The organism is Hyunsoonleella ulvae (assembly GCF_016827605.1).
GTDB classification, from domain to species: Bacteria; Bacteroidota; Bacteroidia; order Flavobacteriales; family Flavobacteriaceae; genus Jejuia; species Jejuia ulvae.
The window spans coordinates 1-57,671 of record NZ_JAEPJQ010000006.1; the positions used below are offsets into that span (position 1 = coordinate 1).

General features: G+C 34.1%; 49 protein-coding genes and 1 other RNA gene. 31 read left to right on the forward strand and 19 right to left on the reverse strand.

Annotated features, from left to right (window positions below; genetic code table 11):
* Positions 1-3,986: beta strand repeat-containing protein (locus tag JS605_RS14220; protein WP_203258395.1), on the reverse strand; the 3,986-nt coding region annotated here is incomplete at its 3' end.
* Positions 3,987-5,018: 1,032 nt separating this feature from the next.
* On the opposite strand from JS605_RS14220, the gene JS605_RS14225 reads away from it, so the two are divergent.
* From JS605_RS14225 to JS605_RS14240, 4 genes are all read left to right on the forward strand, one after another.
* Positions 5,019-5,504: a SixA phosphatase family protein gene (locus JS605_RS14225; protein ID WP_203258396.1), complete on the forward strand. Its 486-nt coding sequence runs from the start codon at positions 5,019-5,021 to the stop codon at positions 5,502-5,504.
* Between the two features lie 138 nt (positions 5,505-5,642).
* Positions 5,643-7,706 carry a polyphosphate kinase 1 gene (gene ppk1 / locus JS605_RS14230; RefSeq protein ID WP_203258397.1) on the forward strand — a complete coding sequence of 688 codons (2,064 nt, stop codon included), beginning with the start codon at positions 5,643-5,645 and terminating at the stop codon, positions 7,704-7,706.
* Position 7,707: 1 nt separating this feature from the next.
* Complete coding sequence (locus tag JS605_RS14235) at positions 7,708-8,613, forward strand: Ppx/GppA phosphatase family protein (RefSeq protein WP_203258398.1); 906 nt, start codon at positions 7,708-7,710, stop codon at positions 8,611-8,613.
* 99 nt (positions 8,614-8,712) lie between these two features.
* A complete protein-coding gene (locus JS605_RS14240) occupies positions 8,713-9,240 on the forward strand; it encodes a porin family protein (RefSeq protein WP_203258399.1) in 528 nt (175 codons plus the stop codon).
* Here the strand turns inward: JS605_RS14240 and miaE are convergent.
* Genes miaE through JS605_RS14255 form a run of 3 tightly spaced genes read right to left on the reverse strand, consistent with a single transcriptional unit; the run spans position 9,237 to position 12,110 of the window.
* Positions 9,237-9,818 (reverse strand): tRNA-(ms[2]io[6]A)-hydroxylase, encoded by a 582-nt coding sequence (gene miaE / locus JS605_RS14245; protein WP_203258400.1) that lies wholly within the window; start codon positions 9,816-9,818, stop codon positions 9,237-9,239. The genes JS605_RS14240 and miaE overlap by 4 nt on opposite strands.
* Positions 9,805-10,368 carry a hypothetical protein gene (locus JS605_RS14250; RefSeq protein ID WP_203258401.1) on the reverse strand — a complete coding sequence of 188 codons (564 nt, stop codon included), beginning with the start codon at positions 10,366-10,368 and terminating at the stop codon, positions 9,805-9,807. The genes miaE and JS605_RS14250 overlap by 14 nt, the downstream gene beginning before the upstream one ends.
* Positions 10,369-10,370: 2 nt before the next feature.
* A complete protein-coding gene (locus JS605_RS14255) occupies positions 10,371-12,110 on the reverse strand; it encodes a DNA polymerase III subunit gamma/tau (RefSeq protein ID WP_203258402.1) in 1,740 nt (579 codons plus the stop codon).
* A gap of 219 nt (positions 12,111-12,329) precedes the next feature.
* On the opposite strand from JS605_RS14255, the gene JS605_RS14260 reads away from it, so the two are divergent.
* The 3 genes from JS605_RS14260 (at position 12,330) to rnpB (ending at position 16,145) form a co-directional block, all read left to right on the forward strand.
* A complete protein-coding gene (locus tag JS605_RS14260; RefSeq protein WP_203258403.1) occupies positions 12,330-12,989 on the forward strand; it encodes a hypothetical protein in 660 nt (219 codons plus the stop codon).
* 324 nt (positions 12,990-13,313) lie between these two features.
* Positions 13,314-15,599 carry an aminotransferase class III-fold pyridoxal phosphate-dependent enzyme gene (locus JS605_RS14265; RefSeq protein WP_203258404.1) on the forward strand — a complete coding sequence of 762 codons (2,286 nt, stop codon included), beginning with the start codon at positions 13,314-13,316 and terminating at the stop codon, positions 15,597-15,599.
* A 193-nt stretch (positions 15,600-15,792) separates the two neighbouring features.
* An RNA gene (rnpB, locus tag JS605_RS14270) (RNase P RNA component class A) lies at positions 15,793-16,145 on the forward strand.
* Positions 16,146-16,217: 72 nt separating this feature from the next.
* Here the strand turns inward: rnpB and JS605_RS14275 are convergent.
* The 4 genes from JS605_RS14275 to JS605_RS14290 all read right to left on the reverse strand — a co-directional run bounded on the left by JS605_RS14275 (position 16,218) and on the right by JS605_RS14290 (position 19,219).
* Positions 16,218-16,976: a hypothetical protein gene (locus tag JS605_RS14275; RefSeq protein ID WP_203258405.1), complete on the reverse strand. Its 759-nt coding sequence runs from the start codon at positions 16,974-16,976 to the stop codon at positions 16,218-16,220.
* A gap of 161 nt (positions 16,977-17,137) precedes the next feature.
* Positions 17,138-17,680 (reverse strand): 16S rRNA (guanine(966)-N(2))-methyltransferase RsmD, encoded by a 543-nt coding sequence (gene rsmD, locus JS605_RS14280; RefSeq protein WP_203258406.1) that lies wholly within the window; start codon positions 17,678-17,680, stop codon positions 17,138-17,140.
* Positions 17,680-18,501, reverse strand: a complete 822-nt coding sequence (locus JS605_RS14285; protein WP_203258407.1) for a DUF3822 family protein — start codon at positions 18,499-18,501, stop codon at positions 17,680-17,682. Before JS605_RS14285 ends, rsmD begins: the two co-directional genes overlap by 1 nt.
* Positions 18,482-19,219 carry a hypothetical protein gene (locus tag JS605_RS14290; protein ID WP_203258408.1) on the reverse strand — a complete coding sequence of 246 codons (738 nt, stop codon included), beginning with the start codon at positions 19,217-19,219 and terminating at the stop codon, positions 18,482-18,484. Before JS605_RS14290 ends, JS605_RS14285 begins: the two co-directional genes overlap by 20 nt.
* 128 nt (positions 19,220-19,347) lie before the next feature.
* Between JS605_RS14290 and JS605_RS14295 the strand changes: the two genes are divergently transcribed.
* The 6 genes from JS605_RS14295 to JS605_RS14320 all read left to right on the forward strand — a co-directional run bounded on the left by JS605_RS14295 (position 19,348) and on the right by JS605_RS14320 (position 24,536).
* Positions 19,348-20,772, forward strand: a complete 1,425-nt coding sequence (locus tag JS605_RS14295; RefSeq protein WP_203258409.1) for an ATP-dependent DNA helicase — start codon at positions 19,348-19,350, stop codon at positions 20,770-20,772.
* An 18-nt stretch (positions 20,773-20,790) separates the two neighbouring features.
* Entirely contained in the window at positions 20,791-21,366 is a 576-nt protein-coding gene (locus JS605_RS14300) for a DUF4126 domain-containing protein (RefSeq protein WP_203258410.1), read from the forward strand.
* Between the two features lie 38 nt (positions 21,367-21,404).
* Positions 21,405-22,133, forward strand: a complete 729-nt coding sequence (kdsB, locus tag JS605_RS14305) for a 3-deoxy-manno-octulosonate cytidylyltransferase (RefSeq protein ID WP_239000361.1) — start codon at positions 21,405-21,407, stop codon at positions 22,131-22,133.
* Entirely contained in the window at positions 22,124-22,828 is a 705-nt protein-coding gene (locus tag JS605_RS14310) for an HAD family hydrolase (protein WP_203258411.1), read from the forward strand. The genes kdsB and JS605_RS14310 overlap by 10 nt, the downstream gene beginning before the upstream one ends.
* A gap of 93 nt (positions 22,829-22,921) precedes the next feature.
* Positions 22,922-23,983, forward strand: coding sequence for an iron-containing alcohol dehydrogenase family protein (locus tag JS605_RS14315; RefSeq protein ID WP_239000362.1), 1,062 nt, complete (start codon positions 22,922-22,924; stop codon positions 23,981-23,983).
* Between the two features lies 1 nt (position 23,984).
* Positions 23,985-24,536, forward strand: a complete 552-nt coding sequence (locus tag JS605_RS14320) for a 1-acyl-sn-glycerol-3-phosphate acyltransferase (RefSeq protein WP_203258413.1) — start codon at positions 23,985-23,987, stop codon at positions 24,534-24,536.
* Positions 24,537-24,691: 155 nt separating this feature from the next.
* Here the strand turns inward: JS605_RS14320 and JS605_RS14325 are convergent, their stop codons facing one another.
* From JS605_RS14325 to JS605_RS14335, 3 genes are all read right to left on the reverse strand, one after another.
* Positions 24,692-27,265, reverse strand: coding sequence for a zinc-dependent metalloprotease (locus tag JS605_RS14325; RefSeq protein ID WP_203258414.1), 2,574 nt, complete (start codon positions 27,263-27,265; stop codon positions 24,692-24,694).
* Between the two features lie 227 nt (positions 27,266-27,492).
* Positions 27,493-28,368 carry a ThuA domain-containing protein gene (locus JS605_RS14330; protein WP_239000363.1) on the reverse strand — a complete coding sequence of 292 codons (876 nt, stop codon included), beginning with the start codon at positions 28,366-28,368 and terminating at the stop codon, positions 27,493-27,495.
* Positions 28,369-28,638: 270 nt separating this feature from the next.
* Positions 28,639-29,118, reverse strand: coding sequence for a hypothetical protein (locus tag JS605_RS14335; protein ID WP_203258416.1), 480 nt, complete (start codon positions 29,116-29,118; stop codon positions 28,639-28,641).
* Between the two features lie 141 nt (positions 29,119-29,259).
* On the opposite strand from JS605_RS14335, the gene JS605_RS14340 reads away from it, so the two are divergent.
* A complete protein-coding gene (locus tag JS605_RS14340; RefSeq protein WP_203258417.1) occupies positions 29,260-32,172 on the forward strand; it encodes an FAD-binding and (Fe-S)-binding domain-containing protein in 2,913 nt (970 codons plus the stop codon).
* 117 nt (positions 32,173-32,289) lie between these two features.
* Here JS605_RS14340 and JS605_RS14345 read toward each other — a convergent pair whose 3' ends face one another.
* Entirely contained in the window at positions 32,290-33,129 is an 840-nt protein-coding gene (locus JS605_RS14345) for a UDP-2,3-diacylglucosamine diphosphatase (protein ID WP_203258418.1), read from the reverse strand.
* 195 nt (positions 33,130-33,324) lie between these two features.
* Between JS605_RS14345 and aroC the strand changes: the two genes are divergently transcribed.
* The 6 genes from aroC to JS605_RS14375 all read left to right on the forward strand — a co-directional run bounded on the left by aroC (position 33,325) and on the right by JS605_RS14375 (position 40,236).
* The gene (gene aroC, locus JS605_RS14350; protein WP_203258419.1) at positions 33,325-34,386 is read left to right on the forward strand and encodes a chorismate synthase; all 1,062 of its coding nucleotides are present in this window, start codon (positions 33,325-33,327) and stop codon (positions 34,384-34,386) included.
* Between the two features lie 207 nt (positions 34,387-34,593).
* Positions 34,594-35,919, forward strand: a complete 1,326-nt coding sequence (locus JS605_RS14355) for a dicarboxylate/amino acid:cation symporter (RefSeq protein ID WP_203258420.1) — start codon at positions 34,594-34,596, stop codon at positions 35,917-35,919.
* A 73-nt stretch (positions 35,920-35,992) separates the two neighbouring features.
* Positions 35,993-37,030, forward strand: a complete 1,038-nt coding sequence (gene gshB, locus JS605_RS14360) for a glutathione synthase (RefSeq protein WP_203258421.1) — start codon at positions 35,993-35,995, stop codon at positions 37,028-37,030.
* Positions 37,031-37,094: 64 nt separating this feature from the next.
* Positions 37,095-38,249: a sulfurtransferase gene (locus JS605_RS14365; protein WP_203258422.1), complete on the forward strand. Its 1,155-nt coding sequence runs from the start codon at positions 37,095-37,097 to the stop codon at positions 38,247-38,249.
* Positions 38,242-39,072: an N-formylglutamate amidohydrolase gene (locus JS605_RS14370; protein ID WP_203258423.1), complete on the forward strand. Its 831-nt coding sequence runs from the start codon at positions 38,242-38,244 to the stop codon at positions 39,070-39,072. The genes JS605_RS14365 and JS605_RS14370 overlap by 8 nt, the downstream gene beginning before the upstream one ends.
* Before the next feature lie 3 nt (positions 39,073-39,075).
* On the forward strand, positions 39,076-40,236 hold the full coding sequence (locus JS605_RS14375) for a flavohemoglobin expression-modulating QEGLA motif protein (protein WP_239000364.1): 1,161 nt from the start codon (positions 39,076-39,078) through the stop codon (positions 40,234-40,236).
* Positions 40,237-40,247: 11 nt separating this feature from the next.
* On the opposite strand, the gene JS605_RS14380 is transcribed toward JS605_RS14375, so the two are convergent.
* A complete protein-coding gene (locus tag JS605_RS14380) occupies positions 40,248-41,477 on the reverse strand; it encodes a porin family protein (protein WP_203258424.1) in 1,230 nt (409 codons plus the stop codon).
* Positions 41,478-41,809: 332 nt separating this feature from the next.
* Positions 41,810-43,399 (reverse strand): transcription termination factor Rho, encoded by a 1,590-nt coding sequence (gene rho, locus JS605_RS14385; RefSeq protein ID WP_203258425.1) that lies wholly within the window; start codon positions 43,397-43,399, stop codon positions 41,810-41,812.
* Between the two features lie 199 nt (positions 43,400-43,598).
* Here rho and JS605_RS14390 point away from each other — a divergent pair, with 199 nt between their 5' ends.
* Positions 43,599-44,009 carry a DUF4293 domain-containing protein gene (locus JS605_RS14390; RefSeq protein WP_130938339.1) on the forward strand — a complete coding sequence of 137 codons (411 nt, stop codon included), beginning with the start codon at positions 43,599-43,601 and terminating at the stop codon, positions 44,007-44,009.
* A gap of 550 nt (positions 44,010-44,559) precedes the next feature.
* Here the strand turns inward: JS605_RS14390 and JS605_RS14395 are convergent.
* Positions 44,560-45,054, reverse strand: coding sequence for a metallophosphoesterase family protein (locus tag JS605_RS14395; protein ID WP_203258426.1), 495 nt, complete (start codon positions 45,052-45,054; stop codon positions 44,560-44,562).
* Between the two features lie 189 nt (positions 45,055-45,243).
* On the opposite strand from JS605_RS14395, the gene JS605_RS14400 reads away from it, so the two are divergent.
* From JS605_RS14400 to JS605_RS14445, 10 genes are all read left to right on the forward strand, one after another.
* Positions 45,244-46,233: an AraC family transcriptional regulator gene (locus JS605_RS14400; protein WP_203258427.1), complete on the forward strand. Its 990-nt coding sequence runs from the start codon at positions 45,244-45,246 to the stop codon at positions 46,231-46,233.
* Between the two features lie 106 nt (positions 46,234-46,339).
* Positions 46,340-46,699, forward strand: a complete 360-nt coding sequence (locus tag JS605_RS14405; RefSeq protein ID WP_203258428.1) for a hypothetical protein — start codon at positions 46,340-46,342, stop codon at positions 46,697-46,699.
* Positions 46,683-47,177 (forward strand): anthrone oxygenase family protein, encoded by a 495-nt coding sequence (locus JS605_RS14410; protein WP_203258429.1) that lies wholly within the window; start codon positions 46,683-46,685, stop codon positions 47,175-47,177. The genes JS605_RS14405 and JS605_RS14410 overlap by 17 nt, the downstream gene beginning before the upstream one ends.
* Positions 47,178-47,202: 25 nt before the next feature.
* The gene (locus tag JS605_RS14415) at positions 47,203-47,604 is read left to right on the forward strand and encodes a DUF5367 family protein (protein ID WP_203258430.1); all 402 of its coding nucleotides are present in this window, start codon (positions 47,203-47,205) and stop codon (positions 47,602-47,604) included.
* A gap of 44 nt (positions 47,605-47,648) precedes the next feature.
* Positions 47,649-48,485 carry an NmrA family NAD(P)-binding protein gene (locus tag JS605_RS14420; RefSeq protein ID WP_203258431.1) on the forward strand — a complete coding sequence of 279 codons (837 nt, stop codon included), beginning with the start codon at positions 47,649-47,651 and terminating at the stop codon, positions 48,483-48,485.
* A 291-nt stretch (positions 48,486-48,776) separates the two neighbouring features.
* Positions 48,777-50,522, forward strand: coding sequence for a hypothetical protein (locus tag JS605_RS14425; protein WP_203258432.1), 1,746 nt, complete (start codon positions 48,777-48,779; stop codon positions 50,520-50,522).
* A 53-nt stretch (positions 50,523-50,575) separates the two neighbouring features.
* Entirely contained in the window at positions 50,576-51,130 is a 555-nt protein-coding gene (locus tag JS605_RS14430) for a DMP19 family protein (RefSeq protein WP_203258433.1), read from the forward strand.
* A gap of 15 nt (positions 51,131-51,145) precedes the next feature.
* On the forward strand, positions 51,146-51,634 hold the full coding sequence (locus tag JS605_RS14435) for a tetratricopeptide repeat protein (RefSeq protein WP_239000365.1): 489 nt from the start codon (positions 51,146-51,148) through the stop codon (positions 51,632-51,634).
* A gap of 255 nt (positions 51,635-51,889) precedes the next feature.
* Positions 51,890-52,633, forward strand: a complete 744-nt coding sequence (truA, locus tag JS605_RS14440) for a tRNA pseudouridine(38-40) synthase TruA (RefSeq protein WP_203258434.1) — start codon at positions 51,890-51,892, stop codon at positions 52,631-52,633.
* Entirely contained in the window at positions 52,634-54,403 is a 1,770-nt protein-coding gene (locus JS605_RS14445) for an ABC transporter ATP-binding protein (protein ID WP_203258435.1), read from the forward strand.
* Here JS605_RS14445 and JS605_RS14450 read toward each other — a convergent pair whose 3' ends face one another.
* The 4 genes from JS605_RS14450 to JS605_RS14465 form a co-directional block, all read right to left on the reverse strand.
* Positions 54,404-55,192: a DUF3667 domain-containing protein gene (locus JS605_RS14450; RefSeq protein ID WP_203258436.1), complete on the reverse strand. Its 789-nt coding sequence runs from the start codon at positions 55,190-55,192 to the stop codon at positions 54,404-54,406. It lies immediately after the preceding gene.
* A gap of 128 nt (positions 55,193-55,320) precedes the next feature.
* The gene (locus JS605_RS14455) at positions 55,321-56,145 is read right to left on the reverse strand and encodes a DUF3667 domain-containing protein (RefSeq protein WP_203258437.1); all 825 of its coding nucleotides are present in this window, start codon (positions 56,143-56,145) and stop codon (positions 55,321-55,323) included.
* Positions 56,145-56,930, reverse strand: a complete 786-nt coding sequence (locus JS605_RS14460; RefSeq protein WP_203258438.1) for a diadenylate cyclase — start codon at positions 56,928-56,930, stop codon at positions 56,145-56,147. Before JS605_RS14460 ends, JS605_RS14455 begins: the two co-directional genes overlap by 1 nt.
* A gap of 36 nt (positions 56,931-56,966) precedes the next feature.
* Positions 56,967-57,653, reverse strand: coding sequence for a hypothetical protein (locus JS605_RS14465; protein WP_203258439.1), 687 nt, complete (start codon positions 57,651-57,653; stop codon positions 56,967-56,969).
* Positions 57,654-57,671: the final 18 nt, after the last annotated feature.

Below are 57,671 nucleotides of genomic sequence, written 5' to 3' on the forward strand. Positions count from 1 at the left end.
TCCTCGTTATCTGTTACCGTTACGTCAAAGCTACAGGTAGCGGTGTTCCCGGCAGCATCAGTAACTTCGAAGGTATTAGTTGTAGTTCCTACTGGGAATAAAGAACCAGAAGGTAATCCAGCAATTTGAGTAGTTGTTACTGTTCCCGAAGCATTATTATCTGTACCCACCGGCGCGGTATATGTTACCACGGCACCATCCGTACCTCCATCAACATTTACGTTAATAGGCGCGGGACAGGTAATGGTCGGGTCCTCGTTATCTGTTACCGTTACGTCAAAGCTACAGGTGGCTGTGTTACCGGCAGCATCAGTAACTTCGAAGGTATTAGTTGTAGTTCCTACTGGGAATAAAGAACCAGAAGGTAATCCAGCAATCTGTGTTGTTGTTACCGTACCAGATGCGTTATTGTCAGTGCCCACCGGCGCGGTATATGTTACCACGGCACCATCCGTACCTCCATCAACATTTACGTTAATAGGCGTGGGACAGGTAATGGTCGGGTCCTCGTTATCTGTTACCGTTACGTCAAAGCTACAGGTAGCGGTGTTCCCGGCAGCATCAGTAACTTCGAAGGTATTAGTTGTAGTTCCTACTGGGAATAAAGAACCAGAAGGTAATCCAGCAATCTGTGTTGTTGTTACCGTACCAGATGCGTTATTGTCAGTGCCCACCGGCGCGGTATATGTTACCACGGCACCATCCGTACCTCCATCAACATTTACGTTAATAGGCGCGGGACAGTTTATCGTTGGGTCCTCGTTATCTGTTACCGTTACGTCAAAGCTACAGGTGGCTGTGTTACCGGCAGCATCAGTAACTTCGAAGGTATTAGTTGTAGTTCCTACTGGGAATAAAGAACCAGAAGGTAATCCAGCAATTTGAGTAGTTGTTACTGTTCCCGAAGCATTATTATCTGTACCCACCGGCGCGGTATATGTTACCACGGCACCATCCGTACCTCCATCAACATTTACGTTAATAGGCGCGGGACAGTTTATCGTTGGGTCCTCGTTATCTGTTACCGTTACGTCAAAGCTACAGGTGGCTGTGTTACCGGCAGCATCAGTAACTTCGAAGGTATTAGTTGTAGTTCCTACTGGGAATAAAGAACCAGAAGGTAATCCAGCAATCTGTGTTGTTGTTACCGTACCAGATGCGTTATTGTCAGTGCCCACCGGCGCGGTATATGTTACCACGGCACCATCCGTACCTCCATCAACATTTACGTTAATAGGCGCGGGACAGGTAATGGTCGGGTCCTCGTTATCTGTTACCGTTACGTCAAAGCTACAGGTAGCGGTGTTACCGGCAGCATCAGTAACTTCGAAGGTATTAGTTGTAGTTCCTACTGGGAATAAAGAACCAGAAGGTAATCCAGCAATTTGAGTAGTTGTTACTGTTCCCGAAGCATTATTATCTGTACCCACCGGCGCGGTATATGTTACCACGGCACCATCCGTACCTCCATCAACATTTACGTTAATAGGCGTGGGACAGGTAATGGTCGGGTCCTCGTTATCTGTTACCGTTACGTCAAAGCTACAGGTAGCGGTGTTACCGGCAGCATCAGTGACTTCGAAGGTATTAGTTGTAGTTCCTACTGGGAATAAAGAACCAGAAGGTAATCCAGCAATCTGTGTTGTTGAAGGATTTGGGCAATTATCTGTACCTGTAGGTGCAGTGTATGTTACTATGGCCCCATCTGTACCAGCGTCTACGTCTACGTTGATGGATGCAGGGCAACTGATCGTAGGGTCTTCGTCATCAGTTATTGTGACTGTTTGATTACAATTAGCTGTATTACCAGAATCGTCGGTTACAATCCAAGTAACTGTAGTATCTCCAGTTCCAAATTCAAAAGTAGCAGGATCAATGTCAGAGCCATTTACTTGAGCAACAACTGATGCTACAGAACAATTATCAGATGTAGTTGGAGATCCTAAATTTACAATTGTGGAACAATTACCAATACCGTCTTCCGAAGTATTAGCTGTTACATTGGATGAACAAGATATGGTTGGATCTGTAGTATCATTTATCGTTATTGTTTGTAAGACATTAATCGAGTTTCCACAATCATCGGTAACACTGTAAGTACGAGTTATAACTTCTGGGTTACTACCATTATCAGATGCATCAGAAACAAATGCTACGACAGGTGTTAAACCAGAATTGTCAGCTTCATCTGTAACTACATTAACATCTGGAGAGGGTAGATCTGAGATACATTGAATATTTACAGGACTTGGATTGCTAGCTGTTGGAGGTTCATTGATGTAATCTATGTAATCTATGTCAATAACGGCTGGAATAGGAATCGGTTCTCCAATACAAGGACCATCTGTTTCATAACCTTGAATTAAGTCTGCTACAAAAGATATGTTTGATATGGCACCAGTACCACTCATAGTACCATTTAAAGTAACAGTAGGATCAAAACTATTGTCTGCAAGTATCGCACAATCTCGAGTGACTGTTAGGGAAAAAGATATATCAGCTAAAACAAAATCTGGATCCGAAGGAATAGGTAAAGTTCCTAAATTCCAAACAATAGAGCCATTCGGTCCTATACTGCTATCATAAGTGGGCACATTGGGAGTTGAAAATGGTGGGTAAGTATTAAATACAATACTAAAGTTACTAGGATCGATAGAAGGAGGGACAGGAATTGTTAGAATAGTATTATCTATTGCTTCTGTTCCTGTATTTCTTATTTCAATATCGAAAATAGCATCTTCGCCGGGTTCTAAGGAGTCATTTGTAGGCCCTGGAGGGTTACCATTTATTGATGTATTTGTTAGTAAACCTTCAGGTTCAGGAACATAAGCATCAACAGCAAATGTTACATTGAAAATGATATATGTATCTAATGTAGTACCATATCTTAATGTTGTAGATGTCTGGTTATTGTCTATAAATTTATTGTCATCAGTTGGATTTGCATTATTATTACCGTTATCAATGTCAAACATTACAATGTCTAATCCAGTATTATTCAAAATACTTGGATTTCTTGTCCCAGCAGTAACAATAGATGAATTAAAAAAGTTGCCTGTAGTATTGCCTGAATGAGATAATCTTTCAAAAGTATTTGTATCTTGTCTTAGCATTTCAAAGTAATCCCCTGTCCAAGGAACATCTCCCTCACCGGCCATCAGTCCAATTTTTAAGTTGACATCTCCATTTTGAGTTGCATTAAATCCACTTATTGGGATTTCATGGCTAGCAATTCCACTAACAACATAAGCATGTCCATCAAAAACAGTTATATCTCTATACTTCATTTTTGAATTTTCATAAACAACTACCATTCCCCAGCCTCCATAGTACCCAGTACCATCTGTAGCACCTTCACGGGTAGCAACATCTGCAACAAAGTACTCACCTAAACCAAATTGTTGTACGTAAGACGTAATTTCAGCGTAAGCAGAATACATATTTCTGTCATCTCCATTAGTTGGGAATGCTATCTCACCATTTGCATTAAATTCAGTATAACCAGATGCTCCTGGCCCCCTCAATTTAACTTTTTGTTTGTCAAATGTAGTTGTCAATCCGCCTTTAGTAACTGTAAATGTTTGAGAATCTGTTTCCCCATCTCCAAATGCCCTACCAGACCAATACAAACCTGCATATACAATATTGGAACATTCAGGTATTGCCCCATTTTCAGTAGAAAAGGTTAATGTTGCAGATGACGAATTCATGGTTGTAGGGTCACTATCAACGTCAACATACTGCATGTCATTGTTGTTACCAGTACCATCTCCATAAACAGCCAACGTGAGATTGGTATTCCCTATCATGGAAAAATCACCCTTTACGGTATAGGATGTTTGTGTAGGCGTAGCACTAGAAGTTCTAGGTGTAAAAGGAACCCTAACTTGAGCGTAAATTGAACAGAAAGATAGCAACAGCACAAATATCATCAAGTGCTTTGATCGAATTTTCATTTCCGTTTTAGTATTGTAAAGTTTTTTCATTGTTTACAGAATTAGAATTCCTTGATTATGAGGGGATTTCAATTTTATAAAAAATCCTATAACGAGCACTGGAATTATTTTTTATGAAGTTTTTAATATCATTTGAATTACACTTAAAAAGACACTTTATATAGATGTACTTTAAGTGATTAAAACCTTTTAAACTATCTAGATCTAAAACAGTATTCAATTCGCTAAAATTGTTGAGCGTTATGTATATAAGTTCAACTTTATTAGCTTTACTGTTAAGATTATTTAATTTAGAAAATGAGTCTGATCCATTGAGTTTTATTTTAACGGGATCGTGTTTTTCATCATTGATTTTACTTATCTTGTTTTTTTCTAAGTAGATAGTAGGATGTAGCTTGAAAGCTAGCTCATAGAAATCATCTCTATTGTTTTTTTCTACTGATTTAGATTTGGACTTAGAAGTAGACTTATTGGTTGTTTTACCTATTTCAAAAATCCCTCTGTCCTGAGCAAACGAGCTCGAAAATAAGAACAGGAAAATTAAGAGTAAATAAAAATGGTTATTAGAAAAAAAGCTAGTGTTTCTCATGATGACGATATAGTTATCTTAATATATAATTCATTTTAATTTGTAATTATCAAACAAACTAAATAGACCAAACCAATCAATTTTGGCTTGAATGCAAAACAAAAATCGTAAAGTTTTTGAGGGAAAAACAGTTAGAAGTAAATGAAGCTGACACAGCCATTTTACTATTTGAAATTTGATTTGGGGTCATTTTCTCTTAGTTTGTAGGTCTTGCAAATAGACACATATCTTCAATGTTTTTCAAAAAAAAATGCCAAAACACTATTTTATTCGACGAAAAGATTCAGTTTTTTTAATAATCGGTATTATATACCATTCATCGGATAAAAGTGTTTTAAATTATTCAAAACCTGACATTTAACGATTCATGTTAATTTTTATTGGTTTAACTTCGGTTTAATTAAGCAAATAAATTGAATTTTATCGACAAAAACAACATTTTATCGATAAAAAACGCTTTTAATCGAGAGGTTATGAAAAAACTTATTTTGGTAAGACATGCTAAATCGTCCTGGGAATTTGATGTTATTGACCATGAAAGACCACTTAAAAAAAGAGGTATTGATGATGCTCATCTCATAGCATCAGAGCTAAAATTACAAAACATCAAACCAGACGGGGTGTTAGTAAGTGATGCGGAAAGAACCAAACTAACCGCTAAAATTATTTTGCCAGCACTTAATGTACCTGAAAACAAGATTTCATTTGAACATAAGTTATATGATTTTGCAGGAAGGGATTTGATAGATGTTATAAAGAGTTGTGATAATGCTGTTGATACTTTAATGGTGTTTGGACATAATCATGCTATTACCGCATGTGTTAATACTTATGGCGACAGGTATATTGATAATGTCCCTACTTGTGGTGTGGTAATTTTAGAATTCAATGTAAATGAATGGTCTAACATAAGTTCAGGAAAAAATGTATACACTCTTTTTCCAAGAGATTTAAAATAATTATGGTATGTAATTGTTATTTTAAGCGTTTATGTTTAACGTTTTCTGGGAGGTATAAGTTTAACTAAATTTTTATATACAGTAAGGGCTTATTTACCCTAAATGGAATATATTTGTTAGTGATATAACTTGATGAAAATGACAAAACCCGACCCTACTGAAAATAGGTATATAAATAGAGAAATTAGCTGGTTGCAGTTTAATGCACGTGTACTACAGGAAGCAACAGATGAAAGTGTTCCGTTAATTGAGAGGTTAAGGTTTCTTGGTATTTTTTCAAATAATCTAGATGAATTTTTTAAGGTAAGATATGCCACAGTAAAGCGTATTGTTGAAGCAGGCAAAGGAGGTAAAAACGAACTTGGAGGTATTAAAGCTAAAGAACTACTTGAAATTATTACTAAGATTGTAATTGATCAACAAGCTGAGAGTATTAGGGTGCTAGATGAAATAGATAAAGCACTGAAGGACGAGAATATTTTTGTGATAAATGAGTCTGAAATAGACGATAAGCAAAAAGAATTTATAAAGGACTACTACTTTCAAAATATAAGTACAGCTTTAGTTACCATTATATTGAATGATTTGGTTGTGCTTCCTAATTTGAAGGATAGTGCAGCATACTTAGCCGTAAAAATGCAAATGAATGATGGGTCGAAGCAATTTGCGCTTGTTGAAATTCCAAAAACAGTAGACCGTTTTGTTGTGCTTCCAAGAAGAGGGGATAAAAACTTCATCATAATGGTTGATGATTTGTTACGCTATTGTTTAGGAGATATTTTTAACATTTTTGATTATAAGTCTATTTCGGCACATATGATAAAAATCACCAGAGATGGAGAGTTGGATTTTGATAGTGATTTAAGTAAGAGCTTTATTGAAAAAATATCAGATAGTGTTAAGCACAGAGAAGTTGGTGAGCCTGTAAGATTTGTTTATGATAAAACGATAGATGTAGATACTCTCGAGTATCTTATGGAGAAAATGGGTATTGATAATACTGATAGTATAATACCAGGAGGGAGGTATCACAACAAGCGGGATTACATGGGCTTTCCAAGTCTAGGGATAAAGCATTTGCTTTATGATAAAATTTCTGCGTTACCAGTTAAAGGATTAAGTTTAGAAACCAGCATATTTGAAGCTATAGCTGCAAAAGATTACATGCTTCATACACCTTACCATACGTTTTCCTATGTTGTAAAGTTCTTAAGGGAGGCAGCTTTAGACCCTAAGGTAAAAACTATAAAAATTACCATTTACAGGTTAGCTCAAATATCACATGTTGCCAGTTCTTTGATAAATGCAGCCATTAATGGTAAAACAGTGACTGTATCTATCGAACTTCGAGCTAGGTTTGACGAAGAGGCCAATATCTATTATGCACAACAGATGAAAAAAGAAGGCGTAAACCTAATTTTCGGGGTGCCAGGACTTAAGGTTCATAGTAAGATGTGTGTCATCGAACGGGAAGAGGGGAAAAAGTTAAAGCGTTATGGTTTTATTAGTACTGGTAATTTCAATGAGTCTACAGCAAAAATATACACAGACTATACATTGTTTACTTCAAATCAACCCATATTAAAAGAGGTAAATAAAATATTTAATTTCTTCGAAGCTAATTATAGAGTCTATCAATACAAGCACTTAATAGTATCTCCCCATTATACAAAGAAAGCGTTCTTTAAACTTATAGATGAACAAATAAAACTTAGTAAAAGTGGAGATCAAGGTTATATAAGGCTAAAAATGAATAGTCTTTCGAGTTACGATATGGTAGATAAGCTTTATGAGGCTAGTAATGCAGGTGTGCAAATCGATATGATTGTGAGAGGACTCTGCTGCTTAATTCCCGGTATTAAGGGTATGAGCGAAAACATTAAAGTTATAAGCGTGGTAGACAAATTTTTAGAGCACCCCCGCGTTTACATGTTTGGCAAGGATGAAAATGTAAAAATATATATATCCTCAGCAGATTGGATGACAAGAAATATAGAGAATAGAGTAGAGGTAAGTTGCCCAATATACAATGAAGGTATAAAGCAAGAGATAATAGATAACTTTAATATATGTTGGAGTGATAATGTAAAAGCCAGGTTAATAAATACAGAAAATGAAAATGAATACCGCGTGGATGATAATTTTAAGGTAAGATCGCAAATAGCCCTGTATGATTATTATTTAGAAAAGTTAAAAAATTAGTATGCTTTCAATAAAAAAATATGCCGCTATAGATATTGGCTCCAATGCAGTGAGGCTGTTAATATCTAACGTTATAGAAGAAAAAGATAAGCCAGTTGTGTTTAAAAAGAACTCTTTAGTGAGGGTTCCCATTCGTTTAGGGGCAGATGTTTTTATAAAAGGGTGTATTTCAAAAGAGAATACCCAAAGAATGTTAGATACTATGTTGGCTTTTAAGTTACTCATGAAATCGCACAAGGTTGTAAAGTATAAGGCGTGTGCTACTTCCGCTATGCGAGAATCTAAAAATGGCAACGAAGTTGTTGATGCTGTTTTAGAACATGCAGGAATACGTATTGATGTTATTGATGGAGAAGAAGAGGCTGCCATCATAGCAGCCACAGATTTAAATAAGTTTATAGATCCTGAAAAAGTATACTTGTATGTAGATGTAGGAGGTGGTAGTACGGAATTTTCAGTAATTAGTAAAGGAGAACGTATTGTATCTCGTTCTTTTAAAATTGGTACCGTTCGTTTATTGAATGATATGGTTAAGAAAGAATCATGGTCGGATCTTAATCAATGGATAAAGGAGCATACAAGCCATTACGAAAAAATTAGTGTTATTGGCTCTGGAGGAAACATCAATAAGATATTTAAAGTCTCAGGAAAAGCATTGGGTAAACCGCTTACTTACTTTTACCTTACTACATATTATAACACGCTTCAAAGTTATTCTTATGAAGAAAGAATTACCGAACTTTCATTAAATCAAGATAGGGCAGATGTTATTATTCCGGCAATGCGCATATACTTATTTGCCATGAAATGGAGTGGAGCTAAACATATTTATGTACCTAAAATTGGACTTGCAGATGGTATCATAAAAAGTATTTACCATAATACGGTATCTAGTAATACACAGTAAAATTCTGCAATTCAACTACAATTTCTACTGAGTTTTAAATTTATAATATATATTCGTGGGCGTATATTAATACAAAATATAAACCCAAAACTATTAAAAATGAAAAGATTAGCATTCATAGCTTTTATACTTAGCCTATCATTTCAAGCATTTTCGCAATCAGGAACTTATGGTATTCGTGCTGGTTACACCATCTCTAATTTAGATTTTAAAGATGCTCCAAGTATGGATAACCAACATAGAAACAGTTTTTATATAGGTGCTTATGGCGATTTTAGATTATCTAATGCAATTTCTTTAGTACCAGAACTTCAATTTTCTCCTGAAGGTGCAAAAGCAGAAGTATTGCATTTAGATTTAATTCAGGTACCTGTATTTTTTAAATTTAGGCTGAATGAAAAATGGCGTTTAGGTGCTGGCCCACAAGTGGCTTTAAAATCCCATAAGACAGATGACGGCATAAAAAATTTCCATTACTCAGCAATTGGAGGTTTGGAATATAGATTGAATCAGATGGTTTTTGTGGATTTAAGATATAGCTACGGACTATCAAACATATTTGATGATAACTTAGGTGTAGAAGCTATAAACACTAATATACAACTAGGTATTGGTTATCAATTCTAACCGTGTATAGTTTCTGAAGTGCCTAAGTTAGACATAATTTTAGCTTCATAATCAAGAAGTTGCTGCCATTTGGTGTCAACTTCTTTTTTATTGCCGTATTGTCTCGCAAAGCCTAAAAACATAGTGTAATGGTTAGCTTCACTTACCATTAAGTTTCTATAGAAGGTACGTAGTTCTTCGTCTTCAAGTTCTTCGGATAATAATCTAAAACGCTCACAGCTTCTTGCTTCAATTAATGCTGCATAGAGCAATCTGTGCACTAATTGCGTGGTTCTACTACCTCCTTTTGGAAAAAACTTCATCAGTTGTATTACATATTCATCCTTTCTGTCTCTCCCTAAAGTCCAACCACGCTCAATAATCTTATCATGAACCATTTTAAAATGGCTAATTTCTTCTTTAACCAACGCTGTCATCTCTTGCACAAGATCGGTGTATTCTGGGAAGCTTACAATTAAAGAAATAGCAGTACTCGTTGCTTTTTGCTCACAAAATGCATGGTCGGTTAATATTTCTTCTATGTTTTTTTCAACAATATTAACCCAACGGGGGTCTGTTGGGAGTTTAAGTCCTAGCATCTTCTATTTTTTTAATCTTAGAATTTCCGTATTCATCAATACTTAATTCGTAGTATGCGTCTTGGTTATTTTGTGGGACGGTATTGGTGGTAATCAATACAACTTTATTTTCATATAGAGAAGCCATTTCATCTATACTAATCCCATTGTTTAGGTAAGATTTTACATCAATTTTTTGGTTATTGTAATACTCTGTAAACGCATTACTGAATACGTCTTTAAAAATTAGCTTATCGTCTTTGTAGACGGTAATTTCAGAATCTATTTGCCTTAGATATTGTGTTTCATTAATGTTAGCGGATTGAGACACTTCTACTAATCTGTTCATGTTTGTAAAATTTTTAATTTTTACACGATAGCCATTGCTTAAAATAGTGTCGGTTTCAACTTCAGCATAGGTTTTAGGGAAGTAATTAGTAAAGTCTGTTAATTTGGTATCATTTTTAAATTTTTCAACAGATTTTTTTAATGCATCATATTTTGTGGTTCTTCCATCGCAGCTAGAAAAAATTACAACTCCAGCTAGAAGTATTAAAAAGAAATATTTCATAATTATATATCTAAATCAAACGTTTTGCGAAGCGCTTCTATGGCAGCATTTTTCTCTTTTAGTTTCTCAAATTTTTCACGGGTGGTATAAGCGTATTTTTTACTTACTTGTTCGTTTACCGTGATGGAAAGGTTGATGTCAAAATTATTGAGGGATTTTCTTAAATATCCCATCAAATCATATTGTTGGCGCTCTAGTTCTACCTTATTGGTTTCGTTAGGGAATTCGAGATGTACAGTTGTGCCTTTAACTTTTGGTGTGTCTATAGCAAGAATTGAGGCTAAATTATGCTTGCCCTGTTTTTGGGTTTTTTCTGTAAAAGCTTTCCAGTGTGCAATCAACTCTTTTTCGGTAAACTCTTCTTTTGGTAGTTCTTTTTCATCAATAACCACCTCCATTTGTTTTATTTGATGTTCCTTTTTAGCACGAATACTACTTAAAGATAAACCAGAAGTGCGTTTTGTGTTTTGCTTTAACTCAATTTTTGGAGGAGTTTTTACCTGAAACTTCTCAATAACATCAGATGTGCCAGTAACAGGTTGGTTTTTAGGTGTATCCTCTACTACTGGGGTTTGCTCAACACGTTTTGGTGGTGTTTCGGGTTTAGAAACAGCTATTGGTGTAATGCCTTTTTTCTGAAAATAGGAGGCAGGAATTATGAAGTTTCTAGAATTTTTTTTTTCTCCATCAAAAGTGATAGAGGCAAGCTGCATGAGGCATAATTCAACTAATAAACGTTGATTTTTGCTGGTTTTGTATTTTAAATCGCATTCATTAGCGAGATGTATACCTTGAAGTAGAAACTCTTGAGATGCTTTTCTAGATTGTTCCAAATAGTTCTGTTTAATTTGATCTCCTACTTCTAAAAGCTCAATAGTACTTTCTGTTTTGCTTACCAATAGATCTCTAAAATGTGATGCTAAACCTGCGATGTAATGATGCCCATCAAAACCTTTTGCAAGCGTGGTGTTAAATTGAAGTAGTAACTCAGGTATTTTGTTCTCTAGAATTAGGTCGGTACTGGTAAAATACGTTTCGTAATCCAGTACATTTAGATTTTCGGTTACAGCCTGTCGGGTAAGGTTTTTACCTGAAAAGCTTACCACACGGTCAAAGATAGAAAGGGCGTCTCGCATAGCACCATCTGCCTTTTGTGCAATGATGTGCAATGCATCGTCTTCAGCTGTTATCCCTTGTTCTTCGGCAATATATTTTAGATATTCTTTAGCATCTTTTACCGTAATACGTTTAAAGTCAAAAATTTGACAACGCGATAAAATAGTAGGAATTATTTTGTGTTTCTCAGTGGTTGCTAAAATAAAAATACAATGCTTAGGCGGCTCTTCTAATGTTTTTAAAAATGCATTAAATGCTGCTTGCGAGAGCATATGTACCTCATCTATAATATACACTTTGTATTTTCCTACTTGTGGAGGAATACGCACTTGGTCGGTTAAGCTTCTAATATCGTCTACCGAGTTATTAGATGCTGCATCTAGCTCAAAAATATTGAAAGCGAAGTCTTCATCCTCTTTCTCAGTGCCGTCGCTGTTTATCATTTTAGCCAAAATACGGGCACAGGTAGTTTTACCTACACCACGTGGCCCTGTAAACAATAAGGCCTGTGCTAAATGATTGTTTTCTATGGCATTTAGTAGTGTATTAGTAATAGCCTGTTGTCCCACAACATCCTTAAAGGTTTGCGGGCGGTACTTACGGGCAGATACTACAAAGTGTTCCAATTTTGCTGAATTTATTTCAGCATCTCATGATGCCATTTACTAAAGTAAACAAATTTAATTATCTCAATTCAGAATTTAGAATTCAGAATTCAGAATTTGATAGGAGTTATTAACAAAACCCGAATATGCGTTTCTTGATTTTGTAGAAATTTTCAACTACCTTCGTTTAACCTCGGATACGAAAATAGTGCATATTCGAAATTGTTAGATAACAACTAAATGACTGCAAAAATCAAAATTGATAATTTACTAAAAAAATATTCGGATAGTTCTACTTTACGAGCTGGAGTGAATGCAATACCTTATATAGGAGGAGCTCTGGATGTTATTTTATCTTCTGGTATTCAGAAGAAATCTGAAGAAAGGTTTCTAAATTTCCTAAATGAACTTGAAACACAATTGAATAGAATTGATGAAGACAAATTAAATTATAACTATTTAGGATCAGAAGAGTTTTATGACCTTTTTCTACAGACTTCAAATTTGGCACTTAGAACACGATTACGTCAAAAAATCAAAGCGTATGCCAATATTTTAATATCTTTTGCAGTTTCAGAATATCAGAATGGTATAAAAGCTGAAGATGTGTTAAATATTATTGAGGGACTAACTGAAAACGATATCAAGCTAATTAAGGTAGTATCGGAATATTTGGAACTGGAAAATGTTGACAAGGTAAATTCTCGTAAAGTTTTTAGTTCTAGTTCTTTTTCTAAACTCGAAAAAGAATTTAAGGAGGAGTTTATATTATTTGGTCTTTTGCGATTATTAAAAAATAGTTTAATTATTAAGGAACACACTCAAAATGCTCCAATTTCTGAACAAGAATTCCAAATAACTCCCTTATTCAATATTGTCAAAGAATTTATATGTAAATAATTATGTTTATCTATTGATATAAATAATTACTTAGTCTGTTCTCATTAGAAATATCTTGAAGATTTTTCCTCTAGTTAGGTTATGCTTACTGAATTAATGGCTGAACCAAATAGTTTTTCAATATTCTAGATAATAAAACTGATTTTCCAAAAAAGACAAATGGTTTTAATTTAGAACTCAAGCCGATAAACGTGTCTGAGTTAAGTTTATCTACCCATCTATCTGCAGACAACCAAATTATCCACTTTATTACTGTTTTAAATTTCAAGAGTTGTATTTTTATCTCACATATATCTTAAATATAGATTTTAGGTTGCTGAAATTATGAATACTGCATTAAAACAATATATACAAGAGGTGTTTGGTATTACCGTAACGCAAGCAAAGCAACTTGATGGTTATGATAATTCTAATTATTTGATAGTTGCTGATAATACTAACTATATTTTTAAAACATACGGCTATACTACAGCATTGTTTGATTTAGTACAAGCAGAAAACGAAGCGCTCCTACATGTAGCTAAGTCTTTAAATACTAAATCTCCGCAACCATTAAAAGCAAAAAATGGAGCCTATGCTACACGAATGCCTGCAGAGAATGGCGATAAAATATGCCGCTTGCTAACCTATGTGGATGGCTCTTTTTTAGGGGATGTTACGCATACTGAACCTTTAATTACGGCTTTTGGAACGTTTTTAGCCAAACTAGATGTAGAGTTGCAATTGGTAAATAACTACACGATACAATCCAGAAGTTGGCCTTGGGACATTAAGTGTTTTGAGTTGAATAAAGCCTATATGGAGGCTATTCCTTTGGCTAAAGATAGGCATGTAGTGCTTTATTTTTTTCAGCAATTTGAGGCCATGGTGCGCCCACATTTTCCTGAGTTGCGGCAACAAATTATCCATAACGATGCTAACGAGTGGAACGTTTTGGTAACGGAACATGCTGTTTCTGGCATTATAGATTTTGGAGATATTGCCCAATCGTTTTTAATAAATGAAGTAGCAGTAGCGTTAACCTATGTTTGTTACGATAAAGAAGATCCGTTACGATGGGCAAGTGTATTTCTAAAAGCTTATCATAAGGTTTTACCGCTTAAACCCTTGGAAATTGAGTTACTGTATTACCTTATTGCAGCACGATTGTGTATTAGTGTTTGTAATTCGGCTTATGCAAAACAGGAAAATCCAACAAATACTTATGCATCTGTAAGTGAGGTTTCTGCCTGGGGTATGTTATACCGTTGGTTAGCCATTGGGCCTATAAAGGCTACCAATAGTTTTAAGGAGGCTGTTGGGTTTGAGTTAACTACACTATTACCAATTGATAAGGTTATTACTAGACGACACCAGCATATTAGCAGTATATTATCGATGAGTTATGATACGCCGATATATATGGAACGTTCGGCATTTCAGTATATGTATGCTAATGATGGTACCACGTTTTTAGATGCTTATAATAACATTCCACATGTGGGACATTCGCACCCTAAAGTAGTCGCTGCCGGACAGCAACAAATGGCTATTCTCAATACGAATACACGATACCTTTACGATAATTTGGCAAGTTATGCAGAGCGTTTGTTGTCTAAATTTCCACCCAGTTTAAATAAGGTGTTTTTTGTGAATTCTGGTAGTGCAGCGAGCGATTTGGCAATACGCATGGCTAAATTCCATACTGGAAAATCGCATGTTATGGTTGTGGAACAAGGGTACCATGGCAATACACAAACATCTATAGATATTAGCGATTATAAGTTTAATAACCCAAAAGGGCAAGGACAAAAGCCTTATATATTAAAAACAGCATTACCAGATGCTTACAAGGGTAAGTATGCTGGCGATAACGATACCATTGGGGCAAGTTATGCTAGCGATGCCCTTAATGATATGGAGCCTTTTAAGAACAATGTTGCAGCATTTATTGCAGAACCTATTGTAGGATGTGCAGGACAAGTTCCATTGGCTGATGGTTACTTAAAAGCGGTTTACCCAGCCATACGTAAGCAGGGAGGTGTGTGTATAAGTGATGAGGTGCAAACGGGCTTTGGTAGGCTTGGGAATTATTTTTGGGGATATGAAATGCATGGTGTTATACCAGATATGGTTGTTTTAGGGAAACCCATTGCGAATGGGCATCCCATGGGTGCTGTAGTATGTACAGACGAAATTGCGGCGTCTTTTGAAAAAGGGGTGGAGTTTTTTAGTTCGTTTGGCGGTAATCCTGTGTCTTGTGCCATTGCTGAAGCGGTTTTAGAGGTTATAGAGGAAGAGGAGCTACAACAAAATGCTAAGGAAACAGGAGATTATTATGCGTCTTTGTTTAGGGATTTGATGCATAAATATCCTTGTATTGGTGATGTAAGAGGTGCTGGTTTGTTTTTGGGTATTGAGATTGTGAAGGATGGTACTAAGCTACCCAATACGGATTTGGCACATCTCATTAAAAATGAATTGAAAGGTTTACATGTTTTGATTAGTACCGATGGGCAATTTGATAATGTACTTAAAACGAAACCTGCGCTTTGTTTTACTAAGGCTAATGCCAAAAGGGTTGTAGATACTATAGATAGGGTTTTGAAGGCGTATTATGAACATCTTTAAATTACCCCTCTAAATAATTACTTTCTTTTATGTTAAGGCTTAATGTTAGCAAGTGTGCCCGCGTTAAGGATTGAGGCATTTGTTGAAGCTCCCCGACGATAGGAGGGAGCGACTGCCGAAAGCCTGACCCGATAGGGAAACGCCAAATAATAATTCCGTTAGTTTTTTAAGATAGTAATTGTATTTTTGCTTGCGAGTAAATCGCCTTATCGCTCTTGTGCTGAAACAAGTTCAGTACTTGGGAGGAAAGTCCGAACACCATAGTGCAACGCAGTGGTTAACAGCCACCGGCCGAAAGGTTAGGAAAAGTGCAACAGAAAGTATGTACGGGTAATGCCGTAGTGAAACCAGGTAAACTCTGTGTGGTGCAATGCCATGTATACCAGCGCTTGAAGGCGGCACGTTTGATTGCTGGAGGGTAGGCAGCTAGAGTGTTTTTGGTAACAAAACACCGAGATAAATGATAAGGAATTTTTGTAGTTGTTTTAGGAGATACTGAAACAAGTTCAGGATGAACAGAATTCGGCTTATAGATTTACTTTGTTATAATATAAACCCTTCCAAGATTATATCAAGGAAGGGTTTATCGTTAAAATATTGGTTGGCTATTAAAAAATATTATTCGTCTTTTTTATGTGAATAAGATAAGTCTGGACGCATTTCTCCACTGTATTCCTCCATTTCTGTTGCGTAATCCATAACTTGACTAAAGGCTTCCCATCGCTCTTCAAATGTGCCTAGTGCTTTTTCGTTGTCCTTGCTAGTTTGCGCATAGTCTACTTCATCCTTAGCTGCAACAGATACGAGGTAGTAATTTCCAACTTGTCCAAACCCATTTCTATAAATTCTGTAATATGCTGTGGAATTCTTTGTTTCATACAATGCTTTTACAGCTTTCATGCCATCCCTTATTGCTTTTGCATTTTCTGGTGTGTAATAAATGTAAAACCACTTTCTGTAATTATGTCCTTCTGGGATTTTGCCGTCTTCTGGCATATAGGATAATTCTTTATCGCTTACAACGATATAGGATCCATGTGAGTCGTAGCATTTATCAAATTCTTCAAACATATCGCCAAATTTATCTCCCATAGCTTCTGCCATTTTAGCCATTGGGCGTTCATCCATTTCAGCCATGTTTTCTATAGGCGTTATGTAAAAATATTTAAAATCGTAGGTCATGGCTGCCATCCAGTTAGTTTCAGGTTTATGTTCTAAGCAAGCTTCATGAAATTCTTTAGCAATTTTTTCATATTGCATTACTTTAGAGGGTTTTACGTTATCCTGATGTATTAAAAACGCTTGTTGTGCGAATGATACTGTAATCGCTAAGCATAGCAATAAACATGTTAGTGATAAGGTTCTTTGATGTTTCATAATTAGTTATGGTTTTAAGAGTTAGTATTCAAAACAAACCATAAATAAGATTACTAAAAAATATGTTTTTTTAGAATTTGAGAGAAGTGTCAAATAGAGCTTGGGACTCTAAGGAAGGTTTCTAAAGTACTGAAAAAAAAGCATTTAAATATTAACAATTGTTAATTGTTATTTTCGAAGAAACTAAATACACTACCTCCGTAACTTTTAAGATAGGAGAAATTTAGTAATTGCGAGAGGTTTGTATGTTTGGAATGCTCTATAATTAACATGCCATCATCTAGTAAGATATTGTTTTGAAAAACTAGTTCTGGAATTTTTGCAAATTGTTCGTCTGAGAAGTTGTAAGGTGGATCGGCAAAAACGAGATCTACCTGTTGCTTGGTGTTTTCTAAAAATTTAAAGACATCACTCTTTATAGTGTCAATTGGCATTTCAAATTTTTCAGATGTTTGGTTGATGAATTTTATACAACCAAAATGCTGGTCTACACAAGTTAAGTGTGCAGTGCCTCTAGACGCAAATTCGTAACTTATATTTCCAGTACCCGCAAACAAATCCAACACTGAAATGTCGTCAAAATAATAATGGTTATTTAGGATATTGAATAACGATTCTTTAGCCATATCAGTTGTAGGGCGAACCGGCAAGTGTTTTGGCGCAACAATTTTTCTACTTTTATAAGTTCCTGAAATAATACGCATTAAAAACTATTTACAATAATATGACTTGAATGGGTTGAACCTAAATCTTTAACAGCCTCTTTACCAAGTGTGCCAAAACTTACATTCCTGATGTATTTGTAAGCTATCTTATATAACATGTGCTCTTCTGGGATATTTCCTATTAAGACTGTATCGATACTTTCTGGATCATAATCCAGCTGTTCTAAGATAAATAATATGTAATAGATAAAATCTTCGGCATTATTATATTCAAACGTATTGTAAAGCACTAGTTTCCCATGGTCTACGGCAATTATTTCAAAGTGCTCTTGTTCTATGTGTATATATACTTTTGTTGATGTTGAACCTATCTCTTTCTTTAAAACCTTTTCAATTAAAATTGTAGAAAAATGTTTAAAAGTAAATTCGCCAAACGCTTCATAGATATAGTTATTGATGTTTACATAGGGCACATAAACGTTGATACTTTCATTATTATTTAATATGTCGAAACTTATATAGTCAGACTTTAATATTTTTGAATTAAACTTTAAATAATCTGCCAAGTAATCCTCATTGAATAAAGATTTAGGTACTAAGGTAGATAGATCGTTTTCATGAATTACAAGTATATCATCAAACGTTGTATTTTGAAGGTAGGGTTTGGTTTCAAAAAAATGGATTAAGCGTTCTAATGCTTCAAAAGGGTTTGCCTTTTTGTTAAACCTAATGTGCTCAAAATTGGAAATAGCATTTGTATTAGTATTTAGGATACAAAAAGAAAGTCCACTCAAACTAATTTGAATGGACAGTTTTTGATTGGTAATTGTAGCTAAATCTTTAGTCTTTTTTTGAGCCATAAGTTTTAGGCCAGTTACCTATAGTTTTTACCTCATCCATAGAGCCTACTTTAATTTCATCTCCGTTAACACCTTCAACAGAAAGTACTTGGTTTTCTTGCATTACTAGTTCTCTAGGCTGATCGAATAAAATAACATCTTTTTTTACAGAGGCTTCAAAAACAGGAATATTTATATCGTTTTGTATAAGATATCCAGCCTGTAATTTAAACTTGGCACCTTCTTCTCCAACAGGAACATTCATCATAGTTTTGTAAGAGTCAGAATCTTTAAAAAGAGAATCTTTAACTGATTTAAATCCTAAAGTGTCAATGATAACAATGTCTTTGAAAGTTTCAACACCTCCATAACGTCTGGTTAACTCCTCATCCACAACACTAGAGTCTCTACGTTGGGTAAGGGTAAACTGTGCAGTATCAATAAATTTAACTAAGTTATCCCATTTGCCAGCAAATTTTCCTGTCACGGTTTTATGTGCTAACTGTGCATCTCTTATATCTTCTAAACTACTTATAACCTTAGCATATCGCTTTTCTTTTTCTTGGTTAAAAAGAATGGGGTTGTATATAGACATAAACGTTAAATATCCAAGAGCGAAAATCCCTATCCATAATACAATCATTAAAACAGGTCTTAATTTGTTAGGTATAAATTTGTCAATGAGTTTAACTAAACCTATAGTAACAAGTATAACAACGATAACTCCTATTATCAACATAGTCTTAAATTTATTTAAAGTTTTTTATTGGTCTTTCGCAAATCTACAATTTTTTTTTAATGGTTAAAACTATCTTAATAAAAATCATTTTTATATTTGATTAATTTATAAAACGATTCATTTTTACAATGACTTCAGCTGAATTTTATGGGCTTGTAAAGCACCATTTTCCATTTCAACCTACCTTAAAACAAGACATTGTAATACAACAGCTCTCCCAGTTTATATTTAGTAAATCTGTTAATTCAGCATATTTGCTAAAAGGGTATGCAGGTACCGGAAAAACAACCATAGTTAGCACTATAGTTAATAATTTATGGAAGGCAAAAATGAGTGCGGTATTATTGGCGCCAACAGGGCGTGCTGCAAAGGTAATAGCTAACTACTCTAAAAAAGAAGCATTTACGATTCACAAGAAAATTTATTTTCCTAAGAAGAATTCGGGAGGAGGGGTAAAGTTTGTTTTGCAACCTAACAAGCATAAGAACACTGTTTTTATTGTAGATGAAGCTTCTATGATTCCCGATACACCAGGAGATTCTAAGTTGTTTGAAAACGGTTCGCTTTTAGATGATTTGGTGCAATATGTGTATTCTGGATTTAGGTGTAAATTATTACTAATTGGAGATACAGCGCAACTGCCACCAGTAAAGCTGGATATTAGTCCTGCTCTGGATGAAAATAAATTAGCCTTAAACTACAATAAAGAGGTTACGGTAATGGAGTTGGACGAAGTAGTGCGTCAAGAACAAGATTCTGGTATTTTGGCAAATGCCACACTACTTAGAGAAACTTTACTTAACGAGTTTTTTGATGCTTTTAAGTTTAATCTAGATGGGTTTAAGGATATAGTAAGATTGATTGATGGTTACGAGATTATGGATGCGATTAACGATGCATATAGTTCATTGGGAAATGAGGAGACCGCAATTATCGTTAGAAGTAATAAACGTGCTAACACATACAATCAACAAATTAGAAGCCGGATTTTATTTAACGAAAATGAGTTAACGGCAGGCGATTATCTAATGGTAGTTAAGAACAATTACTTTTGGATTAAGCCAACAACAGAAGCTGGATTTATTGCCAACGGCGATATTATTGAGGTGCTTGAAATTTTTAAGATTATAGAATTATATGGGTTTCGCTTTGCAGAAGTAAAAGTGCGCATGGTAGATTACCCTAGAATGCGACCTTTTGAAACGGTGTTGTTATTGGATACCATACATGCTGAAACACCATCACTGTCCTATGAAGACTCCAATAGGTTATACCAAGAAGTGATGAAAGATTTTGAGAGTGAAACCAGTAATTATAAAAAATTCCTAAAAGTGAAGAATAATAGGCATTTTAATGCGTTGCAGGTTAAGTTTTCGTATGCAGTTACATGCCATAAATCACAAGGTGGGCAGTGGCATACGGTATTTGTAGAACAGCCGTATTTGCCAAATGGTATAGATGTTGATTATATAAGGTGGCTTTATACAGCAGTAACAAGAGCCAAAGAAAAATTGTACCTTATCGGTTTTAAAGACGATTTTTTTGAAACGTAATTTAAGATTCTATTTAACATGACACCAGAAACCATCATTAGTATTTGTTTGGGTATAGGGTTGTCTGCCTCGGTAGGTTTCCGTGTTTTTGTACCACTTTTTGCGTTAAGTTTGGCAGCGTATTTCGATGTTTGGTCACTTAATACATCTTGGGAATGGGTGGGGAGTTTGCCAGCTTTAATTACCTTAGGCGTTGCAACTATAGTTGAGATATTAGCGTATTTTATTCCTTATATTGATAATTTGCTAGACAGTATTGCAGTACCATTAGCAGCTATAGCGGGCACTGCGGTAATGCTTTCCACTGTGGCAGATTTAAGTCCTGTAACTACTTGGGCTTTGGCAATAATAGCAGGTGGCGGTACTGCTGCGGCAGTTGCTGGATCCTCAGGAGCTACAAGATTAGCTTCAACAGCTTCAACAGGTGGTGTGGCTAATCCAGTAGTATCTACTGTAGAAACAGGTACTTCAATAGTTATGTCTGCACTTTCAGTATTTGCACCAATTATTGCTGTTGTTGTCGTTGTAGTTATTCTGTTTATCATTTTTAAAATTTATAAACGAATCACAAAGAAGAAGAGTACTGTTGCATAAATATTTGGTATTTTTGATTTCAAATCCATAGTTAGTCAATGAAAATAATTTCGATGATTCCTGCACGTTACAGTGCTTCCCGCTTTCCAGGGAAACTCATGCAAGATTTAAATGGTAAAACAGTTATTCTTAGAACTTACGAGGCTACAGTAGCAACTAAGTTATTTGATGATGTGATTGTAGTGACCGATAGCACTATTATTTATAATGAAATAGAAAGTCATGGCGGAAAGGTAATGATGAGCAAAAAAGAGCATGAGTGTGGTAGTGATAGAATTGCAGAAGCAGTTAAAGATTTGGATATTGATGTTGTAGTAAACGTACAAGGAGATGAACCATTTACAGATACTGAATCATTACGTAAATTGATAGGTGTTTTTAAAGAGGACACAAACAATGAAGTAGATTTGGCTTCACTAATGGTGCATATCACAGATAAAGATGAGATAAACAATCCTAATACGGTTAAGGTCGTTTTAGACAATTTTAATTTTGCATTGTACTTTTCGCGAAGCCCCATTCCTTACCCTAGGGATGAAGGTATAAATGTAAAATATTATAAGCACAAAGGAGTATATGCATTTAGAAAGCAAGCACTCTTGGATTTTTACAGATTACCTATGTTAACACTTGAGGCTTCCGAAAAACTAGAGCAATTAAGGTATTTAGAGTACGGTAAACGTATTAAAATGGTAGAAACTACAGTTGAAGGTGTGGAGATTGATACGCCTGAAGATTTAGCACGAGCAAAAAAACTATGGAAATAGATTACAGTGGCATAAAGGTAATAGGCTTTGATGCTGATGATACGTTATGGGTAAACGAAACGTATTTCCGTAAAGCAGAGGAAGAATTTGCTAAGTTATTATCAGAGTATGAGACGCCTAATAAGATAGATCAAGAATTGTTTAAAAAAGAAATAGGTAATCTGCCCCTCTATGGTTATGGGGTTAAGGCTTTTACCTTGTCTATGGTAGAATGTGCATTAGAATTATCTAATTACACCATTTCAAATAGAAAGATTGAAAGCATTTTAAATATTGGTAAAAATATGTTGAATGAGCCAGTAGTTTTACTGGACGGTGTTGAGGAAGTTTTAGAAAAATTATCGAAAAAGTACAGATTAATTCTAGCAACCAAAGGAGATTTACTAGATCAAGAACGGAAATTGGAAAAGTCAGGACTCACATCTTATTTCCATCATATTGAAGTGTTGAGTGATAAGAAAGAAGCCAATTACAGCAAACTTTTAAATCATTTAGATGTTAATCCGTTTGAATTTTTAATGATAGGTAATTCTTTAAAATCTGATATTTTGCCTTTAATTAATATTAAGGCAAAGGCTATTCACGTCCCATTTCATACCACATGGGCTCATGAAATGGTTACTGAAAAAGAAACCAATGGCAAACAATATAAGACCATACAGACTCTTAGGGAACTTTTAAGGATAGTACCATAAAGTTTCAGTCAAATTAATTAACTAAAAGTAAAATAATACTATTTTTACATACTGTAAAAGAAAATACACTAGATGAGTTATAAAAACTTTCCAATGGTACCAAGAGTAATTTTTGGTAGAGGTAGTTTCGATCAATTAAGTGAATTGTTAGCTCCAAATCGCTTAAACAATAAAGCCCCATTTATATATTTGGTGGATGATGTTTTTCGTACAGAAATCAATATAACATCCAGAATTCCTATTTCCTACGACGATAAAATTATTTATGTTTCAACAAAGGAAGAACCTAAAACCTCTCAAGTTGATGCCCTTGTAGAGGATATTATTTTAACTTCAAAGGAAAACCCTTCAGGTATCATCGGTATTGGAGGCGGCTCTATTTTAGATTTGGCAAAAGCCGTAGCTATCATGTTAAACAATGAAGGTAGCTCAGAAGATTATCAAGGATGGGATTTGGTTAAAAATAAAGCTGTGTATCACGTAGGTATTCCAACAATCTCTGGTACAGGTGCCGAGGTTTCAAGAACTACAGTTTTAACAGGTCCAAAACGAAAGTTGGGAATAAATTCAGATTTTACACCTTTTGATCAAGTGCTTTTAGATCCTGAACTCGCTAATGGTGTGCCAAAACAACAATGGTTTTACACGGGTATGGATTGTTTTATTCATAGTGTAGAGTCGTTAAATGGAACATATTTAAATGCATTTAGTAAGACTTATGGCGATATGGCCTACCAAATATGTAAAGAAATTTACTTGGATGGGAGCTTATCAAAAAAGGAGGCTCAAGATAAGTTAATGATGGCTTCATGGCATGGAGGAATGAGTATAGCCTACTCTCAAGTAGGTGTAGCACATGCGATGAGTTATGGTCTTTCATACTTATTAGGTACCAAACATGGAGTAGGTAACTGTATAGTATTTAATCATTTAGAGGAGTTTTACCCAGAAGATGTAAAGCTGTTTAGAAGCATGATAGATGCCAACAATATTACATTACCAACAGGCATTTGTAAGGACTTAAGTGATAAAGATTTAGATACTATGATAAACATAGCTTTAAGTTTGGAGCCACTTTGGGAGAATGCTGTAGGGAAAAAATGGAAAAAAACGGTTACTCCCAAGAAGCTTAAAGAACTCTATTTAAAAATGTAATATGAGACAATGGCTAGCTAAATTTATCTATTATAAGTTAATGGGCTGGCAAATTGATGGGCATTACAAAATTCTTCAAAACGATTTAAAAAAAGTAGTAATTATAGCAGCACCCCACACTAGCTGGTACGATTTTTTAATTGGTATCTTGGTGCGTACTATAATAGGGGTAAAAGTTAATTTTCTTGGAAAGAAAGAACTGTTTGTTTTCCCTTTTGGGTATCTCTTCAAGGCTTTGGGAGGACAGCCTGTGAATCGCCAAAAACACCAAAATAAAGTTAAGGTAATTGCAGAATTTTTTAGAGAAAAAGAAGTGTTTAGATTGGCTCTAGCTCCTGAAGGTACCCGCCAAAAAGTAGATAAATGGCGTACAGGATTTTATCACATAGCAAAAGAAGCAAATGTGCCTATTATTATGTTTACGTTAGATTTTAAACATAAGAGGAATACGTTTTCAAAGCCATTTTATACAGGTAATGATATGGAAAAAGATCTAAAACTTATAAGAGGGTTTTACAAAGGTGTCAAAGGTAGAATACCAGAATATTCATAGAAATAATTAAAACTTGGCATAAGTTTTGATTACGATATATTGATGGTTCATGAAACATAAAGTAAACAGTTCCTTGTCACTAAAAAGAAACATTAGCCACACAACTAAAAAAGCTACTTCGTATGAAGTAGCTTTTTTAATTTGAAGTTTTTTTTCTATTTCAATTCTTTTAATCCATTGTCTATAAGGGTTCTCAAGTGCTCTTTATGTGCTCTAGAAGCTATGTTTCCTGATGGGGCAGCCATGGTTTTAATGCGCTTTAAGTTGTAGAGTGCCATAGATTTTGCATTATGGGTATATTGTGAACTTATTTTTCCTGTTAACATATTAAGCAGCATACTAGTATATTCCAGCTGTAAATTTTGCCTAAAGGTATTTACACTGCCATAAATATCAGCTTTAAAAATCGCATTGTTTAAGTCGGTCATCATTGATGCTAATTTATAAGTATTACCATATAATTCAGAATCAGTAATTCTTTGTAAAGTGTTGTAATGGAGTAAATGACTTAAAACTCGTTTTTGCATTCCTAGCACTCGACTATGAATTTTGGGATCTTCTGGTAATCTAAAATTAAATCCTCTACGTTGGCTTGCTAAATAATTATATAAATCGTTAGGGGCATCAAACGCATTGGGAGCAAATACATATTTACTTAATGCATTCATGGCTTTTTGTTGATCTTCAAGACTCACAGGAGTGTAAGGTTGGGTAGCTCTATCTTGTCCTGCCATGGCTCTATCTACATAAACCCCACCAATAAACCTAGAGATAGTATTAGCAGCACTACCTTGCTGACCAGATAAAATATAGTATACACGTTTTAATTCTTCGTAAAAGTTACCTTCTTTAGAAAAATTAGTTTTAGCATCTTTTAAAAGTTGGTCAGACAGTTGTATTCTGTCTATAGCCCAATCTATTTGTTCATTAGACTGGTCTGACACATTTACTCTTGGGTCTATAGCTTTTCCTGGACTACGCATGTCATCTGCATCATTTCCAAAAATATGCTCAGGTTTTGTAGATTCATTCAATAATGCTTGTCTTTCACTTTCTGATTTAAATGGTGTATATCCAAGTTGAATTGCCCATACATCGTAAGGTCCCACAGCTACATCATCGTATTGCCCTTGCTTACTTCTATCCTTTGTAATGTTTAGAGCAGCATAATCCATAACTGAAGCTGTTAAACATTTGCCTTCTATAAAACTAGCATCATTTAACTGCGCTCTTGAGAAAAGCTGGCTCGCTTTCATATTATGGTTTAAACCTAGAGTATGACCAACTTCATGCATAATTAATGCTAACATTGATTCTTTTTTGATGCGCTCCATCTCTAAGTCAGAAGCACCTGTTGCAGCAACCACGGCATTAGCAAACATAAGTTCTTTGTGCATTTCATGCCCAAGACTACAGTATTGAAAATCCTTGTGATATTCTTCCAAACTAGCAGTGTTGTAGATTTTATCGTAAAGTACCCTATTGGTAAAATGAACATATTCCAACATAATATCTGCACCCATTATTTGTCCAGTTCTTGGGTTAACAAAACTGGGGCCATAGCCACCAAATGGCGGACGAGGAGATGATGTCCATCGTAACACATTATACCTAATATCCCCAGCATCCCATTCTGCATCATCAGGTTGTACTTTTACTACTAAGGCATTTTTAAAACCAGCTTTTTCAAACGCCTTATTCCATTGTAATACACCATCTTTAATAGTTTCTCTCCACTCGTGAGGCGTTGTATTTTCAATCCACCATGTAATAGGCTCTACAGGCTCTGATAACTCTTCATCAGGATTTTTTTTCTTTAAGTGCCATCGGTGTATTAAATCTCTATAAGGTGTTGTACTCGTACTAGTTTGATCATCAACCTGTCTTGTAAAATAGCCTACTCTAGGATCGTCAAATCTTATTTCGTAGTCATTGTCAGGCATAGCTATTAAGCTATGGTTTACTTTTATGCTAACGTTTCTGCCATCTGTTACAGCAGTAGATCCACCATTTAAAACAGAAGATTTTGAATATACATACTCTGCTGTAATATTAATATTGTCTGGGTAATTCTTGAGGGAATTTATTTTAGTTTTGTTTTTATCTAAATTACCAAGCGAAAAAGACATTGGGGAGCTGCCTGGAAATCTAGGTCGTTTTATCTGCCCGAATGTTTCTTTTAAAAATAAGTCACTTGCTTTAATAAGATATACCCCTTTTTTCTTATCGTAAGCTTCAATTTTTATACTAGCAATATTAGCATTAGAAATATTAGCATCTTTAGCTTTTGATAAAGGACTGTTTGGGTCAAAATAGAAAGATGTGTTTTGTTTAATAAATTCAATTTTATTAAAATATTTGTCAATTTTTATGATTTGAGTTGGATTGTAAGCGCCTCTAAATCTGCCTGCCTCTAGAACACCATCTGCTATTTGTGCAAAATGAACGTATTCTTTTCCTAAATCCTTTTCAGAAATTAGCATTTGAAGCGCACCCGTAATAGTATCTTGGTATAAAGTAAAAAGTCCCTCTAGTTTTTTACTGGATTTGGTTAATGCAGATATAGTCTTTTTTTTGGATGGTTTTTTTGCTGGAGCTACAACTTCAGTTTTGTTTTTATTTTTTTTGTCTTTTCGTTTGTTTTGAGCATTAGTGTTGAGGGAAATGATCGAAGAGAAAATTAAAAGCATAGCGATTGCTTTTAATTGATATAAAGATTTAGTCTTCATTACAAATTTTTGGAATTAATAATATTTACATTCAATGAATTAGTCGAGCTAAAGTTAAGTATTAAACACTTTAGATTATAATTTAAAATGTTAAATGAAATTAAATGATGTAAAAATGTCTATATGGGGAAGTATTTATTATCAATTGAAGTGAAAAAATATTTTTTTGTTTCAATTTAAAATTTCAATTTTTTTTGATGTTGGGTAATTTTCGGAATAACAATGTTTTATTCATGATGCCATGTTCTGATGCGTGTTGCTTTGACACTTGGGAAATCTTCAGGAATAGGTTGGGTTACTTTTCCGGTTGCTGCCCATTCTGTTCCACGCTGTAATGTAGTTATAAAACCAACACATTCCATAGAGTAGTCCATGTGACCCAATGCAGTATGGAATGTTCTGCCTTTTCCATAATTTATTGCCATGAGTAGCGGTTCGTGCCTGTTGGTCATTTTTTTACTGTATTTAGAGTCTGAATATGCTGTAGCAAGGATTGTCATGTTTTCTGCGGGACCTCTTAAACGTTCGTAAAGTTCGTCTTTATTATGTAGCCATTCCAATGGTAAGCCTTTCATTATGGGGTGCTCTGGAGCTCTGGTTTTAATAATGTAATTATGCTGGGGGCCGTGCGATGCACAAGGGCCTTTAGATGTGTCAGTAATGCATTTGTTTTCATTATCATAATACACGTAGGGTCCGGATTCTATAGTTCTACCACCCCAGCCACCAAGGCCTATCATTTTATTATACTCCTCCCATTGTCCCCAGGCATTATTTGCACTATGAATTACCACTAAACCGCCACCATTGGTCATATAGTTTTCAAAGTTTTGCTTAGTTTTATCTGGCCATTCGGAAGATTTCCATCCCAAATTGTTAATTACAACATCATATTCATCAAAATTTGGGTTAAAATCAGCATCGAATCTAGTGGAGTCTAAAACAGTTCTTTCTATACCATCTTCAAAAGGGTATATGTTTATCAACTCTTGAATGTTATCTGTTTCTTTTACCTCGTTGTGATGCGGTCCTATCCAAAGGTATTTTTTCCGTTTGATGTCCACATCAAAAAGCCCAGTTTCTTCAAGGTAGCTCTTAATCATAAATGTACTTTTGGGCCAAATTCCATGACTATTTTCCCCATCAATGATCAAGGCTTTTAGTTTAGTAGGCTTTTCGGGATTTTTTTGTTGATCTTGTTTGCAACTAAAAGACAGCAATAGAATGAGTATGGGAATAGTGAATCGTAATGATACCATAGATTGTGTTGTGAATTAAGAGATCGTTAAGATAAAACTTATTGAGTAGTAAAACTATTTGTAATTAAAAAAAGCACCAAAAGGTGCTTTTTTTAATATTAGAGGGTGGTAAGATTAGAATTGGTAGCGGATACCTAAAGCGATATCAAAATCTAAATCATCTGTAAAATCGCCAAAACCTAGTGTAGGTCTAAAATCTAGTGATAACAACAACGGTATATCAAAATTATATTCTATACCTATGTCGCCCGCAACAAAAATAGCCGTTTCGTCAACTCCCATTAATCTGTTTTTTCCATCAAAAGCAGCCAATCCTCCACCAGCACCAGCATACCAGTTAAAGTTACCGTCTAGCAACCAAACCCATTGATACAAACCAGTAAGTTGAAAAGCATTATAGTCATTACTATTTCTCCAACCTAAGTCTACTTCAAGTCTGTTTGCTTGCCCTAGGGCACGTTGATAAGATATTTCGGCTCCCAAACCATTACTATCCCCCAAACGTAGCCCGATAGCATTATCAGCTATCTCTTGTGCATTTGATGTGAACGTAAATCCTAATAAGGCAACTACTAATACGAATAATTTTTTCATAAGTTTTTAGTTTTTATTTATTAATAAATATACGACCTAAATGTTAAAATAGATCATGTGTATTTTTCTGGTTAACTTTACAAAAATAACACCAAAATTGTATTTATATTTATCGTTTTCTTAATATTCTCAATATAATCGATGCAACATCAATTAAAATCCTTAGAATCAAAACTATCTGGAGAATTACTTTTTGATGATTTAATAAAAGCACTCTACGCCACGGATGCATCGGTATATCGTATGTTACCTTTAGCGGTGGCTTTTCCCAAGGATGAAAACGATATTATGCAATTGGTTAGATTTGCTAAAGCACATAATACATCATTAATTCCTAGAACAGCGGGAACATCTTTAGCAGGACAATGTGTGGGTAAGGGCATAGTGGTTGATGTATCCAAATATTTTACTAAGATTATTAAAGTTGATGAAGCCCACAAAACCGTAACTGTACAACCTGGAGTAGTCAGGGATAAGCTAAACAATTATTTAAAACCTTATGGTTTGTTTTTTGGGCCTAATACTTCAACCTCTAATCGTTGTATGATTGGGGGGATGGTTGGTAATAATTCTTCTGGAACTACATCCATACAATATGGCGTTACTAGGGATAAAGTTACACGGTTAAAAACCATTTTAAGTGATGGTAGTGAAGTAACTTTCGAGGAAATATCTTCTGAAGACTTTATCGAAAAAACAAAACTAAAGTCGTTAGAAGGAAGGATTTATCATACTTTATATGAGGAGCTAAAACAGGAATCGGTACAAAAAGAAATACAGAAAGAATTTCCAAAACCAGAAATCCATAGGCGAAATACAGGTTATGCCGTAGATGAATTATTAAAATCTGAAGTTTTTGCAGGGGAAGAAAAAACATTCAATATGTGTAAGTTGCTCTCTGGAAGTGAAGGTACATTAGCCATAACAATAGAGATTACATTACAGCTCGATGATTTACCTCCTGAACACAGTATTATGGTGGCTGCCCATTTTAAGACAATTTCAGAATGTTTAGAGGCTGTCGTTCCAGTAATGCAACATAAATTGTACACCTGTGAAATGATGGATAAAACCATTTTAGATTGTACAAAACGCAATAAAACCCAACAAGAGAATAGAAAGATTTTAGTAGGTGATCCAGAAGCGATTTTGATGTGTGAAGTAAAATCGGATGATTTGAATGAAGCCAAAAAACAATCTCAAGAACTGGTTAAAACATTGGAGACCTCTGGTTTAAGTTATGCAAACCCCATATTAATAGGGGATGATATTAATAAAGCCAATAACTTAAGAAGTGCAGGGTTAGGGCTATTAGGAAATATTATTGGAGACGAAAAATCGGCGGCATGTATTGAAGATACAGCTGTTACGTTATCAGATCTAGAAAACTACATTTCTGAGTTTACCAGTTTAATGAAGGGATATAACCAAAAAGCTATTTATTATGCGCATGCCGGAGCTGGGGAATTGCATCTGCGCCCTGTTTTAAATTTAAAGACAAATGAAGGCGTCTCATTATTTAGAAAAATAACTACAGATGTAGCACATTTGGTAAAGAGATATGGTGGATCGTTTAGTGGAGAACATGGTGACGGGATTGTGCGTGCTGAATTCATTCCTTTTTTAATTGGAGAGCAAAATTATCAGCTTTTAAAGCGCATTAAAGATACGTTTGACCCTGATGCTATTTTCAATCCTGGAAAAATAGTAGATGCTTATTCTATGGATACATCTTTACGCTACAGCCCTGATAGAAAAGAGCCAAAAATAGAGACATTTCTAGATTTTTCTGAATCTCAGGGTATTCTACGTGAAGCTGAAAAGTGTAATGGTTCTGGAGACTGTAGAAAATTGCCAGAATTTGGAGGTACCATGTGTCCAAGTTATAGAGCAACTAAAGATGAAAAAGACACCACAAGAGCTAGAGCCAATGCATTACGTGAGTTTTTGACGAATTCTGAAAAAGCAAATAAATTTAATCATAAAGAGTTAAAAGAGGTTTTTGATTTATGTTTAAGTTGTAAAGCATGTGCTAGTGAATGCCCAAGTAGTGTTGATGTTGCGAGTTTAAAGGCTGAGTTTCAATATCAATATCAGAAAGAGAATAGGTTTAAATTTAAAGACAAGGTTTTTGCTAGATCTACATCGTTAAATAAGTGGCTGTCCAAAGGTTCTGGGATTAATAATTTTTTAACTCAAAATGCTTTAACGTCAAAATTAATTAAACAAGCCCTAGGAATTCACAAAGACAGGAGCTTGCCAAAAGTGTCTAGATCTTTTAGTTTCAGAAATGCTGGAAGAGTGACTAATAAAGTAAATAATCCAATAAAAACAGTATACCTCTATATAGATGAATTTATCAATTATTTAGAATCTGAAATAGCTCTGGATTGTATGATGTTATTGGAAGCTTTAAACTATAAAGTTATCCCAGTCCATCATTTAGAATCCGCAAGATCCTACATTTCCAAAGGCTTTTTAGAAGAAGCAAAGGCTATTTCAAAAAAGAATGTGTCTTATTTTGAAAGTAAAATTTCAGAAGAGACACCTCTTATTGGTATAGAGCCTTCAGCTATTTTAACTTTCAAGGATGAATATTTAAAATTAGTAGAAGATAAGACTACCGCTAAAAGGGTAGCCCAACATACCTATTTGGTGGAAGAATTTATTCAACAAGAAATTGATTTAGGAAATATAACATCAGATCAATTCACATTAGAAAGTAAAGACATCAAATTCCATGGGCATTGTCATCAAAAGGCAATGGGCAATCAATTATCTAGTTTTTCAATATTGAATTTACCCAAGAATTATAAAGTTACCATAATTCCAAGTGGATGTTGTGGTATGGCAGGCAGCTTTGGGTACGAAAAAGAGCATTTTAGTGTTAGCATGCAAATTGGGGAGCAAACTTTGTTTCCTGCAGTAAGAAAAGCATCAGAGCATATAATTATTTCAGCTAATGGTACAAGTTGTAGACATCAAATTAAGGATGGCACGGGTAGGGAGGCAAAACATCCTGTAACTATTTTAAGAGAGGCGCTTTTGAAATGAGCAGTGTTCGGTGCTCAGTAGGCACTGGCAGTATTCAGAAAAAATATTTAGTATTTAATGCGTAGGGCTGTGTGTTTAGTCAATGTCGGCTCATAAGCGTAAGAGTTCCTCTTAGGGCTAGGTGGCTTTCTTATCTACAATAGTAATGGCAGCAATTAAATCTTTAATTTCCATCTCTTTTACATCTTCATCAGCAAAGAAAGGAGAGAGTTTATCATTGTTGTAGTTATAGATTTTCCAACGTTTAAATTGGTACTCTAACGCTGTGAAATTTTCTACCCAATCTCCAGAGTTTAAGTACATGGTTTTTCCATGTTTGTTTTCACGAATTTCCATTTTGGGTTGGTGGATATGGCCACAAACTACATAATCATAACCATTATCAATAGCTAAATCTGTAATTACATTTTCGTAATTATTAATAAATTTCACCGCCCCTTTTACGCTGTTTTTTATTTTTTTAGAAAGAGAGTACCGTTCCTTGCCTAGTTTTAGTAAAACCCAATTTGTTAGTCGGTTTAATAGTATCAACACATCATATCCGTAACCTCCTAGTTTTGCGAGTAATTTGGCATTCTGTATAGAAATATCAAATACATCACCATGAAAAAACCATCCCTTTTTGCCATCTAAATCTAAAACCAATTTATCAACAATGGAAATATTACCAATAGTGGTGTTACTAAACTTGCGCAGCATTTCATCATGATTACCTGTAATGTAATAGACTTCAACACCCTCAGCAGAAAAATCCATGATTTTTTTAATCACTTTTAGATGCGATTTAGGAAAATAGCGTTTACTAAATTGCCAAATATCAATGATGTCTCCGTTAAGTATTAATTTCTTAGGATTTATACTATTTAAATAAGTAAGTAGTTGTTTGGCATGACAGCCATAGGTGCCTAAATGCACATCGGAGATTACCGCAACTTCAACTTTACGTTTTGTTTTCAAAGGGAGTTAGGATTACTAAAAATGCAACATTTATTACGCTACAAATAACAAACTCTAGTATTATCTAATGATTATGAATCAATTAACTAATTATCAGCTTTATGTTACCTTAATGTTATGTATTGATGTGTTTTCATTCCATTGAAAATTAGCGTAATTGAAGGCTAAGGCTTATTTTAGCAAAAAATTTTTGAAATGGCTGGAAATTCCTTCGGAAAACTATTTAATGTAACAACTTATGGAGAATCACACGGACCTGCTTTAGGAGGCGTAATTGATGGTTGTCCTCCGGGAGTTGAGCTGGATTTAGATGAGATCCAACATGAAATGAATCGCCGTAAGCCAGGGCAATCTGCAATTGTTACACAACGAAAGGAACCAGACAGTGTAAAATTTTATTCAGGTATTTTTGAAGGAAAAACTACGGGGACACCCATAGGTTTTGTGATAGAAAATACCAATCAGAAATCACACGATTACTCACATATAAAGGATAGCTACAGACCAAGTCATGCAGATTACACATATGATAAAAAATATGGTACTCGTGATTATCGTGGAGGTGGACGTAGTTCTGCACGGGAAACAGCTTGTAGAGTTGTTGCAGGTGCAATAGCAAAACAAATGCTAAAAGGTATAGAGATTTATGCTTATGTATCTAGCGTTGGTACTATGAAGTTAGATAAACCGTACACGGATATCGATTTATCTCAAATAGAATCTAACATTGTACGTTGCCCAGACCAAGAGATGGCGGCTAAAATGGAGCAATACATTAAAGAGGTTCGTGGTAAAGGAGATACTGTTGGTGGTGTGGTAAGTTGTGTGATTAAAAATGTTCCAGTAGGATTAGGAGAACCTGTTTTTGACAAGCTTCATGCCGAATTAGGAAAAGCGATGTTATCCATAAATGCTGTTAAAGGTTTTGAGTATGGAAGTGGGTTTCACGGAAGCACGATGTATGGAAGCGATCATAATGATGCTTTTAATACAGATGGTTCTACAAAAACCAACCATTCGGGAGGTATACAAGGCGGTATAAGTAATGGTATGGATATATATTTTAATGTAGCGTTTAAACCAGTAGCCACCTTAATCCAGAAATATGAAACCATCGATAAAGAAGGTAAAGTAGTGCAAATGCAGGGTAAGGGGCGACATGATCCTTGTGTAGTGCCAAGAGCAGTGCCTATCGTAGAAGCTATGGCTGCATTGGTGTTAGCAGATTTTTATCTCATCAATAAAACCTATAAATAGTTTTATCATTTCTTTTATTAATTATAGTAGGTGTGCAACTTTGGTCACTGTAAATCCCAATGTGGTGTAGTGCTATTGTGTTCTTTCTTTTTAAAATTTTAAATTATTACAATAAAGGGTTTGTTAAGTTGTAAATAATGTGTGGAATTATATATATTGTGATGGATTTTTAGTGATTAATATTTATAAGTTATAATCTGTTATTTTATGAAGAAACTAGCATTACATTGGAAAATTATTATAGGAATGGTTCTTGGAATCATTTTTGGTTTTATAATGAATGGTGTAGATGGCGGAAAAGGTTTTATTACAGATTGGGTATCTCCATTTGGCACTATTTTTATAAACCTTCTTAAACTTATAGCAGTGCCTTTAATTTTAGCTTCTCTTATAAAAGGCATATCAGATTTAAAGGATATTTCAAAAATTAAATCTATGGGCTTGCGTACCATCGTTGTTTATGTTGGTACAACGTTGGTTGCCATTATTATAGGGTTAAGCATTGTAAACATTGTAAAACCCGGAACGGGAATGCCTGAAGATACTATTGAGAAGATAAAACTTAAGTATGCAAATGATGCAGGCGTTACAGATAAATTAACAAAAGCTGCTGCGCAAAAAGATGCAGGACCATTACAAGCTTTAGTGGATATTTTTCCAAGTAATATATTCAAATCCTTTGCAGAAGCTTCAATGCTACAAGTTATTTTCTTTGCACTTTTTTTGGGGATTTGTTTGTTGTTAATTGGAGAGAAAAAAGCAAAACCACTAGTAGACTTTTTTGATACTTTAAATGAAGTCGTCATGAAAATGGTAGACTTAATTATGTTGTTTGCACCTTATGCAGTATTCGCATTATTGGCAAACGTTATTATTGCATTTGATGATACAGAGATTTTAATAAAGCTACTGTTTTATGCATTTTGCGTTTTGGCTGGTCTTATTTTAATGATATGTTTTTACTTATTGTTAGTGGGTACTTTTGTTAAAAAATCACCAATGTGGTTTTTAAAGCAAATAAGTCCTGCTCAACTTTTAGCGTTTTCTACTAGTAGTAGTGCCGCAACTTTACCAGTAACTATGGAACGTGTAGAAGAACATTTAGGGGTTGATAAAGAAGTTTCTGGTTTTGTTTTACCAGTTGGTGCCACAGTAAATATGGATGGTACAAGTTTATATCAAGGGATTGCTGCGGTATTTATCATGCAGGTTATTTGGCCCGAAGGTTTAACATTTACAAACCAGATGGTTATAATTCTCACGGCTTTGCTAGCATCTATAGGAAGTGCTGCTGTGCCAAGTGCTGGAATGGTAATGCTGGTTATCGTTTTAGAGTCCGTTGGATTTCCTTCAGAGTTATTACCTATAGGATTGGCACTAATTTTTGCTGTAGACAGACCTTTAGATATGTGTAGAACTGTTGTAAATGTTACTGGAGATGCTACAGTATCTATGCTAGTGGCAAAATCTTTAGGTAAGCTACATACACCAAAGCCTAAGGAATGGGACGACCATTACGAGGAGGTTAAATAATCAGTACTAGGTTTTATACTCGGCTTTTTTTCGTTATTTTTAAATGAACTAATAACTTTTAAAATAGTAAAGCATGAATATTTGTTTCATTATGTATCCATGGGAAAATATTGATCCTGATAATGATACAACGCTTGCGCTTATTAAGGAATGTGTAAAACGAAATCATGGTGTAGCCATGTGTGTTCCCGCAGATTTAACGATACGTAATAGTGTGACTACTGCAAATTGCTCAGTGATAAGTCGTATGGAGAAAACACCATCTTCTTTAAAATCATTTTATAATAAAGTGAAGATTAGGGAAGAGATGTTGCCGTTAGCTGGCTTTGATGTAATATTTTTTAGGGCGAATCCACCCCTAGACCCTATCATGCTTAATTTTTTGGATTCTGTTAAAGATGATGTTTTTATTATGAATTCATTACAAGGGATGCGTGAAGCAAATAATAAATTATACACAGCAGCTTTTGGAGATGCACATAGCAATATTATTCCTGCCACCCATGTTTCTAAAAGCAAACGTTATTTAATCAAACAGATTAAGGAATCTGCGGCTGACAAGATGATTTTGAAACCACTCAATGGTTTTGGAGGATCTGGGGTTATTCTTATTGAAAAATCGGCGATGAGTAATATTAACTCCTTACTTGATTTTTATATAACCAATAGAGATGGCTCATCGAGTTATGTGATTTTACAAGATTATATAGAAGGGGCAGATGCAGGTGATGTGAGGATTTTAATTTTAAATGGAGAACCAGTAGGAGCTATGAAACGCGTTCCAGGAAGTGATGACCATCGCTCTAATGTTTCTGCAGGGGGGAGTGTGCAAAAACATACGCTAACCAAAGAAGAAAAAGCATTGTGCAAGCAAATAGGACCTAAATTGGTTAATGATGGCCTTTATTTTGTTGGTATAGATGTGATAGGAGGAAAATTAGTAGAGGTAAATGTAATGTCTCCAGGAGGTATTACCTATATAAACAAGGTATACAAGCTGAAAACTAAAATTGAAGAGAAGGTTGTTGACTTTTTGGAAATGAAAGTATTAGATAAACTCCAAGCTTTTGATAGGCGAACGCGATTGCGTAAGGCGGTTCAAGATGCTTAAACAAGCTTAAATAGCAAATTAACTTTTTCAGCGGTTTTTCCAATCAGGTTTTGTAAGATAAAAAATGAATATTACCCTAACCACACCCGTAGTCTCAGTACAATGGCTTCATGATAATTTAGAAGCAGAAAATTTAATAGTACTGGATGGTACTATTGCCAAGACATTTGATGCATTATCATTACAGATTTCAAAAGCACGTTTTTTTAATATCAAGACAAAATTTAGTGATACATCAAATCCGTTCCCAAGTGCTTTTCCTTCAGAGGAACAATTCCAAAATGAGTCTAGAAATTTAGGTATAAATAATAATAGTGCTATTGTAGTTTATGATGATAAAGGTATTTATTCCAGTGCTCGCGTATGGTGGTTATTTAAAGCCTTTGGTTTTAAAAACATAGCAATTTTAAATGGTGGATTTCCAGAGTGGCAAAAATCCAACTTACCTACGCAGTATATGCAGCCCTATGAGGGTAGTTTGGGCAATTTTAAAGCGGAACTTCAGTCAGATTACATGCAATTTTTTGATGATATAGTTACCGCTTCTAAAACACAAAGTCATAAAATAATTGATGCACGTTCCTCAAAGCGATTTAATTGTGAAGTACCAGAGCCTAGAGAAGGGTTGAGACGTGGTACCATTCCAAATTCTGTTAATTTACCATTCACAAATTTATTAGAAGATGGTAAATTAAAGTCAAAAAAAGAGATAGAAAAGGCATTGTACATGGTCGCAGAAAAAGACGATGCTATTATTTTTTCTTGTGGCTCTGGTATTACAGCTTGTGTATTAGCTTTGGGTGCTGAAATGTCAGGATATAAAAATATTTCGGTATATGACGGTTCTTGGACGGAATATGGGGCTTTAACTTCTGGTAACATGGAACAACCAGAAACATGGACGAAAGATGAGTTGCTGGCTTATGTATTGATTTATGTTTCGCATTCTGATTTAAACGATACTTGGAAAGAGAAAGAATATATTTTGAGCAGAGTTGAAAAGGATGTTTACCATCGTGTTTACGAGCAATTTGAAAAAGATAACGATTATAAGAGCATTCAAAATATTATAAAAGCAGTTAGAGCACACGATTATTACAGAAATGATTTTGCAGATCTATTTGCGGATATCAAACTAATGGCTTTTGCGGATGGGAAGTATGATGACATGGAAAAAGCGGTGTATTCTAACTTGAAAAGGATTTTAAAAGATGCTTAGGTTATCAGTTTCAGAAATATTATCAAAAATTAAGTTAGGAGACACTTTTGAAGCTGTAGCTTCCGATTATTCGTTTACCATAAAAATTGATGGGTATGTGCCTTATGCTTGTGCTGCAATTCATGATGGGCATCAATTTAGAAAAGAACTCTGGGACAATTGTATTCATACAGAATATGAACGTTGGTATGAAGAGGATCCTGAAACGAAAACCATGATACAGTCTCATCCTATTGTTATTGCGGGTTGTGATTCTCGTTTTGAATATGATTTAAATCGTACACCAGAAGCTGCAGTTTTTGAAACTGCTTGGGGTAAGAAATTATGGCGAGCATCTCTTTCTGAAGCCATGAAGACTAAAAGTTTAAGGAAACATGCAAACTTCTATAAGGTGACGCATGCTTTAATAGAAACTCTAGAGAGAAAATTTGGATTTTGCACGGTTTACGATATACATAGTTACAACTGGAAACGTTGGGATAGAGAAGTACCAACTTGGAATTTAGGTACCAGTAATGTGGATAATGAACGGTTTGGAAGCGTTATAGAGGATTGGAGGCATAGTTTATCAGAAATTGAGTTTCCTCATGGCATAAAATCTACTTCAAAAATTAATGATACTTTTCAAGGCAACGGATATTTCTTGAAATATATTACCAAAAACTTTAAAAACACGTTAGTTTTGGCAACCGAAATAGCTAAGGTGTATTGCGATGAATATGAGCAAGTTATTTTTCCTGAAGTAGTTAAAACTGTAGAAGAAGAATTGAGAACCCGAATTCCAAAACATGCGCAATATGTTTATAATGCTTTTAAAGCGTAAATTATGATGGTGGATAATAGCACAAGTCAAAAAGTATTATTAGAAATTGATAAGAATATCGATATGTTGGTAAAGCAAATCGAATTGTTAAGCTACGTAAACCCCATAAATATTGAAGAAGAAAAAGAACGTTTTTTTGCCTCTAAGTATTTAACAGATCCTATTTTTCAATATCCAAATATCAATTTCGATAAGTTTAAACTGCATCGTGAGCTATTTACACAACCATTAGAGCAAATTACAGATAAGGATATTCGTAATCTTTATGAAGATATTATTTATGCCTACTCAGGCTTAATTCAGTGTATTGAAAACATTGGTAACGGCAAGCATTTTTATTTTAATAGTTTGCATTGTTTTGGTACACCAACAGAGAATGACGTAGAGAATGCTAAATTCATTTTACATTTTGAAGATGAAAACAGGGGCGAAGACCGTTTTTTACCAAAGTATTCCGCTAAAGATTCAGAAGTCTTTTTTAAAGCGTTTTCAAAGAAATACGATTTCAGTTACACTATAGAGTTCTCAAATAAAATTTCAGCCATTGCCATGGTGTTGAATAATGTTAAAACCTTAGTTTTAAATACCAACCACACCTATTCAGATAATGAGATTGCTGTATTAACCAATCATGAAATTGGAGTGCATATGGTAACGACTATGAATGGATTGTTACACCCTCTAAAAATATTTTCCCACGGTTTTCCAAATAACGAAGAAACCCAAGAAGGATTAGCAGTATTTTCAGAATATATGAGCAATAATTTAACGGTTACAAGGCTTAAAGAATTAGCGTATCGTGTTATTGCTGTGGATAGTTTAGCAAAAGGTTATCCTTTCTCTAGGACATTTAGATTATTACATAACAATTACGATTTAGAGAGGGAAAGCGCATTTTACATAACGCTTAGAGCACATCGTGGTGGAGGGTTTACCAAAGATTATTTATACCTATCTGGACTCAAAAAGATTTACGATTACTACCATTCGGGAAAGGATTTAAGCCTTTTACTTACTGGAAAAGTGTCGTTAGAATATGTGGAAGAAATTCAATCGTTAATCAAAAAAGGCTATGCTGTTACCCCAAAGCATATTACGGATGCTTATGCAGAAAATAAGAATACTAACAAAAAGGTGGATTTTATTCTAAGAAGCTTAAAGTAACTCTGTACAACTTAGAATATAGAATACCCCAGAATTAAAGAAACTGTTTTGTGATCTAATAAAACATCTGTTTCATTAGGAAAGCTTAAACGCCTAGGTGTATTATACCTTAGTTCCAAACTGTATTTATTTTTGAATTTATAGCCTAAACCAAGAGCGAGATTAGGGCTACTGTTAACTTCTGTTTCAGTGTTGTTAATAAATGCTTTGGAGTTTAAATTTACATCAAAGACTACAGCAGCATTTAGAAAAAGTTTTGACTTTTCATTGAAGAAGAAATAGTGCCTTAAACCTAGTGGTATTTCAATGGAGGAGTAGTCTAAATTTATCAATATTTCTTGACCTATGATAAGGTCGAATGGATTTACAATTATCCTGCCCTCATAGCTAGAAAAACGGTATGTAGGTTCTATAAATAAAGCCCATTTATTACTATTGAACCCCAAAATATACTCCAATTCAATACCGACTCCAAGGTTTTGATTTTTCTCAAAATTATGCTCCTCAAAATCTGGGATTAAATCTTCAAAATTAACAAGCTTAGAACTATTTATTCGAGGTCTTATAGATAAATTAAAATTATCTTTTGATTGTTTCTTTTCATTAAAATCTATATACTCTGAGTGTGTACAATTATTAAATTTTTTGAAAATATTTAATAAGCTTTTAGTATTATAATTAAGGTTTTTAATAGTGCTGATACTAATTTCAGAACATTTTAGAGCGTTTCTAATTTGCTGTTTGAATTGGTTATTTGTGCCAATTTCACGTTGTGAAGTGTAATATTGTTTGTGTACCAATTGTTTTATTTCATCATTTTCAATGGAAAAAAAGAATTTTTCTATATTGCTTTTCCTGTATAAATATAAACTAGCTTTACCATCAAGTAGAACTTTTAAAAGCAATGTTTCCTTGCTAAAAGATGGTTTTTTGGTATAACTCAAGTTGTTTTTTTTGTCATCAGATCTATCTATATTTACTTGAGTTTTTACATATTTACAAACATCATAGATACCAAATTCTTTAACCAAATCAATACCTATCTCTTTCTCTTTGTCATTTTCGGATATTTTGTATGTAAATTTTGAAGGATTATTTACCCAATCTAAGTTTTTAATTAAGCATTCTACTTTATCATCAAGATTATTGATAAAATAACCTTTTTCATATGTTATTTGCGAATGAGAATTAATAATTATAAATAATCCAAATACAATGGTCGTTAAAATGTTTTTTAACATATTTTAATAATAGTTTAGAATTTACACTCGTTTTATTACTTGATTGAAGGTTAAAAGCTCGCATTTTCATTGCAGTTACTTTTAGTTTCTATAAATCTTTTTTAATACTGATTGTCATTTCTAACATAGAGAGAAACCTGACTATGTTATAGATTAAAAACTATGGGTTTCCAATCCATAGTGGTTTATTAAAAAAGTTAAACGTGTGTAAATGTAAGAAAAACTATTAGTTAGAATTAGTAGTAAGTTGGTTTAATTAATTTTTTTTCTCACAAAAAAAGCCTCAACAATTTGTTGAGGCCATAGTTAATTTGAGTTAGTCAGCTTCTTAATTATCCATTCATGGAAATTAAAAATTCTTCATTATTTCTAGTTTGTTTAAATCGGTCATTAATGAACTCCATAGCTTCAACAGGGTTCATGTCTGCTAAATATTTACGCATTACCCACATACGTTGTACGGTATTATCATCTAATAATTTATCGTCACGACGCGTACTTGAAGATGTTAAATCAATAGCAGGGAAAATTCTACGGTTAGATATTTTTCTATCCAACTGCAGTTCCATGTTACCAGTTCCTTTAAATTCTTCAAAAATAACTTCGTCCATTTTAGATCCAGTTTCAGTAAGCGCAGTAGCTATAATGGTTAATGAACCACCGTTTTCAATGTTACGCGCAGCACCAAAGAAACGTTTTGGCCTATGTAATGCGTTAGCATCAACACCACCAGATAATATTTTACCAGAAGCAGGTTGTACAGTATTGTAAGCTCTTGCTAAACGCGTTATAGAATCTAAAAGAATCACAACATCATGGCCACATTCTACAAGTCGTTTTGCTTTTTCAAGAACAATGTCGGCTATTTTAACGTGTTCATGCGCTTCCTTATCAAAAGTTGAAGCAATTACTTCCCCACGTACATTACGCTGCATATCTGTAACTTCCTCAGGACGCTCATCAATCAATAAAATCATTTGATACACCTCAGGGTGATTCGCTGCAATAGCATTAGCCACGTCTTTAAGTAGCATTGTTTTACCCGTTTTTGGTTGAGAAACAATCATACCACGCTGGCCTTTTCCTATAGGCGCAAACAAGTCCATAATTCTTGTAGAAATTGTACTTTGGCGTTCAGCAATGTTAAATTTTTCTTCTGGGAATAGCGGTGTTAAGTGCTCAAAAGCTACACGATCTCTCACTACATTAGGGTCCTGACCGTTAATTTTACTAACCTTAATTAATGGAAAGTATTTCTCGCCTTCTTTTGGTGGGCGTACATGTCCTAAAACAGTGTCTCCTTTTTTAAGGCCAAACAATCTAATTTGCGATTGAGATACATAAATATCATCGGGAGAAGATAAATAGTTGTAATCTGAAGATCTTAAAAATCCATAACCATCTTGCATAATGTCTAAAACACCTTCACTTTCAATAATGGCATCAAATTCAAAATCTGGCTCACGATAACGGTTTCTATTATCCTTGTTACCATTATTACCTTGGTTTTTATGATTTTGGTTTTTATGCTGGTGGTTATTATCTCTCCTTTGGTTACGCTGTTTATTATCGCGTTGTCCTCTGTTTTGTTGATTATTGTTATTCTGCTTTTGGTTATCGCTAGGGGTTTTAGCGTCTACCGTTTTTTCTTTTGCGCTATCAGAGGAGCTTTGCTCTTGCTTAGCATCGTTATTTTGCTCTCTTTGTACGCGTTGTCTAGGTTTTCTAGTAGGTTGTTCCGCTTTTTTATCTTGCGTGGGCGCTGCTTCTTTTGTTGCTTTTGGGTTCGCAGCTTGATAGTCTAGAATTTGATATACCAAATCCAGTTTCTTCATCGAACGGAATTTGGGAATACTTAATTGCTTAGCAATGTCTTGTAAATCTGTAAGCTTTTTTTCTTTTAATTGTGAAATTTCAAACATGAAAGTTTAATTGAATGCTATTGTATTGAATATAAAATTTGAGTCTCTGAAAAAAAATAGATTTTTTATTCTGAAGAATTAACAATCTGAACTAGCGATTGTTGAGAATTATTACTGCAATAATACAACTTTATTTTAATTTAACCTGTCAAATTAATAAAGAAACTATTATTTTTGCCATCCAGATTATTAAATTAGCATGTTACAACGCATACAAACGGTATATTTATTATTAGCAGCAGCCAATGCTTTGGGGCTAATATTTGTATTTCATTTATGGATTACAAATGATGGTGCTACAGTTTTTGCTAAAGATCAATTACCTTATTTTGCAGCGTTTTTAGTATCAGGAGCCTTATCGCTCATCACAATATTTTTGTTTAAAAACAGGAAGCTTCAATTTGTTTTGGGGCGCCTTAACATCATATTAAACTTTTTTTTACTAGGATTTTTCGTGTATCTATCTCTAAATTTATCTGGAGAAACCGAGGTTTCAGAGAAAGGTATTGGGATGTTTCTTCCTATTATTTCTATCGTGTTTTTGGCCTTGGCCAATAAAGCCATTAAAAAGGATGAAGATCTTGTAAAATCTGTAGATCGATTACGTTAAACCTAACATCTTAGTAGTATTAGTGCGTAAGCCCAAGGTGAAGATCTTGGGCTTTTTTAGTGAAACTCAATTTTTAAAAGCTTGAAAAGCGTATTAAAAATTGAAAGTTGAACTAATCCCGCTGTAAAGCGGGATATAAAGCCTCCCTTACTCCCTCCAAAGGAGGGAAATACTCAAACTCTTAAAACAAATTTTAGGTAAATTATAATGAGTATTGCTTCCAGTGATGCTGGGCAGGAGCATCGTATTGAGAAGTTGGACGTTACCCTCCTAAGGTCGGGTCGGGCTTTCCGCTATATCTTTTCTCGTGCCTCAAAAAGGATGCCGCTGCAATCCCTAACGCGGGCTAATCCGCATAAGTAAGTGTTTAGAAAATGGTAGAAGCATACTTGCTAATGTTTGCATACCCCTTAATCCTCTTTTTTTAGAGGGGAAACTGAAGTGTTTCCCTCCTAAAAGGGAGGGATTGAGGGAGGTGTTTTTAAGTAAAGTTGCTCAGAATAAGAGTGTTCCCTTCCCAACTGGTAAGGGGGTAGGGAAAGGCTTTTTTTTATCGTCGGCTAAACTCAATAACTTCTAAATTATCAATTTTTTTACCATCAATTGTAAAACGTAACATTGTACGCACTTTGTGAAACCCATGTTTGCCAACCGCACCAGGATTCATATGTATAAGGTTTAGTTTTTTATCGGGCATTACCTTTAAAATATGCGAATGTCCACAAATAAATAACCGTGGTGGATTTAGTTTTATAGCTTCAAAAACTCGCATATTATATTTTGGAGGGTAGCCACCAATATGTGTCATCCAAACATCAACATCTTCGCACATAAAGCGGTTGTGTTCTGGAAACTCTGCTCGTATTTCTGCATCATCAATATTACCATATACGCCACGTAACGGTTTTAAAGCCTTTATAGCGTCGGTAACTTTTAAATCGCCAATATCTCCAGCGTGCCATACTTCATCAGCCTGTTTTACATATTTTAGTATGTCATTGTCTATGTAACTGTGAGTATCAGAAAGGAGTAATATTTTCGTCATTTTAAAGTGCTTAATAAGTGTTACAAAGATTCAAAATTTAAATGAAGCATAGTATATTGATATATAATCTTCTTATAATTTTAAAAAAACACAAAGAGTTGTCTTTCAATATAAAAAAATGAAATATTTTTATAAATGTAGATAAGTCTTTATAAGACAATGTATCTAATTTTCTGTATCTCTATATTAATGAAATACTTTTCAATACATCTATATCGTAAAATGCTCAATTGTGCCATTGGAGAGGGTATGTCTCGAGATGATTTTATGAATCTACCCACGCCTATTAATGCTATTGATGGATTACAAGTAATTTCAGCTGATGAATTTTTAGCATTACACGAATTGTTAGATGATAAACTCGGCCCGGGATTTGGAGTAAGAGTAGGCCAGCAAATGAAAATAGAAGACTATGGCGTTTTAGGACTCTCATGGCGTACATGCTCTAGAGTTGGAGAGATTTTTGAACGTAGTGAGCGGTATTTTAAACTACTATCCAACACCTTTATGTGGCATGTGGAAGTAGAGGGAAACCTATCCCATGTACATCTTAATAGAGAAGCCAAACGTCGTGGTATGGAATTATCTACAGAAGCAAGTTTGTCAGCCACTGTAGTAGTACTGCAAGCGATGTCTGAAAAAGATATAGCACCAATTAAAGTGGCATTTAAACATGGACCTCCTAAAGATTTAACCAGTTATACAGCTGCTTTTAATTGTCCAATTGAGTTTTATGCACCACATTACGCTATTACATATGAAACAGCAGACTTACAATTAAGAACCGCCAAAGCAGATAGTAGTATTAATAATTACTTATTAATGCAAGTTGACGAAAAAACCAAGGGGATTAAAATTCCAGGAAATAGATTCGTTCAGGATGTAGAAGCTCTTATTAAAGATGGGCTTCCAACAGGTATACCTAGTATTCAAAATATTAGCAGCCTCCTAGCTATGAGTAATAGAACACTTACCAGACGTTTAGCAGATGCAGGTGTTACATATCGCGATTTAATTAAAAAAACTCAAGAGCATATAGCTAAAACACTGCTGCAAGATCACAATAATAGTGTAGGCGAGATAGCCTTTTTAACGGGTTTTTCCGAACAGAGTGCTTTCAATCGCGCTTTTAAGAAATGGACAGACCAAACCCCTTCAGAATTTAGAAGTAAACATTAAAAAACTCACTTTGGCTTAAAATGTCAAAAGGTTGTCTTATAGTGTCAAAAATCTAGTGTAAGCACTTCGCACCTTTGTATCATCAAAACAATAACATTGTAAAAAGATGATAACACTATTAAAATGGTTGCTAGTATTCATACTGTCCATTACAATCAAATCAAAAGATTACAAACAAGACCGTGCTTATACGAACTACTTGGTAAAAACCAAACTAGATTCTACTTCAAACAACGCATTTTCAATTCTTGAAAACAAGTGCAATATCTGCCATACAAAGCGCAATCGTAAACGTATTTTTACCGCTGAAAACATGAATGCTTTTAAGGATGCTATTTATAAGCAGGTGTTTATAAAACGACGCATGCCCAAAGGCAATAAAATAAAACTCAATAGTACAGAATATCAACAATTATTAACGTGGATTAGCACCACACAAAATGAAACTTATGGAAATAAAATTTAAACTCATCGTGTTAGTTTTAGGTGTACTGTTTACAGGACTAACTGCAGGACTTTGTTTTACATGGTCTAACGCCATAACACCAGGTATAGGAAGATTAGACGATTTAAGCTTCTTAAAATCGTTTCAAGCCATGAATAGAGCAATTATAAACCCTCGTTTTCTCATAGTATTCTTTGCGCCAGTAGTACTATTATTTTTAAATACTTACTTATACAGGAAAGCAAATACAACAACTTTTTGGCTATTTCTTAGTGCAGCAGTTATATTTTTTATTGGTGTGGGGCTTATAACGGTATTTAAAAATGTACCACTGAATACTATTTTAGAAAACGCGGTATTAGAAGATTTATCATCTATAGAAGTAAAGCGCTTAAGAGAAACATTTGAAAGTCCTTGGAACTTTTGGCACATGATACGTACAATAACCTCTTTCACAGCATTTACATTATTACTAGTAGGTATACTTTATAACAAATAAATAAACATTATTAAAAACAAATATTATGAAACTATTAAGAGCAATTACTATCGGCACAATTATTTGGGGTTTTGGTGTGAGCTTGTTCAACCTATCTTTTTATATCCCAATATTAGAAGATGCACAACAACAGGCTAATATGGTTTTGTTTCTTATGGTTATGCCTCTGGTTTGGTATGGCGCAAGATTTTATTACCGAAAAGACAAACACACTCATGGGTATTGGGTAGGACAAGCCTTTTTCTTAACAGCAATGGTTTTAGATGCTGTAATTACCGTACTGGTATTTATAATACCCAATGGTGGTAGTTACTATGAGTTTTTTACCGATTTAGGGTTTTGGATTATAGGGGTAGAATTTATAACCATTACTGTATTGTATTGGTATACCAAAATCTATGTAAGAACACTAAAAGCAATTAACTGATTTTTAAACACAATACATATATAGAAACATTAAAAACAAATATTATGAAACAGAACATTTTAGTCATCGGAGGTACTGGTAAGACTGGTCGCCGAGTAGCAGAAAATTTAACTCAATTAGGCCATAACGTTAGAGTTGTAGGTCGCAAAACAAACCCTGTATTCGATTGGGAAAATCCAGATACTTATGATGCAGTATTAAAGGATATGGATAGAGCTTATATTGTGTATTATCCAGATTTAGCAGTGCCAGGATCTAGAGACGCAATTACTACATTAACAGAAAAAGCTTTAAAAGCAGGCTTAGAAAAAGTGGTATTACTTTCGGGTAAAGGCGAAACAGAAGCTGAAGCCTGTGAAGACATAGTAGCAAACTCAGGGTTAAATTATACGTTGGTTAGAGCCTCATGGTTTAATCAAAACTTTAGTGAAGGTGCATTTTTAGAATTTGTATTAAACGGTGTGGTAGCATTACCAATGCCAGAAGCTAAAATTCCATTTGTGGATGCTAATGATATCGCAGATGTGGTAACCAAAGTTTTAACAGATGATACCTATAACAGTAAAACCATAACGGTTACAGGCCCTAAAAAACGCACCTTTGAAGAATTGGTAACTATCATGGCAAAAGCGAGTGGGAGACAGATACAATATGTGCCAATTTCTATAGAAGCCTTTAAGGATGGTATGCGAGAAGCAGGCCTGCCAGATTCTTATGTTTGGTTATTTGGCTATCTGTTTAAAGAAGTGCTAGGTAACCCAGAAAACCAAGAGGTATCTCATGATGTGGAGCGTGTTTTAGGACGACCTGCTATTGATTTTGAAACCTATGCTGAAAACACAGCTGAAACAGGTATTTGGGATACGGTGGTTGCTATGTAGAATTACAGTATAAAATTTGAGTGAAAAGGCTAGTTCAATGGTGTTGGGTTAGTCTTTTTGTTTTGAAATGATATTGTCGATGTAACTTTGGGTGCCGAAAAGTAACAATATTTATGTTATATTTAATTAGAAAACAGTATTGGAAGAGTCGTAAATTCTAGAGTTAAATTTTCATGAACTAATTTTGGTTTCTAGTTTATGAAAATTTTTGGCTGCTATAGCTTAAGCTACTCTAAAAGTGATTAATAGGAGATATACCTAAAAATTTAAAAAATAATTTAGAGACAAATAATGAGACAAATAAGACTTCTATTTATAACTTTTTTATTTCTTGTGTTATCGTGCAATAGTCAAAAAAAAAGGAATATTTCCGATAAAGAATTGGAAGAACTCTTCGAAAGAGAAAAGAAAAATGAAGAGCGAGCTAAATATGGTGGGAGCAATTCAAAAATTGAAATAATTACAAATTCTGATGAACTTCAAAGTCTTAAAAGTTACATATCTGAAAAAAACTCTGAAAGAAGAAAAAAAGCGTTAGCTGAAAGTCAAAGTAAAACATTACCTGAAAGGTATAAGGCAGGAGATAAATCTGTTGTTCCACTAATTATAAAAACCTTAAAAAGTCAAGATTCTCAGGCAAAGAAAGAGATATATCTTAATTTAAGTAGAAGGTATGATGAATCAGATCAGTATCAAATAGTCGAACCCGAATTAATAAAAATAATTTTGAACAATATTTCTAAACCAGAAGATGAAAAAGCAGTAATTCAATTGTCTGGTTTTATGGGTTTAAAAGGATATCCTGAAGTCTTTGAAGAACAATTACTTTTAAAAAAATCAAAGGATAAAAATAGATTGATATATTGGCTTGGTAAGGAAGGGAAGAGTTTGAAAACATTGGAATATATTGAAAAACTGATATTTGATGACTATTTCGATTTTGAAGAAAATGACTATGTTATGTCTGGTTTAGTTGGTTTTGCTAAGAACGGGACACTGGAGACTAAATCAAAAGCTTTTGAAATTGCATTATCAATATACAATCAAGAACTTATTCCCAGAGAAAAATTTGAAGAAATGAAAACCTCTTGGTCTTCTACAAATCCTGCGATTGGCCTAACTGAAATATTACTTGAATCGACTAACAAAAAACTCATACCAATCGCAAAAAGATTCATTAAGAATGAAGTTAGAGAAGAAAAAGCATTAATTGCTCTAATAAAACTTGAAGGTAAAACTCATAAAGAATTAGTCTATAAATTTCTCAGAAATAAAGATAAGTTTTTTGATGCTTTACAACCAGCGGCTGAACTGTTTAAAATTTCGAAAAGTCAGAATTTAGTAAAGACAATATTAACAGAGTTTGAGGGAAGAGAAGTACATGATGACTATTCAATAGAAAGGATTGTTTCAACCTTAGTTTCTATGGATGCTACTGAATATTTTTCTGAACTTGATAATATCATTGAAAATAAGCTATTAGTTGAGTCTATTTTGAAACAGTATGATTTGACCAAAGGCTCAATTGAAACAGTTGCCAATGATTTATATAAGTTTGGAATTATTTCAGATCCTATTTCTAACAAAATTATTGAAAAGGCAAAAAAACTATCTAATACTGAAGATTCTATTGATTATGCTTATGATCTTTTATCAGTTTCTAATTTGTATCTATGGTTTGATGCAGAGCCAGGAATTCTACCTGTAGACTATGATGATTTAATTCTTAAATTTATAAAAAATAGTAATGGGAAACTAAATGAAATTGATGTATGGATGGATGCGGATGTAGATAAAAGTCACAACATTAATTACAAAATTTATGTTTCTGCAAATGATAGAGTGTACATTATTTATCCCGAAGATATTGGAGATTGGTATGATGTTGAGGTTGTATTGAATTTGATGAACACTATTGCAAAAGATGCAAATCTTGTGGAACGGTATGTTTTTATTGATACTGGAGATCAAACCGTTCAAACTCTTTTTGGGCCTGAGGATAAAGTGAATCAATTTATTGAAAAGTACAATTTGTAAATTCAGATGCTTTACGGAGTTTGAAATTTCTCATTGCAGGGAATCTTTAATGAATGAAAGTAATAAAAAACATTTTCAAACTATTCAAAAAGAAATCTACAAATAATATTTCATGGATGACTGATGAAGTCACTGAAAGAATCGCAAAAAGAGACAAAATTGTTAGAGATGGAGATGTTGAAGGTTTATTTTTATTGAATGATAGGTCTGATTTTTCTGTTGGATTGCATGAAATTCTTATGAAGCAGTATAATAAAAATGCTCAGTCTTTAAATACTGTACAATTAAATTTATTTCTTTGTATGCATATAGAAAATGCCGGGCAAGCAGATCATATCCTTAGTTTTTTACAAGAATGTTTTCCAGAGTACCAAGAGCAAGTGGTAACGTCTTTTAATGAAATTGGAGCAATTAAATCGGCAGAAATTATAAAACAAGCTATAGAATTACTCCCTGAGGATGGAAGTTGGTTTTTCGAAACTTCAAATGAAGATTCAGAAAAACTAATGGAAAAATTGGATAGTGAATTCTCGGATTATCCTGATGGTTTTATGAAAGACTTATATTTTAAATATGCCTCTAAAAACAGGAGTAAATTTATTTTCTAAAAAGATAGAACAGAGATGCACAAACTTTTTATAATAATTGCATTCATTTTTTCACTAAGTGTCTATGGACAAAATGAAATTGAGTTAGACGATAAAACGTATTCCAAAATTGAAAAACTTTCAAAAAAGGGAGATAAATATGTCGAAATAGGTAATTACAAAAAAGCTTTGGAGAAATATTGGGAAGCTTATAATTTAATCCCAGAACCCAAAACTGAGTGGGAAACCACCACTTGGTTGTTAGTAGCGATTGGTGATGCTAACTTCTTGAGTTCGGATTTTAAAGATGGTGCTGATAATTTTAGAAGTGCAATGAATTGTCCGGGTGGAATAGGAAATCCTTTTTTACATTTAAGATTAGGGCAATGCCAATACGAAAATGGAAATTTACAAAAGGCTGCTGATGAATTAACTAAAGCTTATGCTATGGCTGGAGAGGAAATTTTTGAAGATGAGGATTCTAAATACTTTGAGTTTTTAAAAACTAAGATAGAAGTTGATTAAGCAGATTTAACGATAAGTTAGCAAACACACCCGCGTTAAGGATTGAACGGCATGTTGGAGCTCCTCGCAGAGAGCGACTAGTGAAAGCCTGACCCGACCTTAGGAGGGTAACGCCCACTTTTTAATATTTAATTAAGACAACACGCTTTATCACAACTATAAATCTCTCTATCTTTGCAGCTTTAGAAAAGTGACACTTTTTTGTCATTCTGAACTTGTTTCAGAATCTCAACATCAATTATATATTATTGTGTTTTGCGATATTTTATAGAACTTTCATACAACGGGAGCGGATACCACGGGTGGCAAATACAACCTAAAGCTACAACGGTACAAGAGGTTTTAGAGGATGGGTTGTCTAAGGTGTTGAGCGACAAAATTTCGGTGGTGGGAGCTGGTAGAACAGATACTGGCGTACACGCTACCCAAATGTTTGCGCATTTTGATACGGATAGGCTGTTTGATACCGACGATTTAGTGTATAAACTCAATTCGTTTTTACCGTTTAATATTGCAATTACCACAATTTTTAAGGTAAAACCTTATGCTCACGCACGGTTTGATGCCACAAGACGTAGTTATTTGTATCGCATTAGTTTAAAAAAAAATGTGTTTACAAACCGTAATGCCTATTATTTAAAGCAACCGCTAGATGTGGATAAAATGAATGCTGCGGCTAAAATTTTATTTGAGTATAAGGATTTTCAATGCTTTTCTAAAACGCATACCGACGTAAAAACGTATTATTGTAATATTATGAAAGCCAAGTGGTTTTTACGGGATGGCGAGGTGCAATTTACCATTACGGCAGACCGTTTTTTACGCAACATGGTACGTGCCATTGTGGGTACTATGATAAACATCGGGTTGGGCAAGATTGCAGTAGAGGATTTGCATACCATTATAAAATCTAAAAATAGGAGTGAAGCAGGGTATTCTGTACCAGCACATGGGTTATATTTAACAGAAGTAGTGTATCCTGAAACGATTAAGCTTTAAATGGAGAAGAAAAAAGAAAATATATTTGATTTTACGCTGTTTAAACGCTTGTTTAAATTTATAAAACCTTATAAGGTTACGTTTACCATCGTTTTTGTTTCGGTAATTATTATTGCCATTTTGGGGATAGCAACACCAGAATTGTTACAACGTGCCATAGATACCAAATTAACTGACAAAATTAGCGAAGGGTTTTTAACCTACATCGTAATTATGATTGGGGCATTGATTTTGGAATTCCTGTTTCAGTTGGTTTTTATATACTATGCGAGTTGGTTAGGCCAACATGTGGTAAAGGATGTACGTGTAAAATTGTTTGACCATTTATTACGCTTTAAAATGAAGTATTATGATAATTCTTCGGTTGGGGTGTTAATTACACGTTCGGTAACTGATATGGAGCGTATTGCTGATATTTTTGGTCAGGGGCTGTTTCAAATATTCAAAGATTTGCTTGCCATGCTAGTGGTGTGTGGTTTTATGCTTTTTAAAAGTTGGAAACTGAGTTTGATTGTTTTTGTAATGTTACCTATTGTGCTTTATGCTACAAGGTTGTTTCAAAAGTATATGAAGAAAGCCTTTGAAGAAGTGCGTACTGAGGTGTCTAACTTAAATTCCTTTGTGCAGGAACGTTTAACGGGAATGAAAATTCTACAGTTATTTGCTCGTGAGGATATCGAAAACGAAAAGTTTAGACAAATTAACGAACGCCATAAAAAAGGATGGTTAAAAACAATTTGGTACAACTCTATTTATTTTCCAATTCCTGAATTTATCATTTCGGTTACTATTGGTTTGGTGGCTTGGTATGTTGGTGTGATACAAATCGCCGATAAAAGTGTGTCTATTGGAGTGCTTATGGCATTTATCATTTTAATTCCAAAGCTATTTCGTCCGTTACGCCAAATAGCTGATAAGTTTAATACGCTACAGATGGGAATGGTAGCAGCAACACGAGTATTTAAAGTGCTGGATACTACTTCACAAATTGATGATAACGGTACGCATAAAGCGGAACATTTTAAAGGCGATATTGCTTTTAAAAATGTATGGTTTAATTATGTTGAAGACGAACCTGTTTTAAAAGGGATTTCTTTTGATGTTAAAGCTGGGCAAACCATTGCTATAGTTGGTGCAACTGGTGCCGGAAAATCTACGATTATTAATTTATTGAACCGTTTTTATGAAATTAAAGACGGAACTATATGCATTGATGGTATTGCCATAAGTAATGTTACTTTAGCGTCGTTACGTACGCAAATTGCAGTAGTGTTACAAGATGTGTTCTTGTTTGCTGATACGATTTTGAATAATATAACGCTTAACAATCCTGATGTTTCTGAAGAAGAAGTTATTGAAGCTGCTAAATCTATCGGTGTACATGAATTTATAAGTAGTTTGCCTGGAGGGTATCACTATAATGTTAAAGAGCGTGGTGTGATGTTATCTTCGGGTCAGCGGCAATTAATTTCATTCTTGAGGGCGTATGTTACCAATCCGAGTATTTTAGTGTTGGATGAAGCAACATCTTCTGTGGATTCCTATTCTGAACAGCTCATTCAAAATGCAACTGATAAAATAACAAAAGATCGTACTTCAATAGTAATAGCCCATAGATTAGCTACTGTAAAAAAAGCAGATAAAATTCTTGTTATGGATGCTGGCGAAATTGTGGAGCAAGGTTCTCATGATGAATTACTTAAAAAGAAAGATGGGTATTACAAGAATTTATATGAGGTACAATTTTTGAAGGAAGCTGAGGTGGCTTAACTAGGTTTTAGGTATAAAATCTTGGAATGAGATTTCCCCAGTTAGTAATAATCCACCTATGGTTAGTATAGATATACCAAAGTAACCTACTAAGAAAAACAATAAGAATAGCGGTACGCGCCAAAGTAAAGACGTTTTTTTGTCTTGAGAATTTTTATAGGCTACATAAACACAAAATAGTACCATAACTACGGAGTAAATAAGTGCTGTATCAATATAAAACTGAGGATTTGCAAGTAGCATTATTACGGCATAAATAGAAGAGATAATGCTAAACGTTGTTAGCGCATATATTGCGGTAACAATATGTTCGGCTAGATTATAATTTTTCTTATTAAAGAACACATAACTCGCAAAAGCCAAAACAGGAATGTAGAATAGAAACAACAATGAACTATATTCCATAGTAGATGCCATAATTTTTTCTGTTCCAGCACCTCCAGAACTTGTCTGCGCATAACTAACTTTAGAGAAATCAATATTTTCCCAGGCTATTTTTTTCATTAAGAATAAAATAAATCCAGAAGAGGTTAATGAAATAGCCAACATACTTACTGGATTTAAATACTTTTTTCGTAAACCGCTTATATAGCCACCACAAACTTCCTCAGGTTTTGTAAGCATGTGGGAAATGGTTTTTAAAAACGTATTATCTAAATTAAAATAACGTTCTAAAAAATCGTAAACTAAACTTTTATTAGTAATTCTTTGTCTTACAACCTTGCCTCCACAATCAGGGCAATAGCTGTAATCTGTTCTTAAGGTATTATTACAGTTTTTACAATTCATTTTTATTTCATTAAATAACCAAAAATATAACCTCCAACTACATCAACAAAGATTAGAGATACAAACCTTGCAAAACTCTCAAGGAGTGATGCTTTAAATACATGCTTTAATACATAAAAAAGGTAAGCTTAACCTCCTTTTGCTGCCTTTTGCGCTTCTATCATCTGTTCTAAGCTTCCATCCAAATAAGCACTTACAAAAATGAAAACAGTAATGATTACTGAAAATATTACAAAAAGAAATGCCAAGCATATTAAAAATAACAGTGTTTTTAGAGCCAACTCTCCAATGCTAAGTTTAAACAAGCGCTTCAATAAAAAGCAATGATAACTTATGGCTACTACATAAAATAACATTCCAAAAGTGATATAGAAATTGGCATGTATTACTAAAACAATTAAACCTAATAGTACCGATGAAATTGAATATAATGACATACTGTACATATAAGAAACTAGATGTTCTGTATAATTGTAGCGTTTATTGAGGAACAGCACCCATGAAATAAATGCAAAAACAGGAATCATTATCGAGTAGATCAAAGAAGAATAATCTAAAGAGAAATCACCAGAAGAAGCCATTATTTGTTGAGATGCCTTATTGTTGTACATTTCAGAGCCTTTCATGAATTGGCTAGCATCCAATGCGTTTTTATAAAATTTTCTAATAACAAAAATGCTAAACCCTGTTAATGTTAAAGATATACCAAAGAAGCTAATTGGGTTTATGTAACGTTTTCTAATACCTTTTACATAACTATCAATAACAAATTCAGGTCGTTTTAGTAAATCAACTATGGTTTTTAAAAGTTTGTTGTCATAGTTAAAAAAAGTTTCACTAATATGTTGTAACAGGTTTTTTAGGGTTAACCGTTTTCTAATAATTTTTGCACCACAGTTATGGCAAAAATCACTTTCTTCTACTAAGGGTACACCACAGTTTTTACACTCCATTAAGCTAAATCCTTCTTAATTATATTAGTTAACTCCATGGTATCTTCAAATACCACAAATTCGCCATCTTTAAAATAGGAAATATGTCCGGTTTCTTCACTTACAGCTAAGGCCAAAGCATCTGTTTTTTCGGTTACTCCAATAGCAGCGCGATGGCGTAATCCAAAGCGTTGCGGAATGCTTTTTTCGTTATTTACTGGCAATATTACCCGTGTAGCTTTTACGATATTATTACTAATGATGATGGCGCCATCATGAAGCGGACTATTTTTAAAGAAGATACTTTCTATAATAGGCTGCGTTACTTTAATATTCATTTCGTCTCCCGATTCTGAAAGGAAATCCAGATTATTATTGCGTTCAAAAACGATTAAAGCTCCTGTTTTAGACATACTCATTTTATTACACGCAGAAATAATAGCGTCCACATCACTTTCATTGGTAGCTTCAGTTTTTAGGAATTTAAGTTGTTTTAAAAACTTACGACGCCTACTAAAATTAGTAGAACCTACCATTAATAAAAATTTCCTTATTTCTGGTTGGAATACTACTATTAAGGCAATAATACCAACACGCATAAATCCTCCAAAAATACCTGAAAGTAATTGCATTTCAAGAAATTCTGTGAGTTTCCAAGCGGCATAAATGATAATTATACCTATAAAAATATTGATGGCTACTGTACCTTTTACTAGTTTATAAAGGTAGTAGAGGAGAAGGGCCACAAGTACGACATCAAGGTAATCTACAAATTCAAAATTGAGAATGTCTTTAAAGATATCCAATAGCTGATGGGTTTTTGTAAATTTAAGGAATTGTGGTTAATTATACAGATACTCTTGATTTGAGATTGATAAATGATTTAAATTTATATTAGATAACAACGATTTATATAGTATATAATCTCCAAATTTTAAATTTTTATGGAAATTTAAAGTGATTCTTCCCCTTACAGTGTCTAGTTTTTTAATTTCATTTGTCAATTCTTTCTTATCTGTTGCTATGTTGATGCCTGGAGAGTGTCCTGGGGAAATGAAAATATCTTCATTAGGTTCGAAATTAACCGTATGAATGTTTCCTGAATGTTTAAGATCTGAAATATCAGATGGAATTATTTTAGGCTTTTCAACATTGTAATTTGTACTTGTAAACTCCAAAAAACCCAAGTTGTTAATACTTAAGTCATGACAGGTAAAATAATTTTTAGCCTTTTCATTTTTATGGCTGGAAGATTTCTTTTTGTCTTGTAAGAATTTGATGTGAGGAATAGCTTGTTTTAAAGTTAACCGCTTATCTACATTTACCAACCAATTGGTAGTACTTATTAGATTTTTACGGTTTAGTAAAACACTATCAGGTTGCGTCTCATCGTAAAATAAATAAGCAGCTGAGACGTCTTGTATTTCGGTAATAGCAGCCTTGTTAATTTGTGGTAGTTGCAGTTCTCTTTCGTTTCCGCAGGAATAAAACAATACTACTAATACTAGAGATATAATGTTATACTTCATTTTTTAAATACGTGTTTT

Excerpts from the sequence above, each read along its gene's own strand:
- JS605_RS14370 (WP_203258423.1), top strand. The coding sequence starts at position 38,242 with ATGCTTAGGTTATCAGTTTCAGAAATATTATCAAAAATTAAGTTAGGA.
- JS605_RS14425 (WP_203258432.1), top strand. The coding sequence starts at position 48,777 with ATGAGACAAATAAGACTTCTATTTATAACTTTTTTATTTCTTGTGTTA.
- JS605_RS14355 (WP_203258420.1), top strand. The coding sequence starts at position 34,594 with ATGAAGAAACTAGCATTACATTGGAAAATTATTATAGGAATGGTTCTT.
- JS605_RS14455 (WP_203258437.1), bottom strand. The coding sequence starts at position 56,145 with ATGGAGTGTAAAAACTGTGGTGTACCCTTAGTAGAAGAAAGTGATTTT.
- JS605_RS14390 (WP_130938339.1), top strand. The coding sequence starts at position 43,599 with ATGTTACAACGCATACAAACGGTATATTTATTATTAGCAGCAGCCAAT.
- JS605_RS14445 (WP_203258435.1), top strand. The coding sequence starts at position 52,634 with ATGGAGAAGAAAAAAGAAAATATATTTGATTTTACGCTGTTTAAACGC.
- JS605_RS14335 (WP_203258416.1), bottom strand. The coding sequence starts at position 29,118 with ATGAAAAAATTATTCGTATTAGTAGTTGCCTTATTAGGATTTACGTTC.
- JS605_RS14290 (WP_203258408.1), bottom strand. The coding sequence starts at position 19,219 with ATGTTGATAATAGGAGTTATCGTTGTTATACTTGTTACTATAGGTTTA.
- JS605_RS14265 (WP_203258404.1), top strand. The coding sequence starts at position 13,314 with ATGAATACTGCATTAAAACAATATATACAAGAGGTGTTTGGTATTACC.
- JS605_RS14315 (WP_239000362.1), top strand. The coding sequence starts at position 22,922 with ATGGTACCAAGAGTAATTTTTGGTAGAGGTAGTTTCGATCAATTAAGT.
- gshB (WP_203258421.1), top strand. The coding sequence starts at position 35,993 with ATGAATATTTGTTTCATTATGTATCCATGGGAAAATATTGATCCTGAT.
- JS605_RS14300 (WP_203258410.1), top strand. The coding sequence starts at position 20,791 with ATGACACCAGAAACCATCATTAGTATTTGTTTGGGTATAGGGTTGTCT.
- JS605_RS14430 (WP_203258433.1), top strand. The coding sequence starts at position 50,576 with ATGAAAGTAATAAAAAACATTTTCAAACTATTCAAAAAGAAATCTACA.
- JS605_RS14375 (WP_239000364.1), top strand. The coding sequence starts at position 39,076 with ATGATGGTGGATAATAGCACAAGTCAAAAAGTATTATTAGAAATTGAT.
- JS605_RS14380 (WP_203258424.1), bottom strand. The coding sequence starts at position 41,477 with ATGTTAAAAAACATTTTAACGACCATTGTATTTGGATTATTTATAATT.
- JS605_RS14325 (WP_203258414.1), bottom strand. The coding sequence starts at position 27,265 with ATGAAGACTAAATCTTTATATCAATTAAAAGCAATCGCTATGCTTTTA.
- JS605_RS14415 (WP_203258430.1), top strand. The coding sequence starts at position 47,203 with ATGAAACTATTAAGAGCAATTACTATCGGCACAATTATTTGGGGTTTT.
- JS605_RS14320 (WP_203258413.1), top strand. The coding sequence starts at position 23,985 with ATGAGACAATGGCTAGCTAAATTTATCTATTATAAGTTAATGGGCTGG.
- JS605_RS14435 (WP_239000365.1), top strand. The coding sequence starts at position 51,146 with ATGCACAAACTTTTTATAATAATTGCATTCATTTTTTCACTAAGTGTC.
- JS605_RS14395 (WP_203258426.1), bottom strand. The coding sequence starts at position 45,054 with ATGACGAAAATATTACTCCTTTCTGATACTCACAGTTACATAGACAAT.
- JS605_RS14405 (WP_203258428.1), top strand. The coding sequence starts at position 46,340 with ATGATAACACTATTAAAATGGTTGCTAGTATTCATACTGTCCATTACA.
- JS605_RS14420 (WP_203258431.1), top strand. The coding sequence starts at position 47,649 with ATGAAACAGAACATTTTAGTCATCGGAGGTACTGGTAAGACTGGTCGC.
- kdsB (WP_239000361.1), top strand. The coding sequence starts at position 21,405 with ATGAAAATAATTTCGATGATTCCTGCACGTTACAGTGCTTCCCGCTTT.
- JS605_RS14250 (WP_203258401.1), bottom strand. The coding sequence starts at position 10,368 with ATGAAATATTTCTTTTTAATACTTCTAGCTGGAGTTGTAATTTTTTCT.
- JS605_RS14400 (WP_203258427.1), top strand. The coding sequence starts at position 45,244 with ATGAAATACTTTTCAATACATCTATATCGTAAAATGCTCAATTGTGCC.
- ppk1 (WP_203258397.1), top strand. The coding sequence starts at position 5,643 with ATGACAAAACCCGACCCTACTGAAAATAGGTATATAAATAGAGAAATT.
- JS605_RS14450 (WP_203258436.1), bottom strand. The coding sequence starts at position 55,192 with ATGAATTGTAAAAACTGTAATAATACCTTAAGAACAGATTACAGCTAT.
- rsmD (WP_203258406.1), bottom strand. The coding sequence starts at position 17,680 with ATGCGTATTATTTCAGGAACTTATAAAAGTAGAAAAATTGTTGCGCCA.
- miaE (WP_203258400.1), bottom strand. The coding sequence starts at position 9,818 with ATGCTAGGACTTAAACTCCCAACAGACCCCCGTTGGGTTAATATTGTT.
- JS605_RS14340 (WP_203258417.1), top strand. The coding sequence starts at position 29,260 with ATGCAACATCAATTAAAATCCTTAGAATCAAAACTATCTGGAGAATTA.
- JS605_RS14465 (WP_203258439.1), bottom strand. The coding sequence starts at position 57,653 with ATGAAGTATAACATTATATCTCTAGTATTAGTAGTATTGTTTTATTCC.
- JS605_RS14285 (WP_203258407.1), bottom strand. The coding sequence starts at position 18,501 with ATGGCTCAAAAAAAGACTAAAGATTTAGCTACAATTACCAATCAAAAA.
- JS605_RS14410 (WP_203258429.1), top strand. The coding sequence starts at position 46,683 with ATGGAAATAAAATTTAAACTCATCGTGTTAGTTTTAGGTGTACTGTTT.
- JS605_RS14240 (WP_203258399.1), top strand. The coding sequence starts at position 8,713 with ATGAAAAGATTAGCATTCATAGCTTTTATACTTAGCCTATCATTTCAA.
- JS605_RS14365 (WP_203258422.1), top strand. The coding sequence starts at position 37,095 with ATGAATATTACCCTAACCACACCCGTAGTCTCAGTACAATGGCTTCAT.
- aroC (WP_203258419.1), top strand. The coding sequence starts at position 33,325 with ATGGCTGGAAATTCCTTCGGAAAACTATTTAATGTAACAACTTATGGA.
- JS605_RS14235 (WP_203258398.1), top strand. The coding sequence starts at position 7,708 with ATGCTTTCAATAAAAAAATATGCCGCTATAGATATTGGCTCCAATGCA.
- rho (WP_203258425.1), bottom strand. The coding sequence starts at position 43,399 with ATGTTTGAAATTTCACAATTAAAAGAAAAAAAGCTTACAGATTTACAA.
- JS605_RS14275 (WP_203258405.1), bottom strand. The coding sequence starts at position 16,976 with ATGAAACATCAAAGAACCTTATCACTAACATGTTTATTGCTATGCTTA.
- JS605_RS14260 (WP_203258403.1), top strand. The coding sequence starts at position 12,330 with ATGACTGCAAAAATCAAAATTGATAATTTACTAAAAAAATATTCGGAT.
- JS605_RS14225 (WP_203258396.1), top strand. The coding sequence starts at position 5,019 with ATGAAAAAACTTATTTTGGTAAGACATGCTAAATCGTCCTGGGAATTT.
- JS605_RS14310 (WP_203258411.1), top strand. The coding sequence starts at position 22,124 with ATGGAAATAGATTACAGTGGCATAAAGGTAATAGGCTTTGATGCTGAT.
- JS605_RS14330 (WP_239000363.1), bottom strand. The coding sequence starts at position 28,368 with ATGATTAAGAGCTACCTTGAAGAAACTGGGCTTTTTGATGTGGACATC.
- JS605_RS14295 (WP_203258409.1), top strand. The coding sequence starts at position 19,348 with ATGACTTCAGCTGAATTTTATGGGCTTGTAAAGCACCATTTTCCATTT.